Source organism: Tsukamurella sp. 8F (genome assembly GCF_029167375.1).
Taxonomy (GTDB): domain Bacteria; phylum Actinomycetota; class Actinomycetes; order Mycobacteriales; family Mycobacteriaceae; genus Tsukamurella.
Window position 1 is genome coordinate 57,169 of sequence record NZ_JARFTP010000009.1, and the last position, 56,504, is coordinate 113,672.

57 protein-coding genes, 2 tRNA genes and 1 pseudogene (1 of these 60 running past the window's edge) are annotated in these 56,504 nt (G+C 67.8%); 33 read left to right on the plus strand and 27 right to left on the minus strand.

Translation table 11 applies throughout. The annotated features are described in order from the left end of the window. Positions 1-193 precede the first annotated feature (193 nt). Positions 194-499: a hypothetical protein gene (locus tag P0W64_RS09270; protein ID WP_275479805.1), complete on the plus strand. Its 306-nt coding sequence runs from the start codon at positions 194-196 to the stop codon at positions 497-499. A 263-nt stretch (positions 500-762) separates the two neighbouring features. Here the strand turns inward: P0W64_RS09270 and P0W64_RS09275 are convergent, their stop codons facing one another. Next, positions 763-1,242, minus strand: a complete 480-nt coding sequence (locus P0W64_RS09275; RefSeq protein ID WP_275479806.1) for a MarR family transcriptional regulator — start codon at positions 1,240-1,242, stop codon at positions 763-765. 78 nt (positions 1,243-1,320) lie between these two features. Between P0W64_RS09275 and P0W64_RS09280 the strand changes: the two genes are divergently transcribed. Beyond that, positions 1,321-1,680, plus strand: a complete 360-nt coding sequence (locus P0W64_RS09280; RefSeq protein WP_275479807.1) for a hypothetical protein — start codon at positions 1,321-1,323, stop codon at positions 1,678-1,680. Between the two features lie 225 nt (positions 1,681-1,905). On the opposite strand, the gene P0W64_RS09285 is transcribed toward P0W64_RS09280, so the two are convergent. Beyond that, complete coding sequence (locus tag P0W64_RS09285; protein ID WP_275479808.1) at positions 1,906-2,862, minus strand: helix-turn-helix domain-containing protein; 957 nt, start codon at positions 2,860-2,862, stop codon at positions 1,906-1,908. A 72-nt stretch (positions 2,863-2,934) separates the two neighbouring features. Between P0W64_RS09285 and P0W64_RS09290 the strand changes: the two genes are divergently transcribed. Further along, a complete protein-coding gene (locus P0W64_RS09290) occupies positions 2,935-3,567 on the plus strand; it encodes an HD domain-containing protein (RefSeq protein WP_275479809.1) in 633 nt (210 codons plus the stop codon). 9 nt (positions 3,568-3,576) lie between these two features. Here the strand turns inward: P0W64_RS09290 and P0W64_RS09295 are convergent, their stop codons facing one another. After that, positions 3,577-4,335, minus strand: coding sequence for an alpha/beta hydrolase (locus tag P0W64_RS09295; RefSeq protein WP_275479810.1), 759 nt, complete (start codon positions 4,333-4,335; stop codon positions 3,577-3,579). 114 nt (positions 4,336-4,449) lie between these two features. Here P0W64_RS09295 and P0W64_RS09300 point away from each other — a divergent pair, with 114 nt between their 5' ends. Continuing rightward, positions 4,450-5,370 (plus strand): helix-turn-helix transcriptional regulator, encoded by a 921-nt coding sequence (locus P0W64_RS09300; RefSeq protein WP_275479811.1) that lies wholly within the window; start codon positions 4,450-4,452, stop codon positions 5,368-5,370. A gap of 155 nt (positions 5,371-5,525) precedes the next feature. Here P0W64_RS09300 and P0W64_RS09305 read toward each other — a convergent pair whose 3' ends face one another. From P0W64_RS09305 to P0W64_RS09315, 3 genes are all read right to left on the minus strand, one after another. Next, entirely contained in the window at positions 5,526-6,233 is a 708-nt protein-coding gene (locus P0W64_RS09305) for a VWA domain-containing protein (protein WP_275479812.1), read from the minus strand. Positions 6,234-6,902: 669 nt separating this feature from the next. Further along, a tRNA-Arg gene (locus P0W64_RS09310) sits at positions 6,903-6,974 on the minus strand. 74 nt (positions 6,975-7,048) lie between these two features. Beyond that, the gene (locus P0W64_RS09315) at positions 7,049-8,032 is read right to left on the minus strand and encodes a hypothetical protein (RefSeq protein WP_275479813.1); all 984 of its coding nucleotides are present in this window, start codon (positions 8,030-8,032) and stop codon (positions 7,049-7,051) included. An 889-nt stretch (positions 8,033-8,921) separates the two neighbouring features. On the opposite strand from P0W64_RS09315, the gene P0W64_RS09320 reads away from it, so the two are divergent. From P0W64_RS09320 to P0W64_RS09355, 8 genes are all read left to right on the plus strand, one after another. Further along, the gene (locus tag P0W64_RS09320) at positions 8,922-10,076 is read left to right on the plus strand and encodes a hypothetical protein (RefSeq protein ID WP_275479814.1); all 1,155 of its coding nucleotides are present in this window, start codon (positions 8,922-8,924) and stop codon (positions 10,074-10,076) included. Positions 10,077-10,417: 341 nt separating this feature from the next. After that, positions 10,418-10,828 carry a hypothetical protein gene (locus P0W64_RS09325; RefSeq protein WP_275479815.1) on the plus strand — a complete coding sequence of 137 codons (411 nt, stop codon included), beginning with the start codon at positions 10,418-10,420 and terminating at the stop codon, positions 10,826-10,828. Then, positions 10,821-11,105, plus strand: a complete 285-nt coding sequence (locus P0W64_RS09330) for a hypothetical protein (RefSeq protein WP_275479816.1) — start codon at positions 10,821-10,823, stop codon at positions 11,103-11,105. Before P0W64_RS09325 ends, P0W64_RS09330 begins: the two co-directional genes overlap by 8 nt. Positions 11,106-11,197: 92 nt before the next feature. Further along, a complete protein-coding gene (locus tag P0W64_RS09335; protein WP_275479817.1) occupies positions 11,198-11,632 on the plus strand; it encodes a hypothetical protein in 435 nt (144 codons plus the stop codon). A gap of 3 nt (positions 11,633-11,635) precedes the next feature. Beyond that, positions 11,636-12,973 carry an FtsK/SpoIIIE domain-containing protein gene (locus P0W64_RS09340; protein WP_275479818.1) on the plus strand — a complete coding sequence of 446 codons (1,338 nt, stop codon included), beginning with the start codon at positions 11,636-11,638 and terminating at the stop codon, positions 12,971-12,973. Beyond that, positions 12,970-13,170 carry a helix-turn-helix domain-containing protein gene (locus P0W64_RS09345; protein WP_275479819.1) on the plus strand — a complete coding sequence of 67 codons (201 nt, stop codon included), beginning with the start codon at positions 12,970-12,972 and terminating at the stop codon, positions 13,168-13,170. Before P0W64_RS09340 ends, P0W64_RS09345 begins: the two co-directional genes overlap by 4 nt. A gap of 47 nt (positions 13,171-13,217) precedes the next feature. Beyond that, positions 13,218-13,751 carry a hypothetical protein gene (locus P0W64_RS09350; RefSeq protein WP_275479820.1) on the plus strand — a complete coding sequence of 178 codons (534 nt, stop codon included), beginning with the start codon at positions 13,218-13,220 and terminating at the stop codon, positions 13,749-13,751. Next, positions 13,748-14,878, plus strand: coding sequence for a site-specific integrase (locus P0W64_RS09355; RefSeq protein ID WP_275479821.1), 1,131 nt, complete (start codon positions 13,748-13,750; stop codon positions 14,876-14,878). Before P0W64_RS09350 ends, P0W64_RS09355 begins: the two co-directional genes overlap by 4 nt. Positions 14,879-14,916: 38 nt before the next feature. On the opposite strand, the gene P0W64_RS09360 is transcribed toward P0W64_RS09355, so the two are convergent. The 6 genes from P0W64_RS09360 to P0W64_RS09385 all read right to left on the minus strand — a co-directional run bounded on the left by P0W64_RS09360 (position 14,917) and on the right by P0W64_RS09385 (position 20,474). Then, positions 14,917-14,992: transfer RNA gene (locus P0W64_RS09360), tRNA-Arg, on the minus strand. Between the two features lie 103 nt (positions 14,993-15,095). After that, positions 15,096-16,604 (minus strand): MFS transporter, encoded by a 1,509-nt coding sequence (locus P0W64_RS09365; protein WP_275479822.1) that lies wholly within the window; start codon positions 16,602-16,604, stop codon positions 15,096-15,098. A gap of 115 nt (positions 16,605-16,719) precedes the next feature. Next, positions 16,720-18,321 (minus strand): VWA domain-containing protein, encoded by a 1,602-nt coding sequence (locus tag P0W64_RS09370; RefSeq protein ID WP_275479823.1) that lies wholly within the window; start codon positions 18,319-18,321, stop codon positions 16,720-16,722. Between the two features lie 64 nt (positions 18,322-18,385). Next, on the minus strand, positions 18,386-18,619 hold the full coding sequence (locus P0W64_RS09375; RefSeq protein WP_275479824.1) for an antitoxin: 234 nt from the start codon (positions 18,617-18,619) through the stop codon (positions 18,386-18,388). A 5-nt stretch (positions 18,620-18,624) separates the two neighbouring features. Then, positions 18,625-19,740: an MBL fold metallo-hydrolase gene (locus P0W64_RS09380; protein ID WP_275479825.1), complete on the minus strand. Its 1,116-nt coding sequence runs from the start codon at positions 19,738-19,740 to the stop codon at positions 18,625-18,627. Further along, a complete protein-coding gene (locus P0W64_RS09385) occupies positions 19,740-20,474 on the minus strand; it encodes an enoyl-CoA hydratase (RefSeq protein WP_275479826.1) in 735 nt (244 codons plus the stop codon). Before P0W64_RS09385 ends, P0W64_RS09380 begins: the two co-directional genes overlap by 1 nt. A gap of 23 nt (positions 20,475-20,497) precedes the next feature. On the opposite strand from P0W64_RS09385, the gene P0W64_RS09390 reads away from it, so the two are divergent. Further along, complete coding sequence (locus tag P0W64_RS09390) at positions 20,498-21,571, plus strand: NAD(P)-binding domain-containing protein (protein WP_275479827.1); 1,074 nt, start codon at positions 20,498-20,500, stop codon at positions 21,569-21,571. Positions 21,572-21,653: 82 nt separating this feature from the next. On the opposite strand, the gene gdhA is transcribed toward P0W64_RS09390, so the two are convergent. The 3 genes from gdhA to P0W64_RS09405 form a co-directional block, all read right to left on the minus strand. Beyond that, positions 21,654-22,985: an NADP-specific glutamate dehydrogenase gene (gene gdhA / locus P0W64_RS09395; protein ID WP_275479828.1), complete on the minus strand. Its 1,332-nt coding sequence runs from the start codon at positions 22,983-22,985 to the stop codon at positions 21,654-21,656. 111 nt (positions 22,986-23,096) lie between these two features. Continuing rightward, a complete protein-coding gene (locus tag P0W64_RS09400; protein WP_275479829.1) occupies positions 23,097-24,065 on the minus strand; it encodes an ABC transporter substrate-binding protein in 969 nt (322 codons plus the stop codon). A gap of 46 nt (positions 24,066-24,111) precedes the next feature. After that, positions 24,112-24,942 carry an aldo/keto reductase gene (locus tag P0W64_RS09405; protein WP_275479830.1) on the minus strand — a complete coding sequence of 277 codons (831 nt, stop codon included), beginning with the start codon at positions 24,940-24,942 and terminating at the stop codon, positions 24,112-24,114. Between the two features lie 120 nt (positions 24,943-25,062). Here P0W64_RS09405 and P0W64_RS09410 point away from each other — a divergent pair, with 120 nt between their 5' ends. From P0W64_RS09410 to P0W64_RS09470, 13 genes are all read left to right on the plus strand, one after another. Continuing rightward, on the plus strand, positions 25,063-25,359 hold the full coding sequence (locus P0W64_RS09410) for a helix-turn-helix transcriptional regulator (RefSeq protein ID WP_275479831.1): 297 nt from the start codon (positions 25,063-25,065) through the stop codon (positions 25,357-25,359). An 11-nt stretch (positions 25,360-25,370) separates the two neighbouring features. Then, positions 25,371-25,919, plus strand: a complete 549-nt coding sequence (locus tag P0W64_RS09415) for a hypothetical protein (RefSeq protein WP_275479832.1) — start codon at positions 25,371-25,373, stop codon at positions 25,917-25,919. Then, positions 25,916-26,803, plus strand: coding sequence for an ATP-binding cassette domain-containing protein (locus tag P0W64_RS09420; RefSeq protein WP_275479833.1), 888 nt, complete (start codon positions 25,916-25,918; stop codon positions 26,801-26,803). Before P0W64_RS09415 ends, P0W64_RS09420 begins: the two co-directional genes overlap by 4 nt. Next, positions 26,800-28,026: an ABC transporter permease gene (locus P0W64_RS09425; RefSeq protein ID WP_275479834.1), complete on the plus strand. Its 1,227-nt coding sequence runs from the start codon at positions 26,800-26,802 to the stop codon at positions 28,024-28,026. The genes P0W64_RS09420 and P0W64_RS09425 overlap by 4 nt, the downstream gene beginning before the upstream one ends. A gap of 38 nt (positions 28,027-28,064) precedes the next feature. Next, positions 28,065-29,567, plus strand: a complete 1,503-nt coding sequence (locus P0W64_RS09430) for a carboxyl transferase domain-containing protein (protein ID WP_275479835.1) — start codon at positions 28,065-28,067, stop codon at positions 29,565-29,567. Between the two features lie 156 nt (positions 29,568-29,723). Further along, positions 29,724-31,043 carry a replication-associated recombination protein A gene (locus P0W64_RS09435; protein WP_275479836.1) on the plus strand — a complete coding sequence of 440 codons (1,320 nt, stop codon included), beginning with the start codon at positions 29,724-29,726 and terminating at the stop codon, positions 31,041-31,043. A 104-nt stretch (positions 31,044-31,147) separates the two neighbouring features. Beyond that, positions 31,148-32,464 carry a hypothetical protein gene (locus tag P0W64_RS09440; protein ID WP_275479837.1) on the plus strand — a complete coding sequence of 439 codons (1,317 nt, stop codon included), beginning with the start codon at positions 31,148-31,150 and terminating at the stop codon, positions 32,462-32,464. Continuing rightward, the gene (locus P0W64_RS09445) at positions 32,461-33,417 is read left to right on the plus strand and encodes a glutamate ABC transporter substrate-binding protein (RefSeq protein WP_275479838.1); all 957 of its coding nucleotides are present in this window, start codon (positions 32,461-32,463) and stop codon (positions 33,415-33,417) included. Before P0W64_RS09440 ends, P0W64_RS09445 begins: the two co-directional genes overlap by 4 nt. Before the next feature lie 2 nt (positions 33,418-33,419). Then, complete coding sequence (locus P0W64_RS09450) at positions 33,420-34,616, plus strand: hypothetical protein (RefSeq protein ID WP_275479839.1); 1,197 nt, start codon at positions 33,420-33,422, stop codon at positions 34,614-34,616. Beyond that, the gene (locus tag P0W64_RS09455) at positions 34,613-36,976 is read left to right on the plus strand and encodes a serine/threonine-protein kinase (protein WP_275479840.1); all 2,364 of its coding nucleotides are present in this window, start codon (positions 34,613-34,615) and stop codon (positions 36,974-36,976) included. The genes P0W64_RS09450 and P0W64_RS09455 overlap by 4 nt, the downstream gene beginning before the upstream one ends. Positions 36,977-36,981: 5 nt before the next feature. After that, positions 36,982-37,914, plus strand: a complete 933-nt coding sequence (locus P0W64_RS09460; RefSeq protein WP_275479841.1) for a protein phosphatase 2C domain-containing protein — start codon at positions 36,982-36,984, stop codon at positions 37,912-37,914. Then, positions 37,911-39,197, plus strand: coding sequence for a VWA domain-containing protein (locus P0W64_RS09465; protein ID WP_275479842.1), 1,287 nt, complete (start codon positions 37,911-37,913; stop codon positions 39,195-39,197). The genes P0W64_RS09460 and P0W64_RS09465 overlap by 4 nt, the downstream gene beginning before the upstream one ends. Next, positions 39,194-39,883 carry an FHA domain-containing protein gene (locus P0W64_RS09470; RefSeq protein ID WP_275479843.1) on the plus strand — a complete coding sequence of 230 codons (690 nt, stop codon included), beginning with the start codon at positions 39,194-39,196 and terminating at the stop codon, positions 39,881-39,883. Before P0W64_RS09465 ends, P0W64_RS09470 begins: the two co-directional genes overlap by 4 nt. 22 nt (positions 39,884-39,905) lie before the next feature. Here P0W64_RS09470 and P0W64_RS09475 read toward each other — a convergent pair whose 3' ends face one another. From P0W64_RS09475 to P0W64_RS09500, 6 genes are all read right to left on the minus strand, one after another. Continuing rightward, on the minus strand, positions 39,906-40,319 hold the full coding sequence (locus tag P0W64_RS09475) for a hypothetical protein (RefSeq protein ID WP_275479844.1): 414 nt from the start codon (positions 40,317-40,319) through the stop codon (positions 39,906-39,908). 94 nt (positions 40,320-40,413) lie between these two features. Beyond that, positions 40,414-41,667 carry an Nramp family divalent metal transporter gene (locus tag P0W64_RS09480; RefSeq protein ID WP_275479845.1) on the minus strand — a complete coding sequence of 418 codons (1,254 nt, stop codon included), beginning with the start codon at positions 41,665-41,667 and terminating at the stop codon, positions 40,414-40,416. A 145-nt stretch (positions 41,668-41,812) separates the two neighbouring features. Further along, the gene (locus P0W64_RS09485) at positions 41,813-42,232 is read right to left on the minus strand and encodes an FKBP-type peptidyl-prolyl cis-trans isomerase (protein WP_275479846.1); all 420 of its coding nucleotides are present in this window, start codon (positions 42,230-42,232) and stop codon (positions 41,813-41,815) included. Then, positions 42,232-43,542, minus strand: a complete 1,311-nt coding sequence (locus P0W64_RS09490) for a citrate synthase (RefSeq protein ID WP_275479847.1) — start codon at positions 43,540-43,542, stop codon at positions 42,232-42,234. The genes P0W64_RS09485 and P0W64_RS09490 overlap by 1 nt, the downstream gene beginning before the upstream one ends. Before the next feature lie 120 nt (positions 43,543-43,662). After that, complete coding sequence (locus P0W64_RS09495) at positions 43,663-44,568, minus strand: aldose 1-epimerase family protein (protein ID WP_275479848.1); 906 nt, start codon at positions 44,566-44,568, stop codon at positions 43,663-43,665. Positions 44,569-44,656: 88 nt separating this feature from the next. Next, positions 44,657-45,328 (minus strand): TetR family transcriptional regulator, encoded by a 672-nt coding sequence (locus tag P0W64_RS09500; protein WP_275479849.1) that lies wholly within the window; start codon positions 45,326-45,328, stop codon positions 44,657-44,659. 113 nt (positions 45,329-45,441) lie between these two features. On the opposite strand from P0W64_RS09500, the pseudogene P0W64_RS09505 reads away from it, so the two are divergent. Beyond that, positions 45,442-46,358, plus strand: a pseudogene (locus P0W64_RS09505) (SDR family NAD(P)-dependent oxidoreductase). Between the two features lie 8 nt (positions 46,359-46,366). Here the strand turns inward: P0W64_RS09505 and P0W64_RS09510 are convergent. Further along, positions 46,367-47,590 carry an MFS transporter gene (locus P0W64_RS09510; RefSeq protein WP_275479850.1) on the minus strand — a complete coding sequence of 408 codons (1,224 nt, stop codon included), beginning with the start codon at positions 47,588-47,590 and terminating at the stop codon, positions 46,367-46,369. A gap of 27 nt (positions 47,591-47,617) precedes the next feature. After that, positions 47,618-48,241 (minus strand): pyridoxamine 5'-phosphate oxidase, encoded by a 624-nt coding sequence (gene pdxH, locus P0W64_RS09515; protein WP_275479903.1) that lies wholly within the window; start codon positions 48,239-48,241, stop codon positions 47,618-47,620. 46 nt (positions 48,242-48,287) lie between these two features. Between pdxH and P0W64_RS09520 the strand changes: the two genes are divergently transcribed. From P0W64_RS09520 to P0W64_RS09540, 5 genes are read left to right on the plus strand one after another with little or no spacing between them, the layout of a single operon-like run. Continuing rightward, entirely contained in the window at positions 48,288-49,385 is a 1,098-nt protein-coding gene (locus tag P0W64_RS09520; protein ID WP_275479851.1) for a citrate synthase 2, read from the plus strand. A gap of 3 nt (positions 49,386-49,388) precedes the next feature. Beyond that, the gene (gene serC / locus P0W64_RS09525; protein WP_275479852.1) at positions 49,389-50,492 is read left to right on the plus strand and encodes a phosphoserine transaminase; all 1,104 of its coding nucleotides are present in this window, start codon (positions 49,389-49,391) and stop codon (positions 50,490-50,492) included. 32 nt (positions 50,493-50,524) lie between these two features. Continuing rightward, entirely contained in the window at positions 50,525-51,328 is an 804-nt protein-coding gene (sepH, locus tag P0W64_RS09530) for a septation protein SepH (RefSeq protein WP_275479853.1), read from the plus strand. 60 nt (positions 51,329-51,388) lie between these two features. Next, the gene (locus tag P0W64_RS09535; RefSeq protein WP_275479854.1) at positions 51,389-52,330 is read left to right on the plus strand and encodes a hypothetical protein; all 942 of its coding nucleotides are present in this window, start codon (positions 51,389-51,391) and stop codon (positions 52,328-52,330) included. Between the two features lie 16 nt (positions 52,331-52,346). Beyond that, a complete protein-coding gene (locus P0W64_RS09540) occupies positions 52,347-53,162 on the plus strand; it encodes an RNA methyltransferase (RefSeq protein ID WP_275479855.1) in 816 nt (271 codons plus the stop codon). 72 nt (positions 53,163-53,234) lie between these two features. Here the strand turns inward: P0W64_RS09540 and P0W64_RS09545 are convergent, their stop codons facing one another. After that, entirely contained in the window at positions 53,235-54,467 is a 1,233-nt protein-coding gene (locus P0W64_RS09545; RefSeq protein WP_275479904.1) for an MFS transporter, read from the minus strand. Positions 54,468-54,577: 110 nt separating this feature from the next. Further along, on the minus strand, positions 54,578-55,009 hold the full coding sequence (locus tag P0W64_RS09550) for a MarR family transcriptional regulator (protein ID WP_275479856.1): 432 nt from the start codon (positions 55,007-55,009) through the stop codon (positions 54,578-54,580). 52 nt (positions 55,010-55,061) lie between these two features. Here P0W64_RS09550 and P0W64_RS09555 point away from each other — a divergent pair, with 52 nt between their 5' ends. Further along, positions 55,062-55,304: a DUF2530 domain-containing protein gene (locus P0W64_RS09555; protein WP_275479857.1), complete on the plus strand. Its 243-nt coding sequence runs from the start codon at positions 55,062-55,064 to the stop codon at positions 55,302-55,304. On the opposite strand, the gene P0W64_RS09560 is transcribed toward P0W64_RS09555, so the two are convergent. Both P0W64_RS09560 and P0W64_RS09565 read right to left on the minus strand, forming a co-directional pair. After that, positions 55,243-55,842: a phosphatase PAP2 family protein gene (locus P0W64_RS09560; RefSeq protein ID WP_275479858.1), complete on the minus strand. Its 600-nt coding sequence runs from the start codon at positions 55,840-55,842 to the stop codon at positions 55,243-55,245. The genes P0W64_RS09555 and P0W64_RS09560 overlap by 62 nt on opposite strands. A gap of 13 nt (positions 55,843-55,855) precedes the next feature. Beyond that, positions 55,856-56,504, minus strand: the end of a protein-coding gene (locus P0W64_RS09565) for an ATP-binding protein (RefSeq protein WP_275479859.1). It continues 1,886 nt past the right edge of the window; 649 of the gene's 2,535 nt are visible here — the last part of the coding sequence; the start codon falls outside the window, past its right edge; the stop codon is at positions 55,856-55,858.

Below are 56,504 nucleotides of genomic sequence, written 5' to 3' on the forward strand. Positions count from 1 at the left end.
CTCTAGCGGCGGCGCGCCGGTACGGCCCGGCGAGCACACATCGATCGCTCGCGGTGAGCCCGCCTTCCCGCATGAGCGACGACCGCGCTGTGTCGCCGAGCCCCCGGCGATCGCGGCTGCCGCTCCGCTGGTGCCCCCGACACGATTCGAACGTGCGACCTGCCCTTTCAGGAGTCACAGGTTACATCCTTCTTTGCAATACGCCACCAGCAGAGCGGCAGCCGCGACCGGCGACGTCGTCGTGAATCAGACCACGGACGGTGCCGACCTGACCACGATCTGGGACCAGGCGGCGCAGTGGAATCAGAAGCGCTCCGCACTGGCCGCTCTGGTCAGCTACCCGACCGTGAACGTCGGCAACGCGATCCCGCAGACCATCGGCGGCGATCACTTCGAGGAGGTGTCCGAGTTCGGCGAGCCGACCGGCCTTCGCGCTGAGCCGCGCACGCTGATTCTGGGCTACACCTTCAAGGACTTCGACTTCGACTTCGAAACATGAGATTCCCCCCCCCAGCCACGCAGGACGGGAGTTCTCTTCCAGCACATCGCACTAGCTGGTCTCAGGGAACACCGCCCTAGACCCGGAAACCGGTCGACGCGGTCAACCAAGTCCACAGCAAGGACTGCGGTCTGGACGCCAACTCGCGGCTGCTGGTGCTGTGCCACCCTGACAAGGCCGATACCATCTCCACCTTCCGCGCCGGGATCGAGACCAACGGGGTTTAGCGCAAGCACCACTTCATCCCGTCGCGGCGTTGTCGCTCATTCCCGCGTTGCGTCATCGATCATGAGTCTGAGCGCGCGTTTGCACTGCTCCATATCGGCGCCGCCCAAGACGCGACGCCAACGCCGCTCACGGGCCTCGACGACGGCAAGGACGTGTTCGCCGATGCGCTGCCCAACCTGCGTGAACTGCACGAGTTTCGCGCGGCCGTCGGTGGGGTCAGACACACGCTCGAGATGGCCCCACTCGACGAGTTCGTCGATGACTGGCGCAACCGCCTGCTTGCTGACGCCCAATCGCGCCGCGACGACGCTCGCCCTCGCGGGACCACTCTCGAGTGCGGCGAATACCCGTAGGTGCACCAAACGCATCCGCGGCTCGTGCTCGACCACAGCGGCAAGCGCCTCTTCAGTCACGATCGACGCCACCCGGCGAGCGAGGGCAGCAATCCGCGCGTCGTCGGGCAGCCGAACCAACACCGGGCCGTCCATGTCGTTGGTTCGCGTCGATCTTGACATCGCCTATCACCGTAACTACGTTCCGAGAATAGTCAAGTTGCCTGACTATCTAACCGGCGTCCTCAGTAGGAGTGCTTCATGAGTCAGCTCTCGTCGTGGCCGAGCATGTTTGCGGCTCCTCGGACCGCGGGTGTCCTGTTGTTGGTCACGGCGACGACGCATTTCTCGCAGCTATGGATCCTGCCGGTCTCCCACACCGTGATCGCTTCGGCGACGTTCGCCATTCCTTATGCCGCAGTCGGCGGCGCGCTCATCGCGCGTCCCACTCGTGCCGCCGCTGTTCTGGCAATCACCGCGACCTCGATCGGCGGCACCAGCGGAGTGATCCGATTCTTCGTCGTCCAGAGGAACGGATTCAGCGTCTTCCACCCATTGCTCGACATCGTCATCATCGCCCTGCTGGTCAGCTGGTTGGTCGCGGCGGAGCGCAGTCGCTAGCAGCGTGTCCGGCCCACCCACGAACAGTCCCCAGCGTTCGCCATTCACCCCATTGGCTAGCACGCGCACCGTGTGACGACTGCCAGACAATCCCAAACTGCGCGTCGACCTGGTCAGCGCTAGCGGCGGGCGGGACCTTCCCGCTGGCCGAAGTGGGACGCGCGCACTCGGTCGGCGAATCCGGCGCTCGGCGAGGGAAACCAGTACCGATGGTCGACTGACTTCTCACTCGTGGACGGAGTGTCGCCCGGACCGGGTGCCGAAGGTGCGCCGGTACTGTTCGGGGCTGACGCCGTAGCTGCGGCGGAACGCTGCGCGCGCAGTGGCCGGCGAGCCGAGCCCGGTCAGCTCACCGAGGCGTTCGATCGGGACGTCCGTGGACTCCAAGAGTTCTCGCGCCTGGTCGAGCCGGAGCGTCATCAACCACGCCGCGGGGGTCACCCCGGTCTCGGTGATGAAGCGACGCACAAGGGTACGCGGCGAACAATGTGCTCGGGCAGCGAGATCGGAGATGGTGTGCCGGACGGAATAGTTCGCCATAAGCCAGGTGCGCAGGGGCGCTAAGGAGTCGCCGTTCGAGCTCGGCCTCGCCTTCGGGATGTACTGTGCCTGGTCACCGACTCGGCGCGGCGGCGCAACGATCGCCCGAGCCCTCTGATTCGCGGCAGAGGTACCGAAGTCCGAGTCGATCATGTGCAGGCATAGGTCGATCCCCGCGGTGACGCCGGCTGAGGTGAGTACGTCGCCGTCGTCGATGAACAGAGGACGGGGATCGACGACGACGTCCGGATATAGCCGCTGTAACCGATCGGCCTCCTGCCAGTGCGTGGTCACTGTACGGCCGGCCAGGATTCCGGCAGACGCCAGAACGAATGCGCCCGTACAGATCGACACTATCCGCGCCCCGAGCCCCGCCGCTGCCCGGAGTGTCTCGAGCGTCCGCTCCGAGACGGGCCGGACCGGGTCGGCGGCACCGGGTACGACCACCGTGTCGGCAGCCGATGCGGCGGTAAGGGATTCCACGCCCGCCAACGACAGTGGACCGGAGCGGACGCCAGCGCAGTCGTCGTCGGCGCAGACCTGCAGGTCGTAGTGCGGGTCGAGTCCGAAGATCTGTATCGGGATACCCAAGTCGAGTGGGAGCACACCCGGCGGTACGACGACGGCGACACGATGCGGCATCTGGCCATTATCGAGCGGGATACGACCACTTTGCCACTGGTGTCTTGCAATGCTCTGGGGTGGAGTTGTCCCATGGCAACGATCTTGGAACTCCCCACCGATCCGCTCGCATCCGCGGCCGTGGACCTGGCCCGGTCGACGGAGTCCGAGTCGGTCTTCAACCATTCCGTCCGCAGCTACATGTGGGCACTGCTGTTGGCCGAGCATGAGAACCTCACGCAGGAAGCGGATTACGACCAGGGCCTACTCTTCGCCGCGACGGTGATGCACGACCTGGGCACCGGGAGCCGGGCCACCGGCCGCGAACGGTTCGAAGTCGAGGGTGCAGACCTGGCCGCGACGCTGCTCACCCAGCAGGGCGTACCGTCACGGGACGTTGACCGGGTATGGGAAGCGATCGCGATCCACACCAGCGGTGGAATCGCCGAACGGCGGGGAGTACTCGCATATCTCACCCGCGAGGGTGTCGGCGTCGACTTCGGCCGCGGTGCCGATATCGTCGACCACGAACAACGCGCGGTCCATGCACGGTACCCGCGACTGTCGATGGTCCGGTCACTCGTCGACGCAATCGTGGAAAAGGCGTCGCGCAACGACGCGGCCGCACCCCGATACACGACTCCGGGTGAGCTACTGAGAGAGCGCCGCGAGAACGGCATCACGAGAATGGAACTGGCAGCCGCCGATTCGGTCTGGGGCGATTGATACAGAGCTTTACTCGCCTATCACAGCCGCGAGATCCGCCGGCGCCTCCAGCGGCACCAGGTGCCCGACGCCTGGCAGAAGGACGAGCCGAGACGTTGCGAGATAGGGGATCAGGTTGTCGCGCAACGTCTCGGGCGGCTCCACGACGTCGCTTGTTCCGACGACGATCGCCGCTGGCACCGCGATCTGCTGGACCGCATGTGTGATGTCCTCGGTGATGCCACTGAGCGGCCATGCCTGCGCCGCAGCGGGATCACGCGTCGCCCGAGAGTCCGAGACGATACGGCTCCGGGTCTCGACGTCGAGCTCTCTGGCGGTGAGCACATGGTCAAGGGCTTCCGCAACCGCATCATCGGAGTCGTAGGCGTGAGACAGCTGCGTCTGATACCTCGTCGTGATCTCGCGACCCGGCCTAGCAGGGGCGGGGGCCGCGAGCACAAGACGCCGAAGACCATTCGGGTGCCGCGCCGCGACCAGCTGGGCGACCTTGCCACCCATGGAATGCCCGATCAAGATGTAGTCCCGCACGTCGGCGACCTCGAGGACCGCGAGCACGTCTGCCGCGTGCCGGTCGAGCGTGTACGGCCCGGGGAGATCGGACGAACGACCCCATCCCCGGAAGTCGAGCGCGAGCACGGCCCGGCCCGGGAGCTCATCGATGACCGCCGCCCATGTGTGGGCCGATCCTCCCCAGTAATGCAGGAAGACCAGGGTCGGTCCCTCGCCCGGTCGATAGTCGAAATGGGGCAGTCCTGCGCTGTGTGTCAATGGTCGACCTCTCGTCCGATCTATCACGACCGTCGTGATAGATGACAGCTCAGCGCATATACGCCAGTAAGCGCATCAGATGAAGACGACCGATGCTGTGGAAAAATGGACTTCGTGGTTCGACAGCTGAGCTATCACGCCCAGGAAGAGTCCGCCGGTCTCGTCGAGGTTCTGTCCTTCGGGCGACTGCGACAGATCAACGATGGCGGCACCCAGCGTGGCGACTTCCACGTCCTCGCCGTCGTGCGCGCAGGGACGGGTCACGCCTCGGTCGACTTCACCCGGTATCTGCTCGGCGGCCGCACAGTGGTGTGGATACCTCCCGGCGCGGTGCACCGGTGGGAGGACGTCGCCGCCGTCACCGGAGAACTCGTTCTCTTCACACCGGCGGCGCCGGCGGCGGGCCTTCCGTCGCCGTCCAGGCTGGGCTACGGTCACTGCTGGTCGGCAAGCGAATCGGCCTGGCCGTACATCACTGCAGCGATTGATCACCTCGAGCTGGAGACGCACGCACCCGCCTCCCCCGCCGCGCACGATGCCGCGCGACTCCTTCTGTCCGCGTTACTGATCCGCATCGCCCCACCGACGGGCGAAGCGTTACCCGACCAGCCGCTCTTCGGCCGATTCCGCGATCTGGTCGAAGCCGAGTTCCGCGCCCACCACGACGTCGCCCACTACGCCGCCGTGCTCGGCTACTCGCCGCGCACGCTCACGCGCTCCGTTCACCGCGCCACCGGCCGGAGCGCGAAATCCTTCCTCACTCAGAGGATCATGCTCGAAGCTATGCGTCTTCTCGTCCACGATCGGTACTCCGCCGCCCGGTGCGCCGCCGAACTCGGCTTCCCCGACCCGTCCACGTTCTCGGCGTTCTTCCTGCGGACCGCGGGCCGCACACCCGGTGCCTGGCAGCGGGAGAACTGGATCCCAACGAATCGCATCACCACTACGAATGATTATTCAGTCTCATATCGTGAGCCCACGTCGATCACGGGCACAGGCTCCGCCGTGGAAGCGGCTGAACGCCACGAGGGGTGAGCAGCGCCTACAGAATTCTCCAGTCCCCGGGGCCCACGAGAAGGGTGCCGGGTGCAGCGAACGGTCTCACAGGTCCGGTCGCGAGAAACGGAGGCGTACCGGCGGCGCGCTCGACACCGCGTCGTCCGCACCAGCCTGCCCGGACACTCGCCGGGCTACACCTCGCATCCGCCGTGTTCGGAGCTACTTCCCGACCCGGCGCCCCACGGCATTGACGAAGTTCGCCAGCATCTCCTGCCCCGAATCCGCGTGCTGGGCAGCGCCCCCGGTCGCCTGAGAGATGCGGGTGATCCGTTCATATCCGCATCAGGCGATATGCCGACCGTGTTCACGGTGATGGACTTGGCCGGATCCGCAAGCGACTTCAGCTGTGCCACCACCGAATCCAGCGACATCCCGTCCGGATCCTCGTCCTCGCCGTCGGTGAGCAGGATGATCGAGTTGGAGAAGGCGGGATCGAACTGCGCCTGCGCCTGCTTGTAGGCGGCCAGCGTCGTCGCATACAGCCCGGTGCCGCCCTTGACCCGGCACGGCAGCGTGTTCGCAGCGGCAATCAACTCGGCGCGGTGATCGGAGTTGCCGGACTTCTGGCTGAGGGGGGCGGTGGGCGACAACGAGACCCAATCGTCGCCGGAATCCGACAGGGAGAACGCCCAGAGCCCGATCTGATTGGCTCCGGACATCTGCGAGACCACCTTGTCGAAGCCCGATACCGTCAGGTCGATCCGGGTGGTGTTCTGGGATTTGAAGCCCATCGACCCCGAGATGTCCACGACCACGATGGTCTTGAGCGGGATCACGACCGCGGCGTACTCCTTGGCCGCGGCCTCGAGATCGGCGACCTGACGCTGCCTCGCCAACACGGCGCAATGGGAATGGTCTCGGTGACGCGAACCAAAACCCGACAGGCCGGTAAGCGGCTTGTCGGTACGCCCAAGTCGGTCCGGTCGACGCGCGTGGTCCCCATCGACGGCTGGCCGGCCGACGACCTGCGGGAGTACCTGACGAGCCATCCCTACCGCCTGGACCCCACCGCGCCGTTGTTCCCGGGACGGATGGCCCGCGCTGAGGCGAAGGCGGCGGATATCACTCTGCGCGAGCACACCGCCGACGAAGCCGAACGGGACGACTACGCCGACGCGATCATGGCGACCTACAAATGGACGGAGCCGATAGAGACCGCGAACGTTACGCGCAACTACTACTCCCCTGCCCTGGCCGCTCTGGATCTGCTGCCCGCCCGCTGGCACGACCTGCGGCATAGCTTCGCCGTCCATTCCTTTTGTCGGCCGGGGAACACTACATGGAGGTGTCCAAGTGGCTCGGGCACGCCTCGTTTGTCACCACGCTCAACGTCTACGCCGACTACATCTCCGAGGCCGAAGGCGGCAAGCAAGCGCCCTCACTCGGCCGGTAGCAGTTCCAGCTCCGCAGCAGACGAAGAAGGTATCGAGTCTTCGGTAAGGAGCCCTGGAACAAAAGCGAAGCGACGCGGGAGGCGTGTTTACCTGCAACCGCGTCGCTTCTTCACAAGCCTAGGCGGGAGTCGAACCCGCTACCACGCCTTCGTAAGGGGCGCGCTCTGTCCGTTGAGCTACTAGGGCATTGGAGCGAATTGACTATATCACGTGTGGCTGCCGGACGCCAGAGTCCGGAAGTAGATCGTGCCTGCCTTCGTTTACGCCTCCGGAGTCTGTGTCGGTGTCGAATCCTCCGCAGGCACGGGAGGTGGCGAATCTTCGGTAGTGGCCGAGTACCGCTCGCGCCATGCGTCAATTGTGGGCTGCAGTCGCGCGGGGTAGAAGTTCTCGCGCGAGCCGTTCGGGTCCGTGGACTGCGCTTCGAACAGGCATACTGCTACCTCCGTCGTAATGAGGGCAGTGTTGATCGAGTCTGCCATCATCTTGAACATGGCGGTAGGTCCCTGAATCAGATCGATCGGCCAGCTGTGGCCGTGCGTGAAGCTGGAGCACTGGCGATACTGACTCTGTGCGATCGTCGGGAAATGAACCCCCTTAGTATCATTGGTGTGCGCGGGCGGATGGTCTTCGATCCAGTTCGCAGCCTTCCTGACTAGCTCCGTGTACTTTCGAGCATTCTGCGGCGAGAGCTTCGCGAGCTCATCGAGTTCGCCCTGATGGAACTCGCGACGGTGCTGCGACTGCTTGTAGGTGCGATCGGGTATCTTCAGAAGGCCGCTGTCGTGAGCACTAATCGCATCAGCGTGGTAGTCCCGCGCATGCTCCAGTCCAGTCTTCGCGAGTCCCGCTGCCCGAGCTCGTCGGTCGGCACGATCTTCTGGGCACATGGCCCAAATTGCCTGTGACGAACACTCGATTGCAGTTCTGCATAGCGCGAGGAACGCTGGCGTGTGGTGATTCATCGGGGTTGACCGCGCCGCATTAGAAATGAGCAAGTTTGTTGTGGACAAAGCATCCGTCGCATTCATGATGGGAAATGCGACTGTCCGCGCGATCCCCTCGGGGATCTTCTCATCGTAGCCGTCGGCTTCATCGAGATCCATTGGCGTGCCCGGGTCGGCCGCATGCGGTCGTAGCCCCCACATCATCAGCGTCCCTCCTCGAGCTGATCGCTCGACAACGCGACCGAGAGCTGGAGTCAGCATCGCCATCACCTCGTGCGGTATGCGGGGCATTTTCATGTGCTGATGCTGCCATGTCGCACCGACAGGTTTCGGGTAATCGTGAGGTAACGCCCACGTGGCACCGCCAATCGCGCCCGTTGGGTAGCACGGGGGTGGCATGGGACCGGGCCTGGCGCCCGCAGATCGGACCGAAACCGCCGCCTAGCTGCGCTTGTACTAGTGCCCCCGACACGATTCGAACGTGCGACCTGCCCTTTAGGAGCAGGCAGTGAAAATCGTTGACCTGCAGTTTCTTTCAGATCAATACGACCGAATGGTCTGACTGACCTGGGCGTTCCGACTGATCCTACACCTGGACCGGACACGGAGCGGACACCGCCGACTCATCCCTGACATGGGAAACCCCCACCGCTGACGTTGTGAAGGGCACGCGGTGGGGGTCCCGGGATGAGGAATGGCCATGCACCCAACGCCGATTGTACGTCGGACCACCGACACACGGGGGGTCTCGCATGCGAAGGCGAAGAAACTCTCCACAGGGGCCGGGAGCCGAAGGGCGCAGCGGGAGCCGAAGGCCGAGCACGGCGCCAGCCGCGCGCAGGCCGTAGGCGGGAGCGCAGCCCGAAGGCGGGAGGCCGCTGCGGGCGGAGCCCGCCGTCTCGGTAGTACTCAGAATAAGTGCACCCCACACCGTGTGACCTGCAGAGACGCCGGACTCGTGTCCGATTTGCAGGTGCGGCGGCGGGAACGCTTCCGTGCTCGCGCCGCCCTGTGGCAGGCTTCGACACTCAAGTCGGTGCGATCCTGCGGTCGGCTGATCCACGGGGACGACTACGGGCAGCACGAGATTGATGGTGTGACGGTTAAACGCTCCGTGGGCGGGAAGGCCGGCTTCGGGAATCTTGTGACGTGCGGATCACCGTGGGCGTGTCCGCGGTGTTCGGCAGTGATCGCAGCGCGGAGGTCAGACGAGCTCGCTGGCGCGATCCGAGCGGCACACGCTCAGGGCGGCCGCACCTACCTGCTGACTTTGACCATGCGGCATAGGAGCGGTCAGGGGCTCGCAGAGCTGTGGGACGGCCTGTCGACGGGCTGGCGACGAGCGTTCGGCGGCACCCCGTGGACAGGTGACCGCGGGTACCGACGTAAGGACGGGACGCTGCGCCCGCCCAGGATCGGTGACCGAGACCGGTTCGGTGTCGGCGGCCTCGTACGGGCCGTCGAGGTTACCCACGGTGGCAATGGCTGGCACCTGCACGCCCATGTCCTGGTCGTCACTGTTGGCGGTCTGGGCGTTGGTCTGGTCGACGACATCGAGGATCAGTTGAGCGACATGGTGGCGCAGCGGGTTACGGTCGATCGGGACTGGTTGGCACGACAGGCCATGGCCGCGGCGGTGTTCGAGCGCTGGGCCGCCGGACTGACGAAGGCGGGCTTGGAGATGCCTGGATCGGCGGCAGTCGATCTGCGTCCCATCGGTGATGACGGTGACGAGTACGTATCGGCGTACTTGGCGAAGTCCACGTATGACGTGGCACGGAGACTGGGTGCGGAGGTCGCGGCTGGCGCGATCACTAAGACGGGGCGGGGTCGTAACCGTACCCCGTTCGAGCTTCTCGGCGGCCTCGTCACGGACCCGGATGCACCCGGATTCGGTGTCCGCACACCCCGGCATTGGCACGTGCTCGCTGACGGGAACGAGGTCCTGGTGGTGGACACGGACACAAATGAGGTGACATCGACTACACCGCACGGCGATTGGCGTTTGTGGGTTGAGTTCGAGCAAGCTTCGAAGGGCCGTCGGCAACTCGTCTGGAGCCACCGTGTCGACGAAGCCGCGACCGCGCGCGAACGGTTTTGGAATGCGTGCCTGGATGCACGTGGCGGAAGCGCCGATATGACGGACGAGGAACTCGCCGACGAGCGCCTTGACGGCGATGCCGTTGTGACCATCACCCGTGAAGCGTGGTACCGCGTCGTCACGTGGAACCCGGCATGGATGGTGGAATTGCTGGAGTTGGCGGAGTCACAGCCGGATCGGGTTCGTGTGTGGTGTGAAGCGCGCGGGATCGCCGTCGATCCGCCTGGCGATGGCCCGTAACGGGTCAGCGGTCAGTCGGGTCTGCCATGCACGGAGTTATACAGCCATGACCCGACAAGTACGCGAGCGCTAGGCATCGACGCCAGATGCAGTCCGGGGGCGTGCGCAGTCCCTCTGTATTAGGACGAGTCCTAAAGCGGATCCTAATTCAGTGCGTGAGTGCTACCACGGCGCGTGACGTATGGCGTGCAATATGGCATGCCATACGTGAGACAACATTGCGTCACATATTGTATCTTGCTGTGCGCCAATATCATTCGTTGACGCGGTTCGGGATCGGTGCTACAAATCGACATCGGCCCGGACCGACCGGACCGACACGATCGAATTGGAGCGATGAAATGGACATTCGCGATTTGAATTTCAAACCGGATCCGGCCGACCTTTTAATCGTGGCGCTGGGCGGCACGACCGCCAACGTCGCCGAATACGAAAACGGGCGCGCCACCGGGAATTTCGTAACCCGAAACGGCGGCACGGTACGTCGCGTGGCCGGCGTTTCGGTCGCGCTGGCGGGCCGCGGCCTCGACGGCGTCACCGTCGAAACATCGACCGCGATCGACGCGTTGGCGCCGGGCACCGTGCTGAAGCCGGCGGGTGAAATTGAATTCACCGTCCGACCGACGGCGCGGGCGGGTTTCAATGGCCGTCCGCCGTCCGCATCGCTGCGGGTCACGGCGTATTTCGAACGGTTGGTACCGGTCGGCAGCGTGGGGTCGGTCGTGAAGCGCGGGGGTGGTTCCGATGCGTGAATCGATGTCGCAACGGATCGCGTCACGGTTCGCCGGTCGGTTGGATTCACTTTTGTTACAACGTGATTCGACGCTACTCGATCTGCAGCGTCGGCTTGAACGGCGGTATGGGTTCGATTTCGCGGACGCGGAAAATCATCGGTGGACGTCGGGTTTGCCGGAATCGTTGCCGCGGTTGGATGTCGCGATCGCGATTAGCCGCGATCTCGGTGGTGGGGGGCGGGTTCCGTTTTTGTTGACGGCGAACGAATTCGATGTCGACGGGGGTGAGGTGTGATGCGACTACCGTTGGAGCGCATGGCTATTGGGCGTCCGTCGGGGTCACGGCGGGGCGTGTTTCGGGTCGGCGTGGTCGCTACCATGGTTGCCGTGCTGGTGGTTGGCGCGGTGTTCGTGTCGCGGATTGCGTGGAATTCGGAATCGTCGACGGGGCGTGGTGCGGTGACGCTGATTGATTCGCGTGCGGTCCCGGCGTCGGATGCCGGGGAACTCGCTCGGCTGTGCTCGGCGGACCTGCGCCTCCGCACGGCGTTGACCGCTGCGTTGAATCGCGGGATGTCGGTCCCCGCTGCCGAATCGCGACCGTCCACGGACGCGATTCGCGCCGCGTACGTCGCGCTGTACGAGTATGGCCGGGCGGTTGGTCCGTTGTTATGGCTTGGTGGTGCTGATCGCGTGGCGGCGTGGGCGACGGAACGGTGGGCGACGGACCGGATTGTCGGGTGGATTACCGCGGGCCGTGGGGTTGAACCGGTTGGTGTGGCTCCGGACCCGCTTCGCGGGCGCTGCGGCACGGGACGCTGACGCGTGGCTACGGTGGAATCGTTGTTCCGTACGCTCGCGGTATTCGCGGTCATCGTCATGGTGCTGATTGTCACGGTGACGGTGGTGTGGATTGCGGTCGTACACGCTGTGACGTCGCGTGTTACCCGGCCAGCGGTAGCGGATTTCGATGCTGCGGTTGCGGATGCGGTCGCATCGCTCCGGTTGGATTCCGGATCCGTTTTTCGGGCGTGCGGATTGTCACGTCGGGACGCCGTGGGCCGACGTGACGGCCGCGTGGTCTACGACTTCGTCGATCCGCGGGTGCTCTCGATTCGTCCCTCGCCGTTCGGTGCATCGGTGACGGTCGCTCCGTGGCCGGGCCTGGCGACGTGCGATTTCGAGCGGCAACGCGATGCACTCTCGCATGCGTTGGGGGTGGCGGTTACGGTGCGCTCGCCCTCGGCGGGCACCGTGGTACTCGACCTGCGCGTGGTCGACCCTCTGGCGACTCCGAAGTCTCTTGATCACGTGCCGTTTTGGGATGGTCGTTGGACACTGCCGATCGGCGTCGATGAGGCCGGGGCGTCCGTGTCGTTGTCGTTGACCAACGTGTCGGGTGTCGTGGTTGGTGGGGTGCCGGGAGCGGGAAAGTCGGCGTGGTTGATCGAATCGATTGCGTCCCTTGCCACATCCCATGCCGTGGTACTCCTGACGATCGACGGGAAAGGGGGCGCGGACCTTGCGCCGCTGGAGCGGCGCGCTGCTGTAGTGCTTGGCGACGATCTCGAAGCGGTTCGTGACCTGTTGCGTGAAGTCGAGGCTGTCCGCAATTGGCGGGTGAAGCGACTTCCGTCGTGGCATGGCACGTCCAACTTGTGGGACGTTGGTCCGTCTCGTGACTGGCCGATCATCCTGGTGGTGATCGATGAATGTCAGAGCTTCCTGGACCCCAGGGCAGCGGTGTCTCGGGACGACAAAAGTGTCGTTGTGGAAGTGACTTCGCTGGTGTCGTCGCTTATTCGACGAGGGCGCTCAGCGGGCATCGTGACGATCCTGGCAACGCAAAAGCCCACGGCAGACAGCATTCCCACGGGTATTCGGGACAACTGCTCGCGACGGGTTGCGTTCGGCGTGTCGACACGTGACGCGGCCACGGCAGTGCTGGGCGATGGGTGGGCTGAGGCGGACGTCAGGTCGCCTCTGAACCTGCCTGTTGGGGTGTGCGTACACAGCGACGGCGCCGGTGGTCTCGGTGTGGCCCGAGCGCCATACGTCCCGCCGGGAATTGTGGCAGATCACTGCCGTGAGATCGCCGATCAGGCACGGAGTTGGAGCGATATACACAGTGAGGCAACATCTTTCGAGGAGGATCAGAAATGAATAGTTCCCTGTTGACTGCAAGGGAGGTCGCGGCGCTGACCGGTGTCCCGGTCAGCACTCTGCACGAGTGGGCACACCGACGCGAAAGCGGGGATCTCGATGCTCCGGGGCCCGCGTTCTTGTCCTTGAGTCCACGACATCGTCGGTACGAACGACGGGCTGTTGAGACGTGGCTGCGGCAGGCCAAGCGCGGATGAGTGAAACCACACACACGCAAAAGGCGCTCGGGACGGGGAGTGCCACTGTGACCGAAGTCGACGACGATGGTTGCATCGAGCTGAAGCTCACGGGTGCCACTCGCCTGAGCCGTTGGTATCAGGTCACATCGCATTCCGATGGCGTTATCGTCCTTGAACCTCTGCTCGTGTTCACTCGGCGAACGTTTGATGAGGCCTATTCGACTCTGGCTGAATCACAATCGGTTGCGGTGTCGGACACGACCGAGCGGTCTAGGACGTCCGATGCACCCTCGGATGAGCCTTCGGGGCCGGTTGACGGTGACCAGGCCCAACCGAATCACGGTAGTGATTCGGGCGGGAGCGCCGTTGTCCGAGGGGAGTTGATGCGGACGGTCCGTCACTTGGTGAGTGTGTTCTATCCCGAGGCTGTGAGCGACGATTTGGTTGGCTTGGTGACGGCGTCGTTGCTCGATGACGCGTCTCTCGACTGCTGGCGCTGGACTGCGGATCGTGGTCTGCTGTGCAACGACTCGATGCGTTGGCGGCAAACCGTGCTGGCGTTCGCTCGGGGCTGGATCGCACGTGGGCGGAACTGGTGACCGCAGGGATTCGGAGGAGGGTCGCTCGTGACGGTTCGGTGTCGTGGCAGGTCCGATTCGAGGTTGTAGACCACGAGGGGCGACGTCGTGAATCGTCGCGCACGTTCCCGACTCGGCGCGATGCTCTCGCCTTCAAGGCGACCCGCGATCGTGACCGTCTCGCCGGCGCTGATGGGGCGTACAACCCTTTGCTCGGCCGGACACCGCTGTCGGAGGTGTGGCACCACTGGGCAGTGGCTCAGGAGCGCAATGTCAAAGCGAAGACATGGTGGAACACACGGTCGCACTGGCGACTACGCGTCCTTCCGCGGTGGGGCGCGGTCGCGGTTGGTGACATCACTACGTCGGATGTTGATCGGTGGGCGGCATCGCTGTCTGTGGGCGCGGTATCGGCCGGCCAGAGCTTGAATCTGCTCCGCAGGCTGCTCGATCAGGCTGTTGAGGACGGGAGGATCCGAAAGAACCCCGCCCGTGGTGTGCGGGCACCCCGTGCTCGCCAGCCGGAGCGTCACCAATACCTCACGATCGCGCAGGTGAATGCCCTGGCAGCTGCCTGTGGAGAGCCGGGTGGGATCGGCTACGACGTTGTCGTGACACTGGCGTTGTGCGGGTTGCGCTGGTCTGAGCTTGTAGCCCTACGGGTTCGAGATGTGGACATGGCGGCATCACGCATCTACGTGCGACGTGCTGCCGTAGATGTCGGCGGGCACCTCGTGGTCGACGAACCGAAAACCAGGGCCGGCCGGCGAGCAGTGCCGCTTCCTGCCCTCGTGAAGGCCGTGCTCGAGGGCCGCGTGACAGGACGCGCACTCGACGAGCTCGTGTTCACTAGCCCTCGAGGGCGTATGCTGAGAGCCACGAACTGGCGGCGTTCAGTCTCATGGAACGACGCGAAAACGAAAGCTAACGCCGAGCTACTTACACTTCACGGTCTCAGACATACATATGCATCGCTAGCCCGACGAGCGGGCGCAGACCTCAAGACACTCCAGCGGACAATGGGGCACTCGACCATCATCGTCACCGCCGACACCTACAGCGACCTATACGCCGATGAGGTGGACCTCGTGGCTCAACGCCTGGACGAACTCACTCAGACCGGACAAGAGCCGGACACTACCGAATAAACCGGATGATGACGCGGCGTAAAACCGCAGGTCAACCCTGGTGCCCCCGACACGATTCGAACGTGCGACCTGCCCTTTAGGAGAGGGCTGCTCTATCCCCTGAGCTACGGGGGCGGACACACCCGTCGGCTGAGCACCGGACGGGCGGTTCGGAGTCTACGGCACCGCGCACGGTCGCCGTGTCCCCAGGGATCGAGGAACGGCGCCGGGCCACCGGTCAGCGCCCCGCGGCCGCGACCTCTTTCGCCTCCGCGTAGACCTCGGCCGCCTCTTGCGGAGAGTCCACCTGGGGCGGCGAACCGACCAGGGGCTGCGTCGCGGTCTCGCGCAGCGCCCACACCGCCCACAGGCCGACCAGACCACTGAGAATCAGATAGAAGCCCGGGAACAACTTGCTGCCGGTCGCGGTCACCAGCGCCGACGTGACCAGCGGCGTGGTGCCGCCGAACGCGGACACCGCGATGTTGAAGCCGATGGACAATGCGCCGTAGCGGACCGCGGTGGGGAACAGGGCCGGCAGCGTCGAGGCGGTCGGGGCGGCGAAACACGCCAACACGATGCCGAACGCGACGCAGGCGATCGCGGGCGCCCAGACGTTGCTCATTCCGAACAGCCAGAAGCAGGGCACGGCGATGATCACCTGAACGATGCCACCGAACGCGAAAACCGCACGGCGGCCGACGATATCGGAGATGTGCCCCACAACGAGGATGAGCAACACGACGACGACCATCGACGCCAGCACCAGCATGTCGGCGGACAACTGGCTGCGATGCACGACCTCGGTGAAGTACGTCGGCAGATAGGCGGTGATCATGTAGTTGGTGACGTTGTAGAGGATCACCAGACCGATGCACACGAGCAACGGCTTCCAGAACTTCGTGAAGATCGACGCGATCTCGCCGCCCGCGGATTCCGCTGCCCGGACCTTGTTCTCGTGTGCGTCCAGCTGCTCGCGGAACGCCGGCGTGTCCTCCAGCTTCATCCGCAAGTACAGCCCGATGAGCCCCATCGGTCCGGCGATGAAGAACGGAATCCGCCAACCCCAGGCGACCATGTCGGCCTCCGACATCGACGCGTTCAGGATCGTGACCATGAGCGAGCCCATCGAGTATCCGATGAATGTGCCGAAATCCAGCCAGCTGCCCAGGAATCCGCGCCGCTTGTCTGGCGAGTACTCGGCGATGAACGTTGTGGCTCCGCCATACTCACCGCCGGTCGAGAATCCCTGCAGCAGGCGCGCCAGGAGCAGCAGCACGGGAGCCCACAGCCCGATACTCGCGTACGAAGGGATCAGGCCCACGCAGAACGTGCCGACGGCCATCAGGATCATGGTGGCCGCCAGTACCTTCTGGCGTCCGATGCGGTCGCCGAGGGGCCCGAAGAACAGCCCGCCGAGAGGCCGCACCACGAAGGCCGCCGCGAACGTCGCGAACGTCGCGAGCAGCTGCGCCGCACCGGAGGCGTCCGGGTAGAACACCTTGCCGAGGGTGGTCGCCAGGTATCCGTAGACGCCGAAGTCGAACCACTCCATCATGTTTCCAAGAGCCGCGGCCGTGATCGCCCGTTTCAGCATCGGCTGGTCGACGACGGTGATCGACTCCTCGGTAAGCGGAGGCTTGCGACGGAGCAGACCGGCCAACACCCGACGCCGGGAGCTGGCTACGTACGCCGAACCCCAGCCGTGTGCCAGCTGCGCGTCCGCGTTTTGTTCGAACTTGGACATATCCATGACCGTATCGAATGCAAACGATCAGTCACGAATCGTTCACGCACTCGGACCCCGACATGTCCGGGCGAGTCGTGATAAATCGTGACGTAGCGGCACGGCGCGCAGTGGGCTACTTCGTCGTGCGCTTCCCGACGGCGGTGACGAAGTCGGCCAGCAGGTCCTGCTGCGAATTCGCGCGCAACGCGTTGCCGCCTGTGGCCTCGGCGATCCTGGTGATCGCGTTCATGTCGGCGTCCTGTGAGATCCCGACGGTGTTGATCATGATCGGCCTCGCCGGATCGGCGATCGACTTCAATTGGGACACCAGCGAATCCAGGCTCATGCCGCCCGGGTCCTCGTCGGTGCCGTCGGTCAGCAGGATCACGGAGTTGGAGTAGGCGGGATCGAACTGCCCCTGGGCCTGCTTATACGCGGCGAGCGCGGTCGAGTACAGCCCGGTTCCTCCCTTGACCCGCTTGGGCAGTGTGTTCGCGGCGTCGATCAGCGTTTGGCGGTGGCTGGCGGAGCCGTCCTTCTGCCCGAGCGGTTCGGTCGGCGCGAGGGAGACCCAGTTCTGACCCGAGGAGGACAGGGAGAACGCCCACAGGCCGATGCTGTTCGTGTCGGAGATCATGGAGACCACTCTGTCGAATCCGGACACCGTCATCCCGATGCGGGTGGTGTCGCCGGACGCGAACCCCATCGATCCCGAGATGTCCACCACGACGATGGTCTTGAGCGGGATCGCAACGGCCGCGAGCGCTTTCGCGCCGGCTTTCAGCTTCGCCGCATCGGGTTCGGGCAGCAACTCGACGTCGCCGACGCCGCCGTCCGGGCCGCCCTTGCCTGCATCCGATCCGTCCGGGCGCAAACCGGCGGACTTCAGCGCGCGGGCACCGTCGGAAGACGTGAATGCGCCCGCAAGCTTCTCCCCCGCGGGCGTCACGTCCGTGCGGCGGTCGCCTGTGGCGGTCACGACGAGCTGGACCCGGTCGAGGGCCGTGCCGCTACCCGGCACGGCGGCGGCGACCGCGGAATCGGCCTTCTTAGCCTGCAGGTACGCGTACTCCGGCACGACGACCGTTGCGCCGGAGTCCTTGGCCGCCTTCACAGGATCACCGCTGCCGGAGACAGGCTGCACAGCCTGCGCGTAGCGGGTGAGTGCGCCTGTGAGCGCCTGTTCATCACCGCTCTTGCTCCCGGCCTCGGCCACAGCCGCGACGAGCGGGGCATCGGCGAACGGCGAATCCTTAGGCAATGAACGCAGATCAGGCGAGCCGAGCGCGTCGAGCCAGTTCTTGGGAGCCGGCTTCTGAGCGCCGGCGAGAACGATCGGCGACGTGGCAACCGTCGTCGCCGGGAGGTCGCGACCCACCTGTGAGCTCACCTCTGCGACTCGGGCATCAGACGGCGCCAGCCAGAGATCGGGGGTCGTGCCGCCGCCCGCGAGGCGTGCCGGCATCGAAGCGTCTGCTGCGGACTCCACCGAGTAGGTCGTGCACGAATCCGATGCGGCCGCCGCGCGCTGTTCGGCGACCGGCTTCAGAGCATCGTCGACAGCCACCGTGACCTTCGACGAGGATGAGCAGTGCCCGCCGCCGGCGGTGGCGAAGACACGCCACAGACCGACGACGAGCAGCACTGCCAGCGCCAGCGCGAGGACCGTCCACCACGCGCGGCGGCCGCCCCGCTGGGCGACCGGAGTGGCGTGCGCGGCTTGATGGCGACCCATCGGCTTCCTCTCGCTGGCGACTCTTGTGGGTCAGCTTACAAAGCCGCGCCGATGGTCATATCCGCTACTGGCCAGGCTGGCCTTCCGGTGCCTGGCCCTCTCCACCCTGGTTCTGCGGGCCCTGGTTCGCCGGTCCCTGCCCGCCGGACCACTTGCGCGCGGCGTCCTGTGCCTTGTCGACGCCACCGGAGTACTTGCCGCCGGTCTTCTTGTCGACGATATCGCCGGCCTTGTCGATGATCTTCGGGTTCTTGCCCAGTGCCTGCTTCGCCTTATCGGCCAGATTCTTGAAATCCATGAACTTCAGGCTACGGTGATCCACCACTTATCGCGACGTATACCGCCGCGTGGCTGTCTCACGATGTCGACCCGACCGCCCGGTTTCGGCACGAAGGTCTCGATTCCGGCCTCGTCGGCGGCGGCCAGCAGCCGCTCGACCGGCTCGGCCCAGTCGTGGAAGGCGAGGTTGAATGTGGCCCAATGGATCGGCACCAGCGCCGCGTCCGGCTTCGCGATCATCCGGTGGATCTCTACGGCCTGCTCGGGCGTCGTGTGCACATCGGGCCAGAGCTCGTCGTACGCACCGATGGGTACGAGCGTGAGGTCGAACGGCCCGAAGGCATCGCCCACCAGCTTGAACCGCTCCGTGAAGCCCGTGTCACCGCCGAAGAACACCGAGTGCCGCGGCCCCACTATCGACCACGACGCCCACTGCGTGCTGTTTCGCGAGAGTCCCCGGCCCGAGAAGTGGCGCGCCTCGGTGCACACGATCTCGAGGTCGCCGATCCTGTGGGCCTGATCCCAGTCCCGCTCGACGATCCGGTCGTCCGGCACGCCCCACGACCGCAAGTGCTCGCCCACGCCGATGGGCACGAGGAACGGCATGTCCTGATCGCGGGTGAGGGCCTCGATCGTGGGCAGGTCCAGGTGGTCGTAGTGGTCATGGCTGATCACCACTGCGTCGACGCGTGGTATCGCCTCGAGCGCGACGGGGACCGGATGTAGCCGGCTGGGCCCGATCGTCGGCGACGGACTGACGCGCTCTCCCCACACCGGATCCGCAAGCACGCGGTACCCGTCGACCTCGATCAATACCGAGGAGTGCCCGTACCAGGTGACCGCCAGCTCGGACGCCTCGACGGGCGCGATGGACGCCGCGAGAGGGATGGGCCGGTGCGGGCGGCCCCGTCGGGAGCGCGCGACGAAGCCACGCAGGACCTTGCCGACCCCGAAACGCTCGTGCGGCGTGTCGGGGTCGGTATTGGTGAATTCGCGTACGGCCTTGGCTCCCATCGAGCGCTTGAGCCCCCGCGATGCCCGCGCAACGGACAGCCCGGCGGCACCCGCGGCGGCGCCCACGGCGAGCCCGGCCGCCGCGGTCCGGACGGGCACCCGATGCCCGCACATCTGCGTCGACATCACTTGCCCTTGAACACGGGCTCGCGCTTCTCGAAGCGGGCCGCGAGAGCCTCTTTGAGATCCTCGGAGTCCCATACGGCGTGCAGGCGGTCCGCCTCGACTGCGCTCATCTGCTCACGTGCATAGTCGTTCTTGAACAGCGCCTTGTAGTTCTGTAGCGACAAGGGCGCCATCTTCGTCAGCCCGCGCGCGTACTCGATCGCGGCCTCGGTGTCCCCGATCATGTTCGCGAATCCGAGTTGCTCGAGTAGCGGCGCCTCGAGTTTCTTCGCCGCCATGAGCACGCTCCGCGCGTGCCCGCCCCCGACGAGGTTCTCCAGCCGCCGCAGCGTCCACTTGTCGATGGTCACGCCGAGTTTGGCAGCGGGGATGGCGATCGATGCGCTGGGGTCGAGTACTCGCAGGTCCGCCATCATCGCCATCTGCACACCCGCGCCGACGGCCGGGCCGTTGAGCGCGGCGACCACTATCTGCTTCATCCGCTCGGCGCGCGCGTAGAAGCGGATGACCCCCTCCATGAAACCCTTGTCCAGCACCGCTCCCGACCGCAGGTCCGCCCCGGCGCAGAACGCGCTGCCCTGGCCGGTGAGCACGATGACGAACACGTCGTCTGCTTCCGCACGGTCGAACGCCTCGACCAGCCCCTCCATCAACTCGGGATTCAACGCATTCCGCGCCTCGGGGCGCTGGAACTCGATGACCGCCAGCCGGTCCTCACGTGTGTAACCGATCATGAGGCGCAATCTACGCTACTGGCGTGACACAGGTCGTCGTGGTCGGAGCGGGACAGGCGGGGTTGTCGGCGGGGTACTTCCTGCCGCGGTTCGGGGTGGAGGACTACGTGCTCCTCGACCACTATCCGGGCCCCGGCGGTGCGTGGAGCCGCCGCTGGCCGTCCCTCACGCTTCGGGCGGCCAATCGCGTCCACGACCTGCCCGGATGGGGCCTGCAGGAGGCACTCGGATCCGATTGCGACGACATCCCCGCCGCCGACGGAGTCGCGGCCTACTTCGGGGCCTACGAGGACCGCTTCTCGCTGCCGGTGCGGCGTCCGGCGCATGTATCGACGGTGACCCGCACGTCCGATCCGGATCACCCCTACGGCGTGGCATTCATAGAAGGCGGGGAAGAATTCACCCTGCGGCCCGCTGCGGTTATCAATTGCACGGGGACTTGGGACCGTCCCTTCTGGCCGACCGTGCGGGGCAGCGGCTCGTTCCGCGGCCTCCAACTGCACGCGCATGAGTACCGGACGGCCGAGCCGTTCGCGGGAAAGACCGTCGCGGTGGTCGGCGCAGGCATCAGCGCCGTGCAACTGCTCATCGAGATCTCTGCCGTGACCGACACCGTCTGGTTCTCGCGTCGCGAACCCCAGTGGGACGAAGGGCCTTTCGATCCGGATAAGGGCAGGCGTGCCGTCGCGCGCGTCGATGAGCGGGTGCGTGCCGGACTGCCGCCCGGGTCGGTGGTGTCGGTGACGGGGCTGCCGCTCACACCGCCGATGCGCGCGGCGCGCGACGCCGGGATCCTTGCCTGGAACCCGATGTTCGCGGCCATGGAGCCCGACGGCGTAGTGCTCGCCGACGACACGCGCCGCCGAGTCGATGTCGTCCTGTGGTGCACCGGATTCCGCTACTCGATGGACCATCTGGCACCTCTGGGTCTGCGATCGCCGGGCGGTGGGATCCGGATGACGGGTCGTCTCGCCACCGAGGTCGCGGGCGAGCCGCGCCTGCACCTGCTGGGCTACGGACCTTCCGCGTCCACCATCGGTGCCAACCGCGCCGGCAGGGAGGCCGCCCGCGCCATCGCGGCGCTGGTCACCGGGTAGCACCGTCACGAACCGGGGTCTGAGAGCGCCTATCCCGTCATATAGCGGGATAGGCGCTCTCAGGCCTCGGTTCGTGACGGGATCAGATGACGCCCAGGGCCAGCATGGCGTTCGCGACGCGGATGAAGCCGGCGATGTTGGCCCCCGCGACATAATCACCCGGCCGGCCGTACTCGTCGGCGGTCTCCAGACAGCGAGCATGGATGCCGCGCATGATCTCGGCGAGCCGTTGCTCGGTGTACTCGAAGCTCCAAGAGTCGCGAGAAGCGTTCTGCTGCATCTCTAGTGCGCTGGTCGCGACGCCGCCCGCGTTCGCGGCCTTGCCGGGACCGAATGCGACGCCGGCGCCCGTGAGCACCCGGGCGGCCTCGGGAGTACACGGCATGTTGGCGCCCTCGCCGACTGCGACGACTCCGTTCGCGACGAGCCGCTGCGCCGCCTTCTCGCCCAGTTCGTTCTGCGTGGCACACGGCAGCGCGATGTGACAGGGCACATCCCACACCGATCCGGCGCCGACGAACTCGACGCCGCGCTTGTCGGCATAGGCGGTGAGGCGGCCGCGCTGGACCTCCTTGATCTCGCGCAGCAGCTCGAGGTCGATGCCGGTCTCGTCGACCACGTAGCCTCCCGAGTCGGAACACGCGACCACGGTGCCACCGAGTTGCTGGGCCTTCTCTATCGCGTGGATCGCCACGTTGCCCGAGCCGGACACGACGACACGGCGACCGTCCAGCGACTGCCCGCGGGTGCGCAGCATCTCCTCGACGAAGTACACGACGCCGTAGCCCGTGGCTTCAGTACGTACCTGCGAGCCACCCCAGGTCAGCCCCTTGCCCGTGAGTACGCCGGACTCGTAGCGGTTGGTGATCCGCTTGTACTGGCCGAACAGATAACCGATCTCGCGCCCGCCGACGCCGATGTCGCCGGCCGGCACGTCGGTGTACTCGCCGATGTGCCGGTACAACTCCGTCATGAAGGACTGGCAGAAGCGCATGATCTCGGCGTCGGAGCGGCCCTTGGGATCGAAGTCGGAACCGCCCTTCCCGCCGCCGATCGGCAGACCCGTGAGGGAGTTCTTGAAGATCTGCTCGAATCCCAGGAACTTCACGATCCCGAGGTACACCGACGGGTGGAAGCGCAACCCGCCCTTGTACGGGCCGAGCGCCGAGTTGAACTCGACGCGCATTCCGCGATTGATCTGCACCTCGCCGGCGTCGTCCACCCACGGCACTCGGAAGATGATCTGCCGCTCGGGTTCGCACATCCGGCGGATGACGGCCGCATCGACGTACTCCGGGTGCTTGACCACCACCGGTTCGAGACTGTCGAGGACCTCGCCCGCCGCCTGATGGAACTCGGTCTCCCCCGGGTTCCGTTGCAGCACCTCGTCGTATATCTCCGCCAGTGGTGGCAAACCAGCCTCCTCGAATCGCCTGTCGTGATCCGGGCGACCGTAGCGCGATACTTCCGTTTCGGGAAGAGTTGGGGCACCGAGATGCCCGGATAGTCCGTCTCAGGTGAGAGCTCAGCCCTGGGCCACTCGACCGAGTTCGGCGTCGAGCGACCCCGGCAGCCACGCTTTGCCCAGATAGCCGGCGTTGTTGATCGCCTCACCCTGGGCGTCCGACAGCCACACGACTCGGGGCGCGATCGCCGACCACACGGGCATCGCCTCGAACACCGACCGCTCGGCCTGCGGCCGAGCCATCAGCAGCACCACTCGGCCGTCGATATCGGTGACCGTCTCTGCGGAATACGTCGTCACCTTCCTGGTCCTCTCGACCTCCTCCTGGTCGGCCGCGGGCTTCAGCCCCGACAGCCGCAAGACCGCACCACCCGTGCCGAGCGTGACGGCGCCGCTGCGGGCGAGCCCGAACGAATACGTGGTACGCGCAAGTCCCGGATGCCTGCTCGCGAGCGCGCGATACTTCTCCTCGGCGGCGGCCACGAGCTCCTTTGCGCGGCCAGACTTCCCGAGCGCGGCACCAACCTGCTCGACACCTTCGCGCCAGTCCGGCGCACTGCCGAGCGCATCGAAGAACAGCGTCGGGGCTATGCGGCTCAGCTGGTCCTTGAACTTCATGAGGTTGACCCACGCGGGCGCGATGATGAGATCCGGCTTGTGGGCCGCAACCGCCTCGACCTCGACGCCGACGGTCATATAGTCGCCCAGCGAGGGGTCGATCGCCTTGTCGTTCCTGTGGTCGGCGAGATACGGCAGTGCGTCCAGGTACTTCACGCTCGCGGCGACCGGCTGCTCACCGAACGCCAGCACGTTCTCGAAACCCGCATCGGTGAGCGCGACTATCCGCTGCGGCGGGTGCTCGATCGTCACCGAACCCGCCGATGAGGTCACCGTCACCGGGAAGCCCGACCCCGCGGCCCGAGGAGCCGCGGCATCGTCGGGAACGGACCGGCCGCACGCCGCCACCGCCGCGGTGGCGACGAGCGCCAGAGCGCAGCAGCGGAACAGGCGGCGATCCGGCATCGTCATGCCGGGGATCGTACGGCGGTGTGGTGAGGCTTACCAGAGCCGGGAGCTACCTGAGGTTGAACTCCGCGGGGTTCGGGCCCGTGCGGCCGTCCGGCGAGTCGAGGTCGGTCAGCCGCGTGACCTCGTCGTCGGTGAGCTCGAAGCCGAACACGTCGAAGTTCTCCGCGATACGCGAAGGGGTCACCGACTTGGGGATGACCACATTGCCCAGTTGCAGGTGCCAACGCAGAATCGCCTGCGCGGGGCTTACGCCGTGCGCCTTCGCGACCTCTGCGATGGTCGGGTCGTCGAGGATCGCTCCCGATCCCAGCGGCGACCACGCCTCGGTCGCGATGCCGACCCGGTTATGGAAAGCGCGCAGCTCGCTCTGCGTGAACCGCGGGTGCAACTCGATCTGGTGCAGCGCCGGCACCTCGCCGGTCTCATCGATGAGGCGCTCGAGATTGTCGAGCGTGAAGTTACTGACTCCGATCGACCTGACGCGACCGGAATCGCGGATCGCCTGGAAGGCCTTGAAGGTATCGACGAAGAGATCGGCCTCAGGTACCTGCCAGTGGATCAGATACAGGTCCACGTAGTCGGTGCCGAGTCGGCCGAGCGACGCATCGAACGCCTTCAGCGTCGAGTCGTAGCCCTGGTCCGCGTTCCACAGCTTGGTGGTGAGGTAGACGTCCTCGCGGGCGAGACCCGACTCGGCGATGGCGCGGCCGGTGCCCTCCTCGTTGCCGTAGATCGCGGCGGTGTCGATGCTGCGGTAGCCCACTCGCAGCGCCTCCGCGACGGCCGTCCGGGCACCGCCGTCCGGCACCTGCCAGACGCCGAAGCCCAGCTGCGGAATGGTCGTGCCGTTGTTCAGGGTCGTATTCGGGACAGTCATGTCCCAGTGCAACGAGCGGACACCCGAGCGTGTTCCTGTTCCGATCTCGGTGCGGCGAATCCGATAACGATTCGACGGTCGGACTTGACATATTAACGGGAAAACACAACACTTCGATGCGTGAGTCCGGTACGAAGGGGCGAGAAGCTCCCCATCTACAACCGCATCGGCGTCCTGCGCGCCGAGCGGAGCATGACGCGGGCGCAGCTCGCGGAGCTGGTCGGTATCAACGTTCAGTCGGTGGGCGCACTCGAGCGGGGCGACAACTACCCGAGCCTCGACCTCGCGTTCCGCGTGTCCGACGTGTTCGGCCTGCCCGTCGAGGCGGTGTTCGGCCGAAAGCCACTCGGCCCACTGTCGACCGAGATCTACCGCGATCGAATGCGGCCCGCCGAGCCGCACGAGACCGAGAAATGAAGGAGCACTGCATGATATCCAGGCTGCAGCGCCTAGAACAGTGGCGTGCCGGGCGGTACGACCTCCGTCGCGCCAAGTATCAGAAGATACTGCCGGGATGGCACAACCGCAGGGTCCGGCGGCGCCTGGTCGCCGTCACCCTGGCACTCAATGTGGCCACCTGGGCCTCCGCTGTCGCTTCCTACTTCACGCTCTGGGCGATGATCGGCGTCGTTGCGTTCATGCTGCTCACGCTGCTCGGGATGTCCCTGGTGAAGATCGCGAACGAGGACGTCACCGACGCACCCCGCGCCGCTCTCGACGAGTTCGAACTACGCGAACGCGATGCGGCGCGCTCCGTGGGGTTCTTCGTGTTCTGGGTCGGCGGCTTCGTGCCCTACCTGGTGCTGGTCACACTCGCACCGATCGACGGTCCCTACCGCGGCGCGGTCGCGTACCTCGGCGCCTACCTCGTCCTGTCCGCGCTCATGTTGGGCGCGATAACCCCGATCCTGTTGTCCGCATGGGCGCGTGAGGACGCGCCCGAAACCGACCCCTATCTGGAGGGAGAGGCCGGATGAGCCTCGAGATCGACCACCTGTCCAAGCAGTACGGGAGCGTACGGGCACTCGACGGCGTGACGTTCACCGTCCGCCCCGGCGAGGTGTACGGCTTCGTCGGATCGAACGGAGCGGGCAAGTCGACGACGATGCGCATCGCCGTCGGAGTGCTGGCCGCCGACTCCGGCACGGTGCGCATCGCCGGGCATCCCGTCGACGCGGAGACCCGGCGGCGGATCGGGTACATGCCTGAGGAGCGCGGCCTGTACCCGAAGATGAAGGTCGGCGAGCAGCTGCGCTATCTTGCACGGCTGCACGGCTTCTCGGCTGCATCTGCCGCGCGCGCAGCCGAAACGTGGACCGACCGGCTCGGCGTCGGTTCCCGTCGCGAGGACACCGTCGACGCACTATCCCTCGGCAATCAGCAGCGGGTACAGCTCGCCGCCGCGCTGGTCCACTCCCCCGACGTCCTGATCCTCGACGAGCCGTTCTCCGGGCTCGACCCGGTGGCGGTCGACGTCATGAGCGACGTGCTGCGCGAGAAGGCGCGCGAGGGTGTGCCCGTGCTGTTCTCCAGCCATCAGCTCGACCTCGTACAGCGGCTGTGCGACCGGGTCGGGATCATCACGCACGGCGCGCTGCGCGCCGAGGGCACCGTGGCCGACCTACGAGCGACCGGCGCCGCGCACCTGACGGTGGCTACCGATGCTCCGTCGGGCTGGGCCGACCGGGTCCCGGGCGTCGTGCACGCGGACTACCGACCGGGCCGGACGGTGCTGACCCTCGCCGACGGAACAGACACCCAGCCGATCCTGCACGCGGCTCTCGCATACGGGCCGGTACGGGAATTCGCTTCCGCGCGACCCGATCTCACCGAACTCTTCCGAGAGGTGGTTTCCGCATGACAACCCAGCAGACCAAACCGGCACCGACCGAGGAGTCCCAGGTCGCGCGTCCCGGCGCCGCTCGCACCGTCGGGCTGATCGCCCGGCGCGAGATCTCTACCCGCATGCACGGCAAGGCCTTCCGCATCACGTCGGCCATCACGCTGGTCGTGATCGTCGGCGGCCTCATCCTGATACATGCACTGTCCGGCGGCTCGGAGAAGACGTCGATAGGCGTCGCGGGGGGCGATGCGGCACTGGACCACTCGATCCAGGTAGCGGGCGAGTCCACCGGGAAGTCCTATGACCTCCGGCATTTCGCGACCGCAGAAGAGGCGCAGCGGCACGTCGAGGACGGTGACGTCAAGGGCGCCCTGGTACTGAGCGCCGGGCATTACACTGCCTACTTCGACAAGGAGGGAGACCCGACACTCACGGCCCTCTTCGGCGCGGCCGCGCGACAGCACGCGATCGCCACGTCACTCGACGCGACGGCGCAATCGCAGTTGCAGCACGCTACGGAGGCCTCGGCCCTGACGGTGCATGAGCTCGCGCCACCGCCGGCCGACCAGGGGCAGCGACTCGTCATCGCATACGCAGCGGTGGCACTGCTCGCCGCCTCGATCATGGTGTCGGGACAGCTGATCGCGCAGGGTGTGGTCGAGGAGAAGGCGTCCCGGGTGGTCGAGATCCTGCTCGCGACGGTCTCCCCGACGCACCTTCTGTGGGGCAAGATCCTGGGCATCGGCGCGCTCGCTGTGGGCCAGCTCGTCGTATACGCGGCCGCCGGACTGATAACCGCGCAGGCGCTCGGGATGCTGAGCCTCGCGCTGACCGCGTACTCGGTGATAGCCCTGTCCCTGGTGTGGTTCGTGTTGGGCTTCCTGTTCTTCGGCACGCTGTATGCCGCAGCCGCATCGCTGGTGTCCCGCCAGGAGGAGGTCGCGTCCGCGAGCGCACCGCTGACGATCCTGTCGATGGGCATGATGTATGCCGGGATCTTCGGGGTGCAGTTCCCCGACGCCACGTGGGTGAAGGTGCTCTCGTACATCCCGCCGTTCTCCGCGACGCTGCAGCCGATGCTGGTGGCGACGGTGCACGCTTCAGGAGTGCAGCTGGTGCTCCCCATCGTGCTCGCGATCGTGATCTGCGCGGTGGCAGTGGTGCTCGCAGGGCGCATCTACCGTCGCTCGGTGCTGCACGCCGGCGCCCGGCTCAGCTGGCGGCGCGCGCTCGGCCGCTGACGAAACCTCGATCACGATGAGCCGGTTAACCTGAGACCATGGCGACCTCGGCTCAGGACTTGATCACGACGGTGCTGGACCGGGGCACGTTCTTCAGCTGGGACACCCCCGCCGTGGACGTGCACCCGTCCTCCGCGTACGCGGAGGAACTCGCCCGAGCGCGGGAACGGACCGGGCGTGACGAGGCCGTGCTCACCGGCGAAGGCCGGATCCGCGGCGTCCGTGTAGCGCTCGTGTCGTGCGAGGCGGACTTCCTCGGCGGCTCGGTCGGCGTCGCGTCGGCGGAGCGCGTCGTGGCCGCAGTCGAGCGCGCGACGGCGCTGCGGCTACCGCTGCTGGCCACGCCCGCATCGGGCGGCACCCGGATGCAGGAGGGCACGATCGCGTTCCTACAGATGGTCAAGATCACGGCGGCGGTCGCGCGGCACAAGCAGGCGGGGCTGCCGTACCTGGTGTACCTACGGGATCCGACGATGGGCGGTGTCTTCGCATCGTGGGGCTCGCTCGGGCACGTCACCGCCGCGGAGCCCGGCGCACGAGTGGGCTTCCTCGGGCCACGCGTATACCGGACGCTGCACGGCGAGGACTTTCCCGAGGGGGTCCAGACCGCCGAGAACCTGTTCGCGCACGGCCTGATCGACGGCGTGGTGCCGGTCCGAGTGTTGCGGCTGCTGGTGCACCGTGCGCTGAGGGTCATGTCGGGCGACACGACTGCCGATCCGCTCGCGCCCATGGTGTCCGACGACGAGCTCGCCGCGCCCCCTGCGGACGTGTCCGCGTGGGAGTCGGTGCAGGCGAGCCGTGCTCCAGGGCGCCCCGGCGTCCGTTCGGTGTTGCGCCACTGCGCCACCGACCACGTCCCACTGTCCGGCACGGGTCAGGGCGAATCCGATCATTCGCTGTTGCTCTCGCTGGCCCGCCTGCGCGGCTATCCGTGCGTGGTCGTGGGCCAGGACGACCTGGGCGGCCGGCTGCTGCTCGGACCTGCGGCGCTGCGCTCGGCCAGGCGAGGCATGCGGCTGGCCGCCGAGCTCCGGCTCCCACTGGTCCTGATGATCGACACGTGGGGTGCCGCGCTCTCGCAGGCCGCCGAGGAGGGCGGGCTCGCGGGTGAGATCGCGCGCTGCATGGCAGATCTCGTGACGCTACCCGTACCCACGATCTCGGTCCTACTGGGCCAGGGCACCGGAGGCGGAGCGCTCGCGATGTTGCCTGCGGACCGGGTGCTCTGTGCGCAACACGCGTGGCTGGCGCCGCTGCCTCCGGAGGGAGCAAGCGCCGTCGTACACAGGACCCCCGACCGCGCGGAGGAGATGGCGGAACTGCAGGGCATCCGCTCAGCGGACCTGCTGCGGGACGGCGTCGTCGATCGCGTGATCCCGGAGCGCCCGGACGCTTCGGTCGAGCCGGACTCGTTCGCGACCCGCGTGGGTCTCGCGATCAGCGAGGCACTCGCTGATCTCTCGCTCGTTCCCGCCGACATCCGCGCCACCAGGCGCCTGGACCGCTACCGTCGTCTCGGCCTGCCCGACGGAGACTGACGCCGCGCGCACAGGACCAGATCGCACTGTCCGGCAGGCATTCCGAGGCTCCCACACCTGGACGACCGATCCCGCCTCGTGCCCGGAACCGGGTCAGTGCATACGCGCGTACTCGATACCGCCGCGGGGCTCGGCGCGCTGCGTACCGTGGGTGACATGGACGCACCGTCGTTGTTCGAGCCGGACGAGAAGTCCCGACCGCTTGCGGACCGATTACGCCCGACGACTCTGGCGGACGTGGTCGGGCAACAACACCTACTGGGACCTGACGGCCCGCTGGGACGGATGGTCGAACAGGGACGGATGGTGTCGACGATCCTGTGGGGCCCGCCCGGATGCGGGAAGACCACGATCGCCCGCCTCCTCGCCGCCGGGGCCGATCTGCACTTCGAACCGCTGTCTGCGACGTTCTCGGGCGTCGCAGACCTGCGAAGGATCTTCCAGGCGGCTACCAAGAGGCATGAGATAGGCTATGGGACACTGCTTTTCGTCGACGAGATCCACCGATTCAATCGCGCGCAGCAGGACAGCTTCCTACCTTACGTCGAGGACGGCACGGTGGTCCTCGTCGGTGCGACCACCGAGAACCCGAGCTTCGAATTGAACGGCGCGCTGCTGTCCCGGTGCCAGGTGTTCGTGCTGCGCCGGCTGGACGAGGACGCCCTGGACATCCTGATCGCGCGCGCCGAGGAGCTGACCGGCCGCGCGGTTCCCGTCGACGGCCACGCGCGCCAGGCCCTCGTCGCAATGGCGGATGGCGACGGTCGCTACCTGCTCAACATGGTCGAGCAGGTCATGGCGTTACCCGAGACCGGCGAGCCGTTGGACGCGGCCGGCCTGGCGCACGCGGTCCAGAAGCGTGCGCCGCTGTACGACAAGACCCAGGAGAGTCACTACAACCTGATCTCGGCGCTGCACAAGTCGATGCGGGGATCGGACCCCGACGCAGCGCTCTACTGGCTCGCACGGATGCTGGACGGCGGGGAGGACCCGCTGTACGTCGCACGCCGGGTAGTCCGGTTCGCCACCGAGGACATCGGGATGGCGGACCCGCAGGCGTTGCCGCAGGCACTCGCGGCGTGGGACGCGTACCAGCGCCTCGGCTCACCCGAAGGCGAGCTGGCGATCGCGCAGGCCGTGGTCTATCTCGCCACAGCACCGAAATCCGTTGCGGTGTACCGCGGTATGGGCGAGGCGATGAAGGCCGCGCGCAAGAGCGGATCTCTGGCTCCGCCCGCACACATCCTCAACGCGCCCACGGGATTGATGCGCGACCTCGGTTACGGTGCGGGCTACCAGTACGACCCCGACGCCGCCGAGGGCTTCTCGGGCGCCGACTACTTCCCGGAAGGTGCCGCACGCCAGCGCTTCTACCGCCCTACGCTCGCCGGCTACGAACGAGAGGTCTCGCAGCGTCTGGATCACTGGGACCGCCTGCGGGAGCAGCGACGCGACCCGACCGAAACGGCAGAGTAGGCGCGTACGAAAACGGCGCACTTTCTTAGGTAATTGACGGCTTCCAGGCCTTGCGAGGGCTCGTCCTGTGGCTAGTCTGGCCACAATCCGCTGAGGAGGTGACCATGACGTCAGCCGTCGAGAGCGCGAGGCCGATCCGCGAGACCCGCATGACCCAGGCGCGCGACCTGGCCCGCACCACACCCGGCATCCTGATGCTGCTGGCGGTGGCCACCGTAGTGGCCAGCGTCCTCGTCGGAGCGCTGACCGCCGGCGGCGTGGCGCACAGGGCGAACACCCTGGACACCCTGGAGCATCGCAGCGGTCCCCTCGCCGTCGCCGCCCAGGACGTGTATCGGGCTCTCTCCGATGCCGACGCGACCGCGAACAGCGGTTTCCTGGCGGGCGGGCAGGAATCGCCCGCGGTGCGGTCCCGATACACCGCGGACATCCGCCAGGCGGGCGCCGCTCTCGCACTGGCCACGTCGGCGCAGTCGTCGTCCACCACGGCGGACCCGAGCAGTCCCGTTGCCGTCCTCACCGCCAACCTGCCGGTGTACACGGGCCTCGTCGAAACGGCGCGGGCCGACAACCTGCAGGGGCTGCCCGTCGGTGCCGCGTACCAGCGCGAGGCGTCGCATCTCATGCGCGGGCTGCTGCTGCCCGCAGCCGAGAGCCTGTACCGGACGCAGGTCGCGCACCTCGCCGCCGACGAGGACTCGGCCGGCGGCTTCCCGTGGACTGAGGCGGCAGTCGGCCTGATCCTGATCGCGGTCCTCGCGGCGGCCCAATGGTTCGTGTGGCGCCGCTCCCGCCGCCGCCTGAACGCCGGTCTGACACTCGCGACCCTGGCCGCCACGCTATCGCTGTTGTGGGTACTGCTCGCCTCGTTTCTGGTGATGAGCTCGGTACACAGCGCTCGCGCGGACGGGTCCAGCCAAACCGACGTCCTGACCGAAGCCCGTATCGACGCCCTGCAGGCCCGCGCCGACGAGACGCTCACCCTCGTGGCCCGCGATGGCGGGGCGGAGTACGAGAAGGACTACACAGCAGCTTATTCCAACGGCAAGGGGATGTTGGACAGGGCATTGTCGATCGCCACCGACCCGCATGTCACGCGTGAGGTCCGAGCCGCGCGGGATGCGCAGACGCAATGGAACGGCGCACACGAGGCCATCCGCAGCTCCGACGACGGCGGCGACTACGGTGCGGCGGTGCAGCGCGCGATAGGTACCGAACCCGACGGCGCCGCAAGTGCTTTCGATAAGGTGGACACGTCGTTATCATCCGCGATCGCCGCCACGAGCGGGGCGTTCGAGCGCAACGTGGCGGACGCCCACGACACTCTCACCGGAGCGGTGTGGGGCGTGATCATCCTCGCCGTTCTCACCGCTGCCGCCGCGGTGGCCGGACTCTGGCAGCGGCTGAAGGAGTACCGATGAAGCGCTCGACCATCGCCGTCGGCACCGCGGTCATGCTCACTCTCGCCGCGTGCGGGAGTCGCGAATCCGCCTTCAGCGTAGCCACTTCCGTCAGTGCAGGGGCGCCCTCGCCTGCCGGGGCCACGCAGGTGCGCTCGCTTCCCGGCACCGCATCGGACACGAGCTGCGGGGACCCGACAGCGAGCTATCGTCCGTCGACGGCATCCGGACCCGGACTGGCTGCGATCCGGGCGCGCGGCCGCCTGATCGCGGGGGTGGACCAGAACACCTTTCAATTCGGATACCGCAATCCGGTGAGTGGCAACCTGGAGGGCTTCGACATCGACATCGCGCGGGCGGTCGCTCAAGCCGTCTTCGGACGAGCCGACGCTATACAGTTCCGGGTAGTCAACTCCGCCAACAGGATCGACGCCGTCAAGAACCACGATGTCGACATCGTGGTCGAGACCATGACGATGAACTGCGCCCGCTGGCGCGACGTCGCGTTCAGCTCGGTCTACTACCAGGCGGGGCAGCGAGTGCTGGTGGCGAAGGACTCGAAAGCCACGTCGATGGCATCACTCGGCGGCAGGAGAGTCTGCGCCGCCGCTGGTTCCACATCCATACAGAACATCGTCGATGCACCGTCCAAGCCCGTCGGGATACAGGTGCCGGGCTGGACCGACTGCCTCGTGATGATGCAACAGAACCAGGTAGACGCCATCTCCACCGACGACACCATCCTCGCCGGTCTCGCCGCGCAGGACCCGTTCACCAAGATCGTCGGTCCCCCGATGACGTCCGAGCCCTACGGGATCGCCGTGGCCAAGGACCACCTCGACCTGGTCCGCTTCGTCAACTCGGTACTGGATCGCATGCGCTCGGACGGGCAGTGGGCAACGATATACAACCACTGGCTCGCAAGCCTTCTCGGCGGGAGCGCAATCCCGCCCACACCGAAGTACCGGGACTGACCGTGGCCACCGACCTGCAAGAGCTGGGCCGCACCCTCGACCTCGTCGTCGCCGACGGCGAGCGCCTCGCGGAGGCTTTGGTGGCCATGGACTCCCACCCCGCGCTCGCCTTGGTTCGGGACGCGGCGTTGAGGGGCGTCACGGCACGTCGCTGGGCTCAGGCGTCGACGGCGATGACGACCGTCTGGGAGCAGTACAGCTGCCTCAAGGAGCTCGTCGACCACGGTGTGGACATCCGGAGCCGCGCTGAGCGATCAAGGCGGCCGGCCGATTCCGACCTGGCATTACTTACCGAGCTACTCTACGGCCCCGTCGTCGGCGCCGCAGCACTCGCAGACGGGCAGCCGGGTACCCTTGCCGATCTCATCGCTGAGATGCAGGCCTCGCATGCCACCGTGGTCGCGCTGCTCACAGAGGTCGACTCCGCATGGAAGGCCACTGTGCCGCCGCTCGACACCGTCGACCGGCGGCTCGCGGAGGCCGCACGGATGGCGGAATCCGTTTCTGCAGGCAGGAACCGGGCATCCGCGCTGCGCCGCGAGTTGAACCGCACCCGCGAGTTCGTACTCACCGATCCGCTCTCGGCACTGATCGATGACCCGGTGCGGGCGCTCGCCCGGCGTGTCGAGGAGCTGGCGGCCGAGCTGTCCCGGCTCTCGGCGGTGCGGGACGATTTCACTGCTCGGCTCGCCGCCCTCGAGGCGGTACTGACGGACGTCGAGTCGATGGAGGAGACCGCCCACCAAGCCTATTCCGCGGTCCTGGAGAAGGTCGCAGCGCCCGGGCTGGCCGAGCCCGACCGCGACGGGTCGGCGGCGTTGCGGGCCAGAATCGAACGCTTACGCTCTCTGCGCGACACCGTCAGCTGGGAGGCCGTGGCCGCAGAGCAGGAATCCGTCGACCGTTTCGCCGGGGAGACCCTCGCTGCGGCGCGGCTGGCCCTGCGCAGCGTCACGGGTCTGCTGGACCGAAGGGCGGAGCTGCGGGGGCGACTCGAGGCATACCGGGCCAAGGCAGCGCGACTCGGGTACGCCGAGGATGCCGAGCTCGCGACCCTACACCACACCGCCGAGAACCAGTTGTACTCGGCTCCTTGCGATCTGGCCGCGGCTACCCGCGCGCTCAATCGCTACCGGGACGCCCTGATGGAGAAGACCGGACCCGCGCAGGCGGCGCCCGTCGAGGAGGGACCGCGATGACCACGACAGGCGCATGCGCACGACCCGGGTGCAACGGGAGCATCGACGCAGACGGGTTCTGCGACAGCTGTGGCATGGAGGCCACGCCTCCGTCACCCGCCCCCGATCCAGGCGTCACTGCGTCTCGTGCAGGCGATCTCGGCGGGCCTGGCACCGCTGCGGCCGAACCGGGCACCGCGGCCACGCCGTACGACCCGTTCACCTCCGCCACGGGCGCTGCGACCGGATCCGCGACGGGCCGCGGCGCCGGCGGTTTCACGGGCTCCGCCCGCTCCCGACGCGGCTCCAGCCGATCGTCCGGGCGATCGGGCCGGTCCGGGCGGCGCGGCCTGCTGGGTGCAGGTCTCGTCGAGGTCCCCCGCGTGCCGTACCGCGATCCGCAGTCGGCGGTCCTCGCCGACCCGAAGGTACCGGAGAGCCGGCGCTTCTGCTCCAAGTGCGGTGCCGAGGTCGGCCGGGCCCGCGACGGGAGCCCGGGCCGCACCGAGGGCTTCTGCCCGGCCTGCCGCAATCCGTTCTCCTTCTCCCCCAAACTGGCGCCGGGCGAAGTGGTACACGGTCAGTACGAGGTACTCGGCTGCCTGGCACACGGCGGCCTGGGGTGGATCTATCTCGCTGCGGACCGCGCGGTCGCCGACAGGTGGGTGGTCCTCAAGGGCCTGCTCGATTCCGGCGACGCCGACGCGATGGCGGCCGCCGTCGCCGAGCGGCGATTCCTGGCCGAGGTCGAGCATCCGAACATCGTGAAGATCTACAACTTCGTCGAGCATCCGGACTCGAATACCGGTGCGCCCGTGGGCTACATCGTCATGGAGTACGTGGGCGGCGAGTCGATCAAAGGCATCCTCCAGAAGATCCGGGCGACCGAGGGCCACAAGGCATGCCTGCCCCTGCCGCAGGCGATCGCGTATGCGCTCGAGGTCCTCCCGGCGCTCGGCTACCTGCACTCGAAGGACCTGCTGTTCTGCGACTTCAAGCCGGACAACGTGATCCAGACCGAGGAGCAGCTCAAACTGATCGATCTCGGTGCCGTCCGCGCGATCGAGGACGAGGACAGCCCGATATACGGCACGATCGGATACCAGGCTCCGGAGATCGGCACCGAGGGACCGTCGGTTCAGTCCGACCTCTACACCATCGGGCGCGCCCTCGCAGTCCTGACCTTTCCATTCGACTACCTGCGGGCACACAAGGAGACGCTGCCCGACGCGACGGAGGAGCCCCTCCTCGCGCAGCAGGAGTCGTACCATCGGTTCCTGCTGCGTGCCACGTCTACGCACAGCGCCTCGCGATTCGCGTCCGCGGACGAGATGCGCGATCAGCTGACCGGCGTGCTCCGCGAAGTACTCGCCGAGCAGGACGGGAAGCCACGGCCCGGAACTTCCACCGAATTCACCCCCGAGCGTGCGTCGTTCGGGATCACGGCGGCACTCGCCCCGCCGTCGCCCGCCGTCGTGGCGGCCGCACTGCCGGTGCCCAAAGCCGACTCCGATGACCCCTCGGCAGCCTTCCTCGCGACGGTCACGGCGATTGCTCCCGAGCGCGTCGCCGACGAGCTGGGTCACGCCCCGAAGAACAGCCCGGAGGTGCGGCTCCGCCTCGCACGGGCCCACCTCGACGCTGGAGACACGGCAGCTGCGCGGCGGCTCATCGACGGCGTCGCAGCGCTCACGGCAGACTCCGAACGCACCTGGCCTATCGCGTGGTACCGCGGCATCGCCGCGCTGACCGACGGAGACGTCTCCGAGGCGGTCGCACAGTTCGACCTGGTGTACTCGGCCGTCCCGGGGGAGCAGGCGCCCAAGCTGGCCCTCGCCGCCTGCGCAGAGCAGGCGGGCGATCATCGGCGCGCTGCACAGCTCTTCCGCGCGGTGTGGCGCACCGACGCCGCGTACGTCAGCGCAGCCTTCGGCCTCGCTCGAGCTCTGGCTGCGGACGGCGACCGGCGATCGGCCTACGAGGTCCTGTGCACCGTGCCCGACACCTCGAGCCACCGGATCACGGCCCGCCTCGCAGCCGCCGCGGCCCGTGTCGAGGCCGTCCGACCCGAGCGACTCGCGGCCGACGATCTTCTCGCGGCCGGCACCCAGATCGAAGGTATCGACGACGAGCTCGACGCGCGCCGAAGGGCGCTCGCCTCGGAGCGCGTCCTCGGCAAGGCGCTCGAATGGGTCCATGTCGGCGGCTCGCCGCCGCCCGACGACGCCACGCCGCTCCTGGGCGCTCGTCTCGCCGAGCCGGACCTCCGCGCCGCCCTCGAAGGCTGCTACCGCACGCTCGCTCGCCATGCATCGTCCCCGAAGGAGCGGATCGCGTTGGTGGACAAGGCGAACCGCATTCGGCCGAAGTCGTGGATGTGAGTGCCATGACGACATGCCCCGAATGTGGCGTCGACGTCGCCCGCGATCAGCGGTTCTGCGAGTCGTGCGGACGCCCGCTACTGGTCCGCCGCACCCCGGTCGGAGGAGCCGCAGATCGGACCCGGGTCGACTGGGATCTCGGTGCGGTCGTGGGCGTCAGCGACGTCGGCAACCGCCGCACGCGCAACGAGGACGCGATGGCGTTCGCGGTGGTGTCCACGGAGGCCGGCGGCGCCGGGCCCGCCGCGGCCGTCGCGGTGGTATGTGACGGGGTGGCCACGTCCGACCGGGGGCACCTCGCGTCGCAGGCCGCCGTCGACGTGGCCTGCGACGTCCTGCTGGACGCCGTTCTCTCTTCGGGGGCCGCACCGTTCACCATCGAGAATGCAGGCAGCGCAACGCAGGAGGCGGTATCGGGCGCCGTGGCAGTCGTCAGTGAGCTTGCCGACCCCGCGAACCCGGACACAGCCCCGTCGTGCACATTCGTGTCGGCGGTCGTGACGCCCGGGCAGATCGTCGTCGGCTGGGTGGGTGACAGCCGTGCCTATTGGCTGGCCGCACCCGAAGGCAGATCCCGGCGACTCACCATCGACGACACCCTCGCGGTCGACCTGATCGCCGCCGGTGTCCCGGAGGAGGTCGCGAACTCTGCGCCGCAGGGACACGCACTGTCCCGCTGGATAGGCGCAGACGCAGCCGAGACCCACGCGCGGATCGCGACGCTGCGCCCCGATGGCCCGGGCGTCCTGCTCCTGTGTAGCGACGGTCTGTGGAACTACCTGCCCGAATCCGACATGCTGGCCGCGGTCGTCCACGGTGCCGCTGAGACCGCTTGGGCTGCGACCGAATCCGTCGAGAACGCACTCGACATGGGCGGCCACGACAACATCACCGCGGTGCTCGTACCGATCCCGCTCGACGAGAGGAGTCAGCGATGACCGACCATCCCGAGTTCACCGTCGAGGTGTTCCAGAACGAGTACCTCACCGTAGGCGCCACGGACGTGAACGCCATCGTGACGGTGACGTCGTCCGGGTCCACCGCACCCGGCGTCGGCGACGCCGCCGAAGTGATCGTGGTCGACACGTCGGGTTCGATGGGACAGCCCCCGACCAAGCTGTCCGCGGCCAAGCAGGCGACGATCGCCGCTATCGACACTCTGCGTAACGGCGTCGAGTTCGCTGTCGTCGCCGGCAATCACGCGGCACGCCCGGTGTACCCGCCGGGCGGGCTCGCGGTGGCGGGCTCCAAGACCCGCTCGCAGGCCGCAAGCGCCGTACGGCGCCTCGGCCATGGTGGTGGCACGGCGGTCGGATCCTGGCTCCTGATGGCGGACAGCCTGTTCCGCGAGACCGAAGCGAAGATCAAGCACGTCATCCTGCTCACCGACGGGCGCAACGAGAGCGAGGAACCGGAGGAGCTGGAGGCCGCGCTGCGCACCGTGTCGGGGCGTTTCGTCGGCGACTGCCGCGGCGTCGGAACCGACTGGGAGGTACCGGAACTGCGCCGCGTCGCGGACGCGCTGCTCGGCACCGTCGACATCGTGGCCGAGCCCGCCGGGCTCGAAGCGGACTTCCGAGCCATGGCGGGCGCGGCGATGAGCAAGACGATAGGCGAGGTGTCCCTGCGCCTCTGGACTCCCGAGGGCTCCTCAGTCGTCTTCGTGAAGCAGGTCGAGCCGACGCTGACGGATCTCACCGCCCGTCGCGTCGAGGTGCCGCCCCGCAGCGGCGACTACCCCACCGGCGCGTGGGGCGCCGAGAGCCGAGATTTCCATGTATGTGTACGTGTTCCGTCCGCATCGGTCGGCGACCGCATGCTCGCGGCACGGGTCGGCCTCGTCGGATCCGACGAGGCAGTACTCGGCACCGGCAAGGTGCTCGCCGTATGGACGGACGACATGGCTCTGTCCACGAGGATCAACCGTGAGGTCGCGCACTACACCGGGCAGGCGGATCTAGCGGCGGCGATCCAGGAGGGACTCGAGGCTCGGCGCGCCGGCGACGTCCACACCGCGACCGCGAAGCTCGGGCGCGCGGTGGAGCTGGCCACGAAGTCCGGCAACAGCGACACCGTCGAGCTGCTGGCAGGCGTCGTGGAGATCGATGATCCCCACACGGGCACAGTACATCTCAAGCGCAACGTGGCGGCGGTGGACGAGATGACTCTGGACACCCGCTCATCCAAGACGTTGCGGGTGAAGAAGCAGGGGGGATCATGAACACCTGCCCGCAGGGGCACAGCTCCAGCGACGACGAGTTCTGCGACGTGTGCGGTCTCTCGATCGGAGGCGGTACTCCCCCGCCCGCAGGCGCAGCGCCTTCCGCTCTCTCGGGTGGGCCCGACCCGGCACCTCCGCCGGGCGCGCGGTGCGTCGCCTGTGGCGGTGAGCTCGCCGGTCGGTTCTGCGAGGAGTGCGGTCACGATTCGCTGCAGCCCGTGGCCGCAGCGTCCGCGTCAACCCCGACGTCCGCGTCGGTCGCCGCGCCGCAGCAGTGGACGGCGATCGTGACCGCGGACCGCACGTACTTCGACTCGGTGATCGCGGACGAGGGCCCCGACGCCGGAGGAATCACGTTTCCGCCCTTCTGTCCGGACCGCACGTTCAGCCTCGATGGCACACAGGTCACCGTCGGGCGTGCGAGCCGCAGCCGCGGCATCCACCCCGACATCGACCTCACGGGCCCACCTGAGGACCCCGGCGTCTCTCACCTGCACGCCGTGTTGCTCGCCCGCGACGACGGAGACTGGTCGGTCATCGATCTCGGATCGTCCAACGGCACATCGGTGAACGGCGATCCTCTCGCCGCGAACGCTCCTCGCCCGGTAGGCACGGGCGACATCATCCACCTCGGCGCCTGGACCCGCATCACCCTGCGGCCGTCCGGCGACAGCCGCTCGGAATAGCTCCCGCAACAGGCCCTCCGATTCAGGAACTGCCCGCCGCAGCCTCGGACGAGGAGCCCGCGCGACGGAGGGCACAGAGTATCCGGCTACGCCGGAGAAGGACCGCGGCTCCGCCCCACGGGATGCTCCACAGCCTGCCCGCCCGGGACATCCACGCCTCCGCCTCCACTCGATCGCCACCCGGAGCGGCGAACCGTACAGACAGCACCGGGCCGCGGAGGCTCGTGAACCGGGTACGGCGTCGCATGTTCAGGTCACCGGGGCCGTCTTCGAGGAGCCAGCCCGCGGCGTCGCCTGCGCGATAGACGGTGTGCCGAGCCTGCGCGAGCGTCAGGCCGACGCTGCAGCCTCGCCGCGGCCGACGCACCAGAGCGGTCGCAAGCCCCTCCCCGGCCGCCAGAACCGCCACGACCACGAGCACGACCAACAGCACCATGACGGCACCCCCTGGAGCCGAAACCTCTTCTGCCACCACGGTACTGCGAGATCCGTCGTGCCGCCACCGGATGCGCGAACGAGGCGGGATCTGGTCAGCCGGCGCCAGTCAGCGTCAGGCCGATGAGAGCCACGTTGAGTACGACGATCACGACGGCGGCCACCATCGAACCCCAACGCAATACGGCGCCGTCGGCATACGAGCCCATGATCGCGCGGTCGGCGGTGTACCGCCGGAGCGGAATCAAGGCGAACGGGATGCCGAAGCTGAGCACGACCTGGGAGATGACCAGCGCCGTGGTGGGTTCGACGCCGGAGCCGAGCACGATCAAGGCCGGGATCAACGTGACCGCCCGGCGCACGAACCGCGGGATCCGCCGCTTCAACAGCCCCGCCATGATCGAAGCGCCGGCGTAGGACCCCACGGATGTCGACGCGAGCCCCGATGCCAGCAGGCCGACAGCGAAGACGGCCGCCACGGCGGGCCCCAGTGAATCCCGCACGGCCGCATGGGCTCCCTCGATAGTGTCGGTCCCCTCGCGCCCGCGCAGACTGTGCGCCGCGAGGACCAGCAGCGCGATGTTCACAGTGCCGGCGACGGCGAGCGCGATGAGCACGTCGTAGCGGGTTACGCGCACCAGGCGCCGCAGACGCCTGTCTCGATCGACGGCGGCCTCACCCGAGGCGCCGTGCCGGTCCAGCACGAGCGAAGAATGCAGGTAGATCGCATGTGGCATCACCGTGGCGCCGAGCATCGACGCCGCGAGGAGCACCGTCTCCGTCCCGTCGAGGCGCGGGACGAGCCCGGAGAGGATGCTCCCGCCGTCGGGCGGGTCCACCACGAGCCCCGCCAGGAACCCGACGACGATCACGGCGAGGAGCACCATGATCACCGCCTCGAACCGACGCTGCCGACGCCCCTGCAGCATGAGAAGCAAGAGCGACGCGACACCGACGATGACCCCACCGAACACCAGCGGCAGTCCGAACAACAGGTGCAATGCCACGGCACCGCCGATAACCTCCGCGATATCCGTTGCAGCGGCTACGATCTCGGCCTGTCCCCAGAACGCGAGGCGGGCACCCCGCGGGAGCCGCTCGCCCAGCACCTGCGGCAACGAGCGACCGCTCACCAGCCCCAGTTTCGCCGACTGGTACTGGATCATCACGGCCATCACGTTCGCCACGACCAGCACCCAGATGAGCAGATACCCGTACTTCGCGCCCGCCGTGATGTTGGCGGCGACGTTGCCCGGGTCGACATAGGCGATCGCGGCGACGAACGCCGGGCCCAGGAGGAGGGCACCGCGCGCCGCCCCACCCTTGGCGGTACCAACAGTAGTCAACACCTTTTAAGGTTAGCCCTAAGATTTGATTTCGGCCAGCCGAAAACTCTCGAGCGGGGCGGCTCGGCGATCAGTGCTCGCCGGGTGTACCGAGAGCACGAAGGCGGGTGCGGCCGACCGGCCCCACCCGCCTCTCGCGGTACGTGGACTAGCTGACGCCCAGCAGGTCGATGATGAAGACCAGGGTCTTCCCCGACAGCCGATGGCCACCTCCGGCAGGCCCGTAGGCGAGCTCCGGCGGGATGGTCAGCTGGCGGCGGCCGCCGACCTTCATCCCCGGGATGCCCTGCTGCCAGCCGGCGATCAGGCTGCGGAGCGGGAAGTTGATGGACTCGCCGCGGTTCCACGACGAGTCGAACTCCTCACCCGAGTCGTACTCCACGCCGACGTAGTGGACGTCGACGGTGCTGTCGGCGGTCGCCTCTGCGCCGTCGCCGACAGCGAGATCCTTGATCACGAGCTCGGCGGGGGCGGGACCCTCCTGGAACTCGACCGCGGGCTTGCTGTTCTCGGTCAACTCATCTCCCTTGATCAGGCGGTGCAGATTGTCTCGCCGGATGGGCGGCATCAGGCACCTTCGAAGCCCGGGTAGTCACGCGCGGTGTACCCCGTGTAGATCTGCCGCGGGCGGCCGATCTTGGTCGAGGGGTCGGAGTGCATCTCACGCCAGTGCGCGATCCAGCCGGGCAGACGGCCCAGCGCGAACAGGACCGTGAACATGCGCGTGGGGAAGCCCATCGCGCGATAGATCAGGCCCGTGTAGAAGTCCACGTTGGGGTAGAGCTTGCGCTCGATGAAGTAATCGTCGCTGAGCGCAACCTCCTCGAGCCCCTTAGCGATGTCGAGCAACTCGTCGTTCACGCCGAGCAGATCGAAGATGCGGTCCGCGGTCTGCTTCACGATCGCCGCGCGGGGGTCGTAGTTCTTGTAGACGCGGTGGCCGAAGCCCATGAGCTTCACGCCGTCCTGCTTGTTCTTGACCTTGTCCATGAAGGCCTTGGTGTCGCCGCCGGCCTGCTTGATCTCGTCGAGCATCTCGAGCACGGCCTGGTTGGCGCCGCCGTGCAGCGGGCCCCACAGCGCATTGATGCCGCCGGAGATCGATGTGAACAGGTTGGCGTTCGACGAGCCCACCAGACGCACCGTCGACGTCGAACAGTTCTGTTCGTGGTCGGCGTGCAGGATGAGCAGCATGTCGAGCGCCTTGACCAGCTCGGGGTCGACCTCGTACGGCTCGGCCGGGAAGCCGAAGGTCATCCGGAGGAAGTTCTCGACCAGGCTCAGCGAGTTGTCCGGGTACAGCATCGGCTGACCGACGGACTTCTTATAGGCGTAGGCAGCAATTGTGGGCAGCTTGGCGAGCAGCCGGATCGTCGACAGCTCGACCTGGTCCGGATCGTTGTGGTCGAGCGAGTCCGGGTAGTAGGCAGACAGCGCGTTGACCGCCGACGACACGACCGGCATGGGGTGCGCATCGCGCGGGAAGCCGTTGAAGAACAGCTTCAGATCCTCATGCAGCAGTGTGTGCCGCTGGATGCGAGCGGTGAAATCCTCCAGCTGCTGCGGGGTGGGAAGCTCTCCGTTGATCAGCAGGTAGCTGACCTCGATGAACGTCGAGTTCGCCGCGAGCTGCTCGATCGGGTACCCGCGGTAGCGGAGAATGCCCTTGGCGCCGTCGATGTACGTGATGGCGGACTCGCACGCGGCGGTGTTCACGAAACCGGCGTCGTACGTCGTGTAGCCGGTCTCAGCGAGGAGCTTGCCCAGGGCGATGCCGTCGTTGCCCTCGGTGGCCTTGACGATCGGCAGATCCAGCTGGCCACCGGGGTAGGTGACCGTGGCGCCCTGCGCCGGGGCGTTGTTCTCGTCGGTGGACAATTGTGTATCCCCTCGCTGTGGTCGGCTGTGTACTACCCAAGGAAAAACCTAGCGGCAACCCGCGAAGGCCCGCCACGGAGGGTCGCTTCCGTGACGTGTGCAAGACCGATATACCTTCAGTCACCGAATCCCCCATCTGGTCGACCAGCGGGCACCCGGAGCGATCGTGATCACGTCGACCCCAGTATGAAGGGCATTAGGCGGACTCGTCATGGGTTCCACCGCGACCGCGCGGTCCTCGCCGCCGCCCGGGGCTCGGCCCGGGAAACCCTGCCCGTTCGCGGGATCCGCGACGAATACCTGAACCCAGGATAGTTCGGGCCCGGTCCACAGCTCCGTCCGGGCATCCGGTCCGCGCAGCACGTATCGGTTGCCGGTCTGCGTGAACGGCGTGTCGAGCTGCCGGCCCGCGAGCGCGCGGGCGGCTCGGAAGTCGTAATCGGTGCCCTCGACGGTGACCGGCGGACCGTCCGGCAGCTTCCGCGCATCCAGCGGCTGCACCAGGCCGGCACCGAGCTCGAGCGTGCAGTCGTCCACGGGTGCATCGCCCACTCGCAGGAAGGTATGGAAGCCGAGTGCGAAGGGCAGCGCGGAGTCGCCCTGGTTCTCGGCGGTGAACTCGACCACGAGTCCATCTCCGGAGACCGAGTAACGGACACGCAGGTGCAGGTCGTAGGGCCAACCCGGATGCCTGCCGACGTCCACGGCAAGCGTGACCGCATCCTGCTCGATCTCCACGTCCGACCAGTCGACGCGTCGTACGAAGCCGTGGTTGGCGTTGTGCAGGTCCGGTTCGGTGATCTCGAGATGGTGCTCGGCGCCGCCGAACGAATAGAAGCCGTCCTCAGTGCGATTGGGCCACGGCGCGAGGATCAGACCCGCCGAGAGCGGGGGTTTCACACCGAGCGGCCACTCCTCGGTGAGAGGCACGTCATCGCGGCGGAGGCCGCGCAGCCCGGCACCCGTTCGTGCGATCTGCGCGGAGTATCCGCCCGAGGTGATGGTGAACCCCGGTTGCACCGTCATGGGGGTCATAGTACGGCCGATGTCGTGAAACGTCGTGGCCACCTTCCCCATCGCTGCGCGTGCAACCTCGTGCAACGCGGCGCCCGCGTCACCCGTGGGCGCGCGCGACGGCCCCGGCGATGAGCGTCGCCACCGCCGACTCCAGGGCCGGGACCAGCTCGACGCGCAGCACCTCGAGACTCGGATCCTCCTCGTACGCGGCCGTGCACGCGGCCGCCTGTTCGGCCTGCAGATAGAACGCGCCGGCCAGGGTCAGCGCGGTGAGGCAGACGCTCGGCGCCGCGGCGCCGAGCTCGGGTACGACACGCAGCAGCACGTCGACCACCTCGCCGAGGGCGTCGCGCAAGGCGCGCTTGCATCGGACCACCGCCTCGGTCGAGACGTTCCGCTCGAGCACGGCGGACTGCGCCGCGAGGAGATCGAGGAGTTCGGGGCGGGCGGCGGCGCCCTCGGCGAACAGTGCGGCGAAACGGTCGGTACGCGCTTCTATCGGTGCGTCGAAGTCGACGGTGGCAGCAACGTCGGCGGCGAGCGCGCCCAGCCATGCGACAGAGGAGCGGACGAGCAGCTCCATGAGTATCTCTTCACGGGACTCGAAGTAGCGCAACACATTCGACTTCGCCAGCCCGACGCGTCGGCTCAGCTCGTTGAGCGAGACGGCCGACACCGGCATCTCTCCCAGCATCGCGGCCGCCGCGGCGAGGATCGCCTCTCGACGCTGCTCGCGCTGCTCCGCGCTGCGTGCCCGCTGGAATCCCATGCGCGGTAGTTTACAGACCGTCGGTCTATTGACATCAGACCGACGGTCTCTTACAGTCGGGGGCAACAGACCGGCGGTCTATTACTGCCGGGGCGACCAGAAGGAGACGAACCATGACCGACAAGTGGACCGAGCGAGACGTACCCACCCAGGACGGCCGGGTCGCCGTCGTGACCGGGGCGAACACGGGGCTGGGATTCGAGACCGCGCGCGTGCTCGCCCAGCACGGGGCCGAGGTGGTGCTCGCGGTGCGGGACCCCGCCAAGGGCGAGGAGGCCGCGGCCAGGCTCGCCGACGCGGCCCCGGGATCCAAGGTGCGCGTGCAGCGTCTCGACCTCGGCTCCCTCGAGTCGGTGCGCGCGGCCGCCGCCGAACTGCGCGAGACGACGCCCCGCATAGACCTGCTCGTCAACAACGCGGGAGTGATGTACCCGCCGAAGCAGACGACCACGGACGGCTTCGAGTTGCAGTTCGGCACGAACCACCTGGGGCATTTCGCGCTCACGGGACTACTCATCGACCGCCTGCTCGCGAGCCCCGGCTCGCGGGTCGTCACGGTCTCCAGCATCGGCCACCGGATCCGCGCGGCGATCCACTTCGACGACCTGCAATGGGAGCGCTCCTACGACCGGATCGCGGCATACCCGGCCAATCGAAGCTCGCGAACCTGCTGTTCACGTACGCGCTGCAGCGTCGGCTCGCTCCGCACGGTGCGACGGTGGCCGTCGCCGCCCACCCCGGAGGGTCCGACACCGAGCTCGTGCGGCACCTGCCGCGCGTCCTACACCGCGCCGCGGATGTTCTCGGGCCCCTCGTCCTGCAGGACGCTCCGCACGGTGCGCTGCCCTCGCTGCGGGCGGCGACCGACCCCGGCGTCCTCGGCGGGCAGTTCTACGGGCCGACCGGCCCCGCCGAGACGCGCGGCGCCCCGCGGGTCGTCGCGTCGTCGGAGCAGTCCTACGACCTGGACCTACAGAACCGGCTGTGGACCGTGTCGGAGGAACTCACGGGCGTCGCGTTCCCTGTGTGACGCGCGGGTCAACGCGCCACGCGGTAGCGCACGAACGCGGGCACGGCGGCCGCGGCGATCAGCACGAACACGACCACCGCAACGCCGCCGCCCGCGGCCGCCGCAGTCGCTCCGACAGTCGCCGCCCCCAGGCCGTGCGCGACGTCGCCGATGCGGGGACCGCCCGCCACGACGACCGTGAACACCCCCTGCAGGCGGCCACGGACATCGTCGGTCGCGGCCTCCTGCAGCATCGTCGAGCGGAACGCGGCCGAGACCATGTCCGCCGCGCCGCCCGCGGCGAGGAACAGCAGCGCGAGCCACAGCAGCCCGGCAGCGGCGGCCAGGCCGAATCCGACGAGCGTCACGCCCCACACCACGATCGCGATCACGACCGCGAGGCCCTGCCGCTCGATGCGGGACGTCCAGCCCGAGAAGACGCCGCCTATCACCGCGCCCGCGCTCATCGCTGCGAACAGCAGAGCGAACGCGGTCCCGCCCTCGACGGGTCCGCCGAACGACTGGTGCGCGATCTGTGGGAACAGCGCGCGTGGCATGCCGAACACCATGGCGATGATGTCGACTACGAAGGACATCAGCAGCACCTTGTTACCCGCAAGGTAGGCGAAACCGTCCAGCACGGAACGCAATCCGAGAGTCTGGCCGCGGTACTCGGGCTTGATGGACGGCAACCGCCACACGGCCCACAGCGTGAACATCATCGACAGCGCGTCGACGAGGTAGAGCAGTTTCAGTCCGATCACCGGAATCAGCGCGCCGCCGATCAGCGGTCCGGCGATCGCCCCGAACTGCATCACCGTCATGTTCAGCGAGTTGGCCGCGGGGAGCAGCTCGCCGGGAACGAGGCGCGCGTAGATCGCCGAGCGTGTGGGCGAGTTGATCCCGAAGAAGGCCTGCTGCAACGCGAAGATGCACAGCACCGCCCACACGTTGGACGGCGACAGGAAGAGCAGGAGTGACGTCACCGCTAGGCCGCACGTGCTGATGAAGATCAGGGTGCGCCGGTCCACCGCGTCCGCGAGTGCGCCGCCCCATAGGCCGAAGACCACGAGCGGCACCAGGCCGAACACACCCGTCAGGCCGACGTATGCCGACGAGCCCGTGATGCCGTAGATCTGCGCGGGTACGGCGACGGCGGTGAGCTGAGCGCCGATCACGGTGACGATGCCCGTCCACCACAGGCGGCGGTAGTCGGGATTCTGCAGCGGACGCGTGTCCGCCAGTAGTTTCACCGTCGAAACTTTAGGGCATATGCGCACTCACGGTTGCAGCCGCACGGGCGCGAAGTCCGGTGCGGTGAGGCGGACCCGGTCGTGCACGCGGTTGGCCTGCCCACGCCAGAACTCGACGGTGCGCGGCACGATGCGGTAGCCGCCCCACGTGGGCGGTACAGGCACGTCGGCACCGTCGAAGCGACGCTCCGCCTCGACGAAGCGCTCGGTGAGCTCGGCCCGCGACGCGATGGGTTCGGACTGGTCCGAGGCCCACGCCCCCAGCTGCGAGCCGCGCGGCCGTACCGCCCAGTAGGCTGCCGTCTCCGCTTCGGTCACCTTCTCGACGGCACCCGCGAAATGCACCTGACGGTGCATCGCGATCCACGGGAACGTCGCGGCTGCAACGGGTTCCGCGGCGAGCGCATGCCCCTTGAACGATCCGTAGTTGGTATAGAAGACGATGCCCCGCTCGTCCACGCCCTTGCACAGGACCGTCCGGGTGGCCGGTATGCCGTCGGATCCCACCGTGGCGACGACCATCGCGTTCGGTTCCGGCACCCGTGCCTCGACGGCCTCCGCGAGCCACTTCTCGAACAGCGGCAGCCAGCCGCCGGCCGCGTCCTCAGGCACTAGGACACCGTCGGGCCCCGCACCGTAGTTCTCCCGCATCGCGCTCAGGTCCACTCCCGCGACCCTACTCACTAGAGTTGGAATCATGCCGACCGAGACGCAGGGCAGCGACCAAGGTTTCACCACGCGTATCGCGGAGGCGGACCCCGACAGCGGCGTGCTGCGCTACCGCGGCGTCGACGTCGCCGACCTGATCGCGAACAACGTCACGTACTCCGAGGTCTGGGGCCTGCTGGTCGACGGCGAGTGGGGCAACCCGCTACCGGCGGCCGAGCCCTTCCCGCTCCCCATCCACACGGGCGACGTGCGGGTCGACATGCAGGCCGGGCTGGCGATGCTGGGCCCGCTGTGGGGTTTCGAGCCGCTACTGGACATCGACGACGCCACCGCCCGGGAGAATCTCGCGCGCGCCTCCGTAACGGCCCTGTCGTTCGTGGCCCAGTCCGCGCGCGGGCTGGAGCGACCGGCGGTGCCGCAGCGCATCATCGACCAGAGCCCCACGGTGACCCACCGCTTCATGACCCGCTGGCACGGCGAACCGGATCCCGAACACGTCAAGGCCATCGACGCGTACTGGGTCACGGCCGCTGAGCACGGCCTGTCGACGTCGACCGTGACCGCCCGCGTCATCGCGTCGACGGGGGCCGACGTGGCGGCCGCCCTGTCCGGTGCCGTCGGCGCACTGTCCGGTCCGCTGCACGGCGGCGCGCCCGCACGCATCCTGCCGATGCTCGACGCGGTCGCCGACGGCGGCGACGCGCGCGCCTACATCACCGCCCGGATGGACCGGCACGAGAAGGTGATGGGCTTCGGCCACCGCATATACCGCGGATACGATCCCCGTGCCGCAGTCCTCAAGGACGTGGCCCGCGACCTGGGCTGCCCGCGCTACGACGCTGCCGTCGAACTCGAGGCCACGGCGCTGGAGGTCTTCACCGACCGCCTGCCCGACCGACCCATCACCAGCAACCTCGAGTTCTGGGCGACCGTGATCCTCGACTACGCGAAGGTCCCCGTCCGGATGATGCCCGCGATGTTCGCGTGCGCGCGCACAGCGGCGTGGTGCGCACACGTCCTGGAGCAGAAACGCTACGGCCGCCTGGTGCGGCCCACAGCCTCCTATGTGGGTCCGGGCCCCCGGCGACCCGATGAGGTACCGGGGTGGCAGACCATTAGGGTGTAGCCCATGACGATCGAGATCCCCGCGCAGCTCAAGCCCGCCGACGGCCGGTTCGGCTGCGGTCCCTCCAAGGTCCGCCCGGAGCAGTTGCAGTCCCTCGTCACGACCGGTGCAGCAGTCATGGGCACCAGCCATCGGCAGAAGCCGGTGAAGGACGTCGTCGGGCGCGTTCGCGACGGTCTCGCCCAGCTGTTCTCGCTGCCCGAGGGGTACGAGGTGCTGCTCGGCAACGGCGGCACCACCGCTTTCTGGGACGCCGCGAGCTTCGGGCTGATCCGCGAGAAGTCGTACCACCTGACATACGGCGAGTTCTCCTCGAAGTTCGCTTCGGTCGCCAAGAAAGCCCCGCACATCGGCGACCCGATCGTCGTGTCGACCGATCCGGGCACCGCGCCCGAGCCCTCGTCCGACCCGGCCGCGGACCTCACGGCGTGGGCCCACAACGAGACGTCGACGGGCGTGGCCCTGCAGCCGAAGCGCGTGGGCGACGGCCTCGTCGCGATCGACGCGACGTCGGGCGCGGGCGGCCTGCCGGTCGACATCGCCGACACCGACGTCTACTACTTCGCGCCGCAGAAGTGCTTCGCCTCCGACGGTGGCCTGTGGGTCGCGATCTGCAGCCCCGCCGCGATCGAGCGCATCGGCGAACTGTCGGACCGCTGGTGCCCCGAGTTCCTCTCGCTCCCGACGGCCCTGGACAACTCGCGCAAGAACCAGACGTACAACACCCCCGCCCTCGCAACGCTGCTGCTGTTCGCGGACCAGATCGAGTGGATGAACGGCCGAGGCGGGCTGGACTGGACCGTCGCGCGCACCCGCGACTCCAGCTCGCGCCTGTACGAATGGGCCGATAAGTCCGCTTTTGCAACGCCTTTCGTCACCGACCCAGCCCTGCGGTCGCAGGTGGTCGGCACCATCGACTTCGCCGACTCGGTGGATGCCGCCGCGGTGGCGAAGGAACTGCGCGCCAACGGGATCGTCGACACCGAGCCCTACCGCAAGCTGGGCCGCAACCAGTTGCGGGTCGGTATGTTCCCGGCGATCGACCCCGAGGACGTGTCGGCGCTCACCGCCTGCATCGATTTCGTCGTCGAGCGCGTGTCAGCCTGAGCTTCCCGGCTCGCAGCAACTACCCTGACCGCATGCAGGAACTGCGCGTGGTAGGACTCGACGACGACGGCACGTCGGTGGTGTGCGAGGGCCACGCCGGCAGTTTCACCGTCCCCATCGACGACACTCTTCGCGCAGCCGTGCGCGGCGACCTGCGTCGGACCTCCGCTGCAGCGGGCGACGGCGAGGCCGAGTTGCGCCCACGCGAGATCCAGGCCCGGATCCGCGCGGGCGCCACCGTCGAGGAGGTCGCAGCCCTCACCGGCGTAAAGGCCGACAAGATCACGCGTTTCGCGAATCCCGTTCTGCTGGAACGCGCCCGCGCCGCGGAGATGGCAGCCCTCGCACACCCCGTCCGCGGCGACGGGCCCATGTCGCTCAAGCTCGCCGAGGTCGTCGACACCGCCCTCGCGGACCGCGGTCACCCGGAGACCACCGAGTGGGATGCGTGGAAGACGCCCGACAACAGGTGGACCGTGCGCATCGCATGGACTGTCGGCAAGTCCCGCAACGAGGCGCACTTCACCTTCGTCCCCGGTACGCACGGCGGCACCGCGAGCCCGCTCGACCAGACCGCCAAGGAACTCCTCGACCCGGATGCACGACGCGCGCTGCGCAGCATCGCCCCCGCACTGCCGGCCGATCCGACGGTGCCGACCGAGCCGCTGGAGGACGAGAGCCAGGCGGTTTCGGAGCGGGACGGAGCGCGGCCGCGGCAGGCGCCACGACGGGGCTCGGCGCTTTCCAGCCCCCAGCACGACGGGCACGGCGGACGCGTCGACGTCCCCTCGTGGGAGGATGTTCTCCTGGGAGTGCGCAGCGCCGGCCGTAATTGACGGTCACCTCTGCGCACACCGAGGATTCGGCACGGATGTCTCCAGTGGGAAGGATCTGCAGTGGGCGCGAGAGCGGCAACGATCTGGTTCTCCGATGTGGCGGACCCGAAGGGGCGCCTCGCGATCGCGCACGCCTCGGATGAACTACCGGCCCGTTCGATCGCGGAGCGGATACTGGGCGCCGAGGCCACGTCCCGGACGGTGAGCCTGGCGGAGGCGGCCGACCCCGCCCCCGGCCGCGTGTACGTCGGCGCGTACGGCGGGCTCACCGTCGTGAGCCATGCCGACCTGTCCACGGCGAAGCCCTCGGAACTCGACGGGTCGTGGCGGGAACTGGTACATGCCAAGCATGTGTTCCTGCTGAGTACGCAGCCGGACCGCTCGGTCGGCGCGTTCGCGCACTGGGTCGGCGACGACCTCAAACGCTCGTTCTCCGCACACCCCGTCGACATCATCGAGGACATCGGCCTGCCCGAGGTGTTCGAGCGCCCCTTCTGGGCCGGTGAGCATCCCCTCGCCTATGCGCCGGGCGTAGAACCCGATCCGCGTGCCCTACCGTTCCACCCGATGGAGTTCGCCGAGCAGGCCAACCGCCAATGGTTGGGCTTCCGGTACACCTATCCTCTCGACATCACCGACCTCGACCCGGCGCGGATCCCGGTCCTCGAGTTCCGCCTGCCCGGCGACGAGGACGCAGTCGGCGACGAGCACCGCTGGGGCGGAACGCCCGGCTACTCCGGTGGCTACGACGACGGTTCAGGTCGCGCTCCGGGTAGCTACGAGGGAGGCGCCGGTTACGAGGGCGCGGGCTACGACGGCCCGGGATACGCGGGCGCAGGTTACGAACGACAGGGGCATCACGGTCCGGGTCACGTGCACTCGGACGCAGGATACGAGGGCGTCTGGGGACCCGGACCCGACGAGGCCGCGCAGGGCTTGGACGACGAGGGCGCCGATGGTGCGCACGGCAAGGGACGCGTGCGCCGCTGGTTCGGCTTCTGAACTCGCCGGCCAGCGCGTGACAGGACCTGTCCCCGAGCCGATCGACATCCTCGATCCCGCCGATCCCCGGCTCGACGACTTCCGCGACCTCGCCGTCGCCGACCGCCGACCCGACACAGGGCGTGGCTTGGTGCTCGCGGAGGGGGTCCCGGTGGTGCAGCGGATGCTCGCCAGCCGCTTCGCGCCACACGCGATAATGGGCGTCGCGGGCAGGCTGGACCGGCTCGGCCCCGCCAGCGGCTCAGCCGCACCCCGCTACCGCGTCACGGCGGACCTGATGGCCGAGGTCGTCGGATTCCACCTCAACCGCGGCGTGCTCGCCGCAGCACGTCGACCGGCGCCACTGGACCCGGCCGACCTGCTCGCCGGAGCGCGCACCGTCATCGTGCTGGAGGGTGTGAACGACCACGAGAACATCGGCTCGATCTTCCGGAACGCCGCCGGCCTCGGCGCCGATGCGGTGCTGTTCGGCCCGCGGTGTTCCGACCCGTTGTACCGGCGCGCGGTCCGTGTCTCGATGGGTCATGTACTGCTGGTCCCGTTCGCAACCCTGCCGGCAGGCGGCTGGCCCGGCACGGGGCTCGCCGCGCTACGGGCGGCCGGGATGCGCATCGTCGCCCTGACCCCTGCCGGGGACACGACGGTGGCCAGCGCGGCCGACGCGGATCGCATCGCCTATCTCGTGGGGGCGGAGGGTCCGGGACTCACGGACGAGGCACTCGGCGCAGCCGACGCGCGGGCGGCCATTCCTATGGCGCGGGGAACCGACTCGCTCAACGTCGCGACCGCAACAGCCCTCGCGCTCTACGAACGGGCGCGTATCGGACATTGAATTCCGACGTTTTTCGCAAGCGTAGAGATGAATATGTCTAAGGAATGCCGCTCGAAGACCGCCGCGAGCGGCCTATTCCGTACTCCGTATCGATTCAGCCCGGGACAGGGAATCGGCCGTCCGCCGGCGCAGCAACGCGACGCATGCGACACAGGACAGCGCTGAGATCACGCCGCCCGCAATCATCGGCGCGGCGGGTGTGGTGGCGTCCGACAGCACGCCCAGCAGCGGCGCGCCGATGGGCGTGCCGCCCAGGAAGGCGAGCATATAGATTCCCATCACACGGCCCCGGAACTGCTTGTCCACGCCGAGCTGGAGCATGCTCATCGCAGAGGTGCTGAACGTGAGCTGGAGCAGGCCCACGGGGATCAGGAGCAGTGTCGCGAGCCAGAACCAGGGCGCGAACCCGGCCAGCATCTCGGCCACCCCGAAGACGGTCCCGGACACCAGGAACATCCGCATCGAGGACTTCCTGGATCGCTTGGCCGCCAGGGCGGCGCCGCCCAGCGTGCCGATCGCAAGCACCGTCGACATCAGGCCGTACGCCTCGGCCCCCAGGCCGAAGCCGTTGCGAGCCAATGCGGACAGGGCCAGCGGGAAGTTGATGCCGAAGGTCGAGACGAAGAACACCACGACGATCACCACCAGCAGCTCGGGATGCGCCCGAACGTACGCGAAACCGGCCCGCACCTGCCCCTTGCCCCGCTCGACGGGCGGCGACGGGTGCAACTCCGACAGCGTCATCGCGAGCAGCGCGGACAGCACGGCAAGCGTGCTGACCGCATTGATGGCGAACACCCAGCCGGTACCGACCGCCGCGATGAGCACGCCCGCGATCGCCGGCCCGACGATCCGGGCCGCATTGAACACCATCGAATTCAGGGCGATCGCGTTGGGCAGCAGGGTCGGCCCGACCATCTCGATGGAGAACGCCTGCCGCACGGGCGCGTCGACGGCGGACACGCAGCCGAACACGAACGCGACCACGAACACCTGCCACAGCGCGACGACGCCGCTCAGTACCAACACCGCGAGCAGCAGCGCGCACATCCCCGACAGGCCCTGTGTCAGAAGCAGCAGGCGGCGCTTGGGGTACCGGTCCGCCAGCACACCCGCCCACGGCGAGAGGACGAGCGTGGGGCCGAACTGCAGCGCCATGACGATGCCGACGGCGGCGGCGTCGGCATGCGCCAGGTCCAACACGAGCCAGTCCTGCGCCACCCGTTGCATCCAGGTGCCGACGAGCGAAACGACCTGTCCCGACGCCCAATAGCGGTAGTTCCGCGTCTTCAGGGACGCGAACATGGACGTGGACTGCACTTCGCCCACAGTAGTGCCCCGCGATCGGGTGAACCGATCCGCGGGGCACTGAGGTGACGAGGAGGCGGGCGCCGGACAGGGGCGCGCAGGGCGGGTCAGCCTTGGCCGGCGATGATCCTGTTGATGATCCCGACGGCGCCGCCGAGCGTGTCCCGATCGGCCGACGAGAGCTCGTCGAGGCGACCGCGCAGCCAGGCCTCGCGTGCCTCGGCCTCACCGTTGATGACGTGCTCACCCTCGTCCGAGAGGCTCACGATCACCTGCCTGCCATCGGTGGGGTGCGGCTCCCTGCTCACCAGACCGAGATCGGCCAGGGAGGCTATGACGCGGGTCATCGACGGCGGCTGCACACGCTCACGGGCCGCCAGCTGTCCCGGGGTCAGGGGGCCGTCGCTGGCGAGCGCATTGAGCGCGGACAGCTGGGTCAGTGAGACCGTGGAGTCCTTGCGACGCCCCCGAAGATGCCGTGCGAAACGCACGACGGCGAGAGCGAGATCGCCGGCGAGGCGGTCGTCATTTTCGTTCACGGCGCTAGAGTACAACCATCAACCTTTTCCCGTCGAAGAACCCCGGAGTGCCATGTCGCCCGTGCCGCCCCCATTACCGCGTCAAATTACCGCGCCCCTGCCTGTGGTTATAACAGGTACAGCGTTGTGGATGCTCGCGGCGATAGTCACCGCGAGCTCGTCATCGGCTTTCGGTGACCTGTGGATCACCTGTGTGACGGGGGTCGGTGTGGGCGCGTTCGGATGTTCCGTGTTCATCCTGCAGCGGCGGGCGGCGGCCCGCGGCGACCGGGGCGCGCAGCAGGGACTGCTCTAGTCCGCGCTAGCGCGCCACGCGCCGCCAGGGCGGCCGCGAGCACGATACCGCCGATCAGCCAGCCGGCGAGCACGTCCGTCGCCCAGTGCGCAGCGAGGTACACGCGGCTGAGCCCGATCAGCACGGTTCCGGCGGCCCATGGCCACAGCGGCCACGATGCATTTCGCGCGTGCGCTACGCAGAATGCGACGACGCCGAGCGCGACCATAGAATTCAGGGCATGTCCAGACGGAAAACTGGGGCTCGCGATCTCGACCATTCTCGGCGGGATCGTGGGACGTATACGCCCGCCGACGGTTTTCAAACTGGCCATTACCAGCCACCCGAGAATCGGCGTCACCGTGCAGAAAACGACATCGACAAAAGCGCGACGAAACAGCAGCCAGACAATGGTCATTACCAGGAATAGCGCCAGTGGCGCTTCCTGCCCGATAAATGTCACGGCCCGCATCACCGCCGTCAACGCCGGGGTCCGCAGCGCGATCGCGCCGTCCAGCACTGCGTGGTCGAACGGGTTGGGCCACTGCCCCGTGCTCATGCCACACCGCCGCTCATACGGCCCGGTCGCGGCCCGAGACGTGCAGCGCTCCATCGGTGTCGACCCACCACGGGACGGCGATCGGGCCATCGCCCGCGTCGACCTCTAGCCGCTCGTGCAACACGGCCTCGCTCGCGGCGGGCAGCGCCCCCAGCGCCGCGGCCACGGTCACTCCGGGGTCGGCGGCGGCCCGCACGCGAGTGCCGGTGCTCACCACCTCGGCGCCGACGGCCTCACTCGCACAGTCGAGGCCCAGCGTCTCCGCCAGGTCCGTCGCCGCGGCGAGCCCGCCGAACACGAAGTCGTCGAGCACGAACCGCCACTGCGGCGCGTCCAGGACCACGGGATCCTCGGCCAGGTCGCCGCGCACCGTGCGGAGCCGCGCCGGCACGTCCACACTCCACCCCGCTAGCTCCCGGTACGCCGCCACGACCTCCCCCGGTGACGGTGATCGCCCGGGATCCGAGAGGGCGTCCAGCAGCAGTTGGGCCGATCCGTCGTCGACGACACCCGTGAAGAGCGCGTTCTGCAGGCGCGCCGCGTCCGGGTGCCTGCAGGGGTCGAGCAGGCCCGCGAACCGCTCGTCGTCGGGCGGGCGCAGGCCGCCGAGTTCGGTGTGCCTGCGCAACCACCACGCGGTGTACCCAGCGGGGTCGTCGAGC

What these genes read in the sequence shown, in the direction of transcription:
- P0W64_RS09385 (WP_275479826.1), bottom strand. Translation starts at nt 20,474, where the DNA reads ATGATCGGTTACACACGTGAGGACCGGCTGGCGGTCATCGAGTTCCAG.
- P0W64_RS09495 (WP_275479848.1), bottom strand. Translation starts at nt 44,568, where the DNA reads ATGACGGTGCAACCGGGGTTCACCATCACCTCGGGCGGATACTCCGCG.
- P0W64_RS09400 (WP_275479829.1), bottom strand. Translation starts at nt 24,065, where the DNA reads ATGACGATGCCGGATCGCCGCCTGTTCCGCTGCTGCGCTCTGGCGCTC.
- P0W64_RS09315 (WP_275479813.1), bottom strand. Translation starts at nt 8,032, where the DNA reads ATGAAAATGCCCCGCATACCGCACGAGGTGATGGCGATGCTGACTCCA.
- P0W64_RS09560 (WP_275479858.1), bottom strand. Translation starts at nt 55,842, where the DNA reads ATGAGCACGGGGCAGTGGCCCAACCCGTTCGACCACGCAGTGCTGGAC.
- P0W64_RS09485 (WP_275479846.1), bottom strand. Translation starts at nt 42,232, where the DNA reads ATGCCGCCCATCCGGCGAGACAATCTGCACCGCCTGATCAAGGGAGAT.
- P0W64_RS09435 (WP_275479836.1), top strand. Translation starts at nt 29,724, where the DNA reads ATGGACGCACCGTCGTTGTTCGAGCCGGACGAGAAGTCCCGACCGCTT.
- P0W64_RS09405 (WP_275479830.1), bottom strand. Translation starts at nt 24,942, where the DNA reads ATGACTGTCCCGAATACGACCCTGAACAACGGCACGACCATTCCGCAG.
- P0W64_RS09325 (WP_275479815.1), top strand. Translation starts at nt 10,418, where the DNA reads ATGGACATTCGCGATTTGAATTTCAAACCGGATCCGGCCGACCTTTTA.
- P0W64_RS09330 (WP_275479816.1), top strand. Translation starts at nt 10,821, where the DNA reads ATGCGTGAATCGATGTCGCAACGGATCGCGTCACGGTTCGCCGGTCGG.
- P0W64_RS09460 (WP_275479841.1), top strand. Translation starts at nt 36,982, where the DNA reads ATGACGACATGCCCCGAATGTGGCGTCGACGTCGCCCGCGATCAGCGG.
- P0W64_RS09520 (WP_275479851.1), top strand. Translation starts at nt 48,288, where the DNA reads ATGCCGACCGAGACGCAGGGCAGCGACCAAGGTTTCACCACGCGTATC.
- P0W64_RS09545 (WP_275479904.1), bottom strand. Translation starts at nt 54,467, where the DNA reads ATGTTCGCGTCCCTGAAGACGCGGAACTACCGCTATTGGGCGTCGGGA.
- P0W64_RS09475 (WP_275479844.1), bottom strand. Translation starts at nt 40,319, where the DNA reads ATGGTGCTGTTGGTCGTGCTCGTGGTCGTGGCGGTTCTGGCGGCCGGG.
- P0W64_RS09425 (WP_275479834.1), top strand. Translation starts at nt 26,800, where the DNA reads ATGACAACCCAGCAGACCAAACCGGCACCGACCGAGGAGTCCCAGGTC.
- P0W64_RS09275 (WP_275479806.1), bottom strand. Translation starts at nt 1,242, where the DNA reads ATGTCAAGATCGACGCGAACCAACGACATGGACGGCCCGGTGTTGGTT.
- P0W64_RS09380 (WP_275479825.1), bottom strand. Translation starts at nt 19,740, where the DNA reads ATGTCGACGCAGATGTGCGGGCATCGGGTGCCCGTCCGGACCGCGGCG.
- P0W64_RS09555 (WP_275479857.1), top strand. Translation starts at nt 55,062, where the DNA reads ATGTCGCCCGTGCCGCCCCCATTACCGCGTCAAATTACCGCGCCCCTG.
- P0W64_RS09290 (WP_275479809.1), top strand. Translation starts at nt 2,935, where the DNA reads ATGGCAACGATCTTGGAACTCCCCACCGATCCGCTCGCATCCGCGGCC.
- serC (WP_275479852.1), top strand. Translation starts at nt 49,389, where the DNA reads ATGACGATCGAGATCCCCGCGCAGCTCAAGCCCGCCGACGGCCGGTTC.
- P0W64_RS09415 (WP_275479832.1), top strand. Translation starts at nt 25,371, where the DNA reads ATGATATCCAGGCTGCAGCGCCTAGAACAGTGGCGTGCCGGGCGGTAC.
- pdxH (WP_275479903.1), bottom strand. Translation starts at nt 48,241, where the DNA reads ATGCGGGAGAACTACGGTGCGGGGCCCGACGGTGTCCTAGTGCCTGAG.
- P0W64_RS09285 (WP_275479808.1), bottom strand. Translation starts at nt 2,862, where the DNA reads ATGCCGCATCGTGTCGCCGTCGTCGTACCGCCGGGTGTGCTCCCACTC.
- P0W64_RS09500 (WP_275479849.1), bottom strand. Translation starts at nt 45,328, where the DNA reads ATGGGATTCCAGCGGGCACGCAGCGCGGAGCAGCGCGAGCAGCGTCGA.
- P0W64_RS09455 (WP_275479840.1), top strand. Translation starts at nt 34,613, where the DNA reads ATGACCACGACAGGCGCATGCGCACGACCCGGGTGCAACGGGAGCATC.
- P0W64_RS09365 (WP_275479822.1), bottom strand. Translation starts at nt 16,604, where the DNA reads ATGTCCAAGTTCGAACAAAACGCGGACGCGCAGCTGGCACACGGCTGG.
- P0W64_RS09375 (WP_275479824.1), bottom strand. Translation starts at nt 18,619, where the DNA reads ATGGATTTCAAGAATCTGGCCGATAAGGCGAAGCAGGCACTGGGCAAG.
- P0W64_RS09370 (WP_275479823.1), bottom strand. Translation starts at nt 18,321, where the DNA reads ATGGGTCGCCATCAAGCCGCGCACGCCACTCCGGTCGCCCAGCGGGGC.
- P0W64_RS09280 (WP_275479807.1), top strand. Translation starts at nt 1,321, where the DNA reads ATGAGTCAGCTCTCGTCGTGGCCGAGCATGTTTGCGGCTCCTCGGACC.
- P0W64_RS09465 (WP_275479842.1), top strand. Translation starts at nt 37,911, where the DNA reads ATGACCGACCATCCCGAGTTCACCGTCGAGGTGTTCCAGAACGAGTAC.
- P0W64_RS09345 (WP_275479819.1), top strand. Translation starts at nt 12,970, where the DNA reads ATGAATAGTTCCCTGTTGACTGCAAGGGAGGTCGCGGCGCTGACCGGT.
- P0W64_RS09445 (WP_275479838.1), top strand. Translation starts at nt 32,461, where the DNA reads ATGAAGCGCTCGACCATCGCCGTCGGCACCGCGGTCATGCTCACTCTC.
- P0W64_RS09430 (WP_275479835.1), top strand. Translation starts at nt 28,065, where the DNA reads ATGGCGACCTCGGCTCAGGACTTGATCACGACGGTGCTGGACCGGGGC.
- P0W64_RS09470 (WP_275479843.1), top strand. Translation starts at nt 39,194, where the DNA reads ATGAACACCTGCCCGCAGGGGCACAGCTCCAGCGACGACGAGTTCTGC.
- sepH (WP_275479853.1), top strand. Translation starts at nt 50,525, where the DNA reads ATGCAGGAACTGCGCGTGGTAGGACTCGACGACGACGGCACGTCGGTG.
- P0W64_RS09440 (WP_275479837.1), top strand. Translation starts at nt 31,148, where the DNA reads ATGACGTCAGCCGTCGAGAGCGCGAGGCCGATCCGCGAGACCCGCATG.
- P0W64_RS09420 (WP_275479833.1), top strand. Translation starts at nt 25,916, where the DNA reads ATGAGCCTCGAGATCGACCACCTGTCCAAGCAGTACGGGAGCGTACGG.